Genomic DNA, 55,053 nt, shown 5'->3' with positions numbered 1-55,053 from the left:
CGGACCTGCCGGCTGGCCGTCGTCGAGCTGTGGGACTCCGTGGAGCCCAAGGCCATGGCCGAGGTGGTCACGGCCTGCGGCGGTACGGAGCTGGCGCTGACCGGCGTCATCACGGCCGTCGAACCGGCGCTGCTGCTGCCGTACCTGGGCTGCGGCGACGACCTGGCCGAGGCGGGGCTCGCCGCGGCGGCCTCCGATCAGCGGACCGTCGCGGATACCTGGGCGCGGCAGCTGGAGTACCCGCCGGTCCTTGCCATCGCGCCCGGCGAGGAGGAGGGCGACGCGTCCGACCTGGCGCTGCTCGCGCAGCTGCACCCCACCGCCCGGCAGGTGGCCGTCGACGCCCCCGGCGAGCTGGCCGCCGCGGCCCTCGCGGGCTTCGACGTGGAAGCGGCGGCGGCACGGCAGCACCCGGCGTGCGCGCTGCTGCCGCAGGAGGCCGACGCGGACGGCGTCGGCACCCTCGTCTGGCACCGCGACCGGCCCTTCCACCCGGCCCGGCTGTACGCGGCGCTGGAGGACCTGACCTGTGCGGCGGCCCGCAGCCGTGGCCGGTTCTGGCTGGCCGACCGGCCGGACACGCTGCTGTCCTGGGACGCGGCGGGCGGCGCGCTGTGCGTCGAGAACGCCGGTCCGTGGCTGGCCGCGCTGCCGGACGCCGCCTGGGAGCTGGTGCCGCCGGTACGCCGCGCCGCGGCCGCGCTGGACTGGCACCCCGAGCACGGCGACCGCGCGCAGCACCTGGTCTTCACCTCGCCGGGGCTGGACCGCGACGGTCTGACGTCGCTGCTGGAGTCCTGCCTGCTGACGGACGAGGAGTACGCGGGCGGGCCCGAGGCGTGGAAGCGGCTGGCCCCCGCGTTCGACGAACTCCTCGATCCCGTTCCGTAATCCGCCGGTTTCCTGCCGACCGCCGATCCGCCGGCATGGCACCGGTCGCCGGTCCGCCGGCTCCCCACCGGGCCGCCTTCCCCGTCCCCCCGGGCCGCCCTCCCCGCCCCCCGCCGGTAGCGTCCGCCGCTTCCCTACGGCCGTGACCTGCCCGTACGACCTCAGGAGCCCCTCCGTGCCCCGCCGCCACGACCCCCGTAAGAAGTCCGCGCCCCGTCCCAACCCCCTGGACGCGGCCGGAATCACCTACATCGACTACAAGAACACCGACCTGCTGCGGAAGTTCATCTCCGACCGCGGCAAGATCCGCAGTCGCCGGATCACGCGGGTGAGCGCGCAGCAGCAGCGGCAGCTGGCCCGTGCGATCAAGAACGCGCGGGAGATGGCTTTGCTGCCGTACGCGTCGAAGTGAGCGGGGGATCCGGGCGCGGTGGCCCGGTGATGCGGGTGTTGCGTGAGGTGCCCGGGGTGCTCGACGTGCTGTGACCAGGCTTTTACGGGCCGTCGTGCACGTGCATCCGACCATGCATCGGCACATGAACGCAGCTATGATCCGAAGCAGTTGCAGTTGACACCGTTCCTGTTGTCGGCACTGCTACTGACAGACCATCATCGAATGCCAACCGCTCAGCGCGCCCGGATCCACCACCGCTGACCACCGCATCCACCGGGGGAGACACCTGTGCCCGACGCATACAACGGCATGGCCGCAACGGATCTCCACGGTGTGATCTGGCAGAAGAGCAGGCACAGCAACTCGCAGGGCTCCTGCGTGGAGTTCGCGCGACTGCCGGGCGGCGAGATCGCCGTACGCAACTCGCGCTTCCCGGACGGCCCGGCGCTCGTCTACACGCCGGCCGAGGTCGAGGCGATGATCCTGGGCGTCAAGGACGGCGAGTTCGACCACCTGGTCAGGGACTGATCACCGCCTGCCCGCGCGCCTGCCCGGACGGTTCCGGCCGTCCGGGCAGGCCGGCGGATGTTCCGGGGCCCCCGGGCCCCGTGCCCCCGCGGCCCCGGAACATCCGCCGCTCAGGGCAGTCTGAACTGCGCCCACACGATCTTGCCGTGCGGCGCGTTGGCCAGGGGGTGCCAGCCCCAGCCGTCACTGAAGGCGTCCACCAGGTACAGGCCGCGGCCCGACTCCGCGCCGGCCTCGGCCTCCCCGGCCTCCGGCGTCGCGTCGCTGGAGTCCCGTACCGCGCACACCAGCCGGGACGACCAGCGCATCAGGTGCAGCCTGGCGGGCAGTGCGGACGCGTCGTGGGACGTCTCGCACGCTCCGCCGCCGACCGCCGCGGTGTGCCGCAGCGCGTTGGTGACCAGTTCGGAGACGACCAGGGCGACCCCGTCGAAGATGTCCTCCAGCTCCCAACGGTGCAGTGTCTCGCGGGTGAACTGCCGGGCTCCGCGCACCGACTCGTACCGTGGTGCCAGCGAATAGGAGACGGAACCGGAGACGGCCAGGGGGTCGGCGGAAGGAAAGTCCTGCCATAACGGCTGGAGCATGGTCAAAACAGTCGTTCCCATGCGAGGCACCCCTGGCATTCGCGGACGTCATGATCCTGGCCGGGCACCCGGATCTGGCGGTCTGGCGGATCTTTCACGAGCGTGCATGCGTGCGCTGCCCATGGTTCCCAATGCGTACGCCAGATGCAAGGGCAGATGCACGTGCACGCGCCCTGTTTGGGGGCGGGCATGCCACTTCACGCGTATTTCTTCCTACGTGTTCTTGTGGAGCGGCTGCCCGGACCTCACACATCAGTAACCGGATGAGCACTCAACGAAGCCCGGACGTGGCAGACTGCGGCCCACTGTTGGACGGGGTGGGCCATGGGAGGGTCACAAAGGTGTCCGCAAGTGAATCGAGCGGGTCCGTGGTGCGGCGCATCCTGCTGGGGGCACAGCTCCGCAGGTTGCGTGAGTCGCGCGGGATCACCCGCGAGGCGGCCGGCTACTCCATCCGCGCCTCCGAGTCGAAGATCAGCCGGATGGAACTGGGCCGGGTGAGCTTCAAGGCGAGGGACGTCGAGGACCTGCTCACGCTGTACGGCGTGAACGATCCGCAGGAGCGCGAGGCACTGCTCGTACTGGCCCGGGAGGCCAACGTCGCGGGCTGGTGGCACAGTTACGGCGACGTTCTGCCCGGCTGGTTTCAGACATATGTGGGCCTGGAGGGGGCCGCTTCCCTCATCCGCGCCTACGAGGTCCAGTTCGTGCACGGGCTTCTGCAAACGCAGGAGTACGCGCATGCGGTCGTGCGCCGCGGTATGCCCGATGCCGGTGCGGCAGAAATCGACCGCCGGGTCGCGCTGCGTCTGGAGCGGCAGAAGTTGTTGCTGGCAGAGCGCCCGCCGGAGTTCCACTGTGTGCTCGACGAGGCGGCGCTGCGCCGCCCGTACGGCGACCGCGAGGTGATGCGCGGGCAGCTGCGGCACCTGATCGAACTCTCCGAGCGGCCGAATGTGCGCCTCCAGGTGATGCCGTTCAGCTTCGGCGGGCACGCGGGCGAGAGCGGCGCCTTCACCACGCTCGGATTCCCGGAGCCCGGGCTGCCCGACGTCGTCTACCTGGAGCAGCTGACCAGCGCCCTCTATCTCGACAAGCGCGACGAGGTGACGCAGTACGCGCGTGTCATGGACCGCCTCCAGGAGGACAGTCCGAATCCGGCCGAGACCAGGGACTTGATACGTGGTCTACTCCAACTGACTTAACCCGTAGGTAGCATGAGTGCCAATCAGGAGCCAGCACCCCCCGGCCGGGCGCCCCGATGCGCGTCCCGCCCTCCAGATTGGGATTTCTCATGTCCTTCTTCGACGAGTTGGCGTACCAGTACATCGACGGCGAATGGCGGGCCGGAAGCGGCTCGTGGGACATCGTCGACTTCAATCCCTATGACGGGGAGAAGCTGGCGTCCATAACCGTCGCCACCGTTGACGAGATCGACCAGGCGTACCGTGCCGCCGAACGCGCGCAGGGGGAGTGGGGGGCCACCAACCCGTACACCCGCAGGCTGGTCTTCGAGCGCGCGCTGCGGATCATCGACGACCGGGAGCAGGAACTCGGCGCGGCGATCGCCGCCGAGGTCGGCGGCACGCACGCCAAGGTGGCCTTCGAGCTGCATCTCGTACGGGAATTCCTGCGCGAGGCGATCCAGCTCTCGCTGCGGGCCGAGGGCCGCATTCTGCCGTCCCCGGTGGATGGCAAGGAAAACCGGCTCTACCGCCTCCCGGTCGGCGTCGTCGGCGTCATCAGCCCCTTCAACTTCCCGTTCCTGCTGTCGGTCAAGTCGGTGGCGCCCGCGCTCGCGCTCGGCAACGCCGTCGTGCTCAAGCCCCACCAGAACACCCCGATCTGCGGCGGCGGCCTGGTCGCCAAGGTCTTCGAGGAGGCCGGGCTGCCGGCCGGGCTGCTGAACGTCGTGGTCACCGACATCGCGGAGATCGGTGACGCGCTCATCGAGCACCCGGTGCCGAAGGTCATCTCCTTCACCGGCTCGGAGAAGGTCGGCCGCCACGTTGCGACCGTCGCCGCCTCCCACTTCAAGCGCACCGTCCTGGAGCTGGGCGGCAACAGCGCGCTGGTCGTCCTGGACGACGCCGACATCGACTACGCGGTGGACGCCGCCGTCTTCAGCCGCTTCGTGCACCAGGGCCAGGTCTGCATGGCCGCCAACCGGGTGCTGGTGGACCGCGCGGTGGAGCAGGAGTTCACCGAGAAGTTCGTCGCCAAGGTCAAGACCCTGAAGGTGGGCGACCCGACCGATCCGGCCACCCACATCGGCCCGCTGATCAACGAGGGCCAGGCGGAGGCGGTGACCGCGGTGGTGGAGCGTGCCGTCTCCGAAGGCGGCACCGCGCTGGTGCACGGCACGGCCCGGGGCACGCTGGTCGGTCCGACCGTCCTGGCCGGCCTGCCCGAGGGCTCGTGCGCGCTCACCCAGGAGGTCTTCGGCCCGGTCGTCTCGCTGGTCCCGTTCGACGGGGACGAGGAGGCCGTACGGATCACCAACGACTCCCCGTACGGGCTCAGCGGCGCCGTGCACACCGGGGACATCGAGCGCGGCGTGCGGTTCGCCAAGCGCATCGAGACCGGCATGATCCACATCAACGACGGCACGGTGCACGACGAGCCGATCGTGCCCTTCGGCGGCGAGAAGGGCTCCGGGCTGGGGCGGCTGAACGGCGACGCGATGGTGGAGGCGTTCACCACCACCAAGTGGATCTCCATCCAGCACGGGCGGTCGCGGTTCCCGTTCTGAGGGTCGGCCGCTTTCCGTCCGCGGCACCGCCAGCACGCCCGTCCGGACCGGCCGACGCGGCCCGGACGGGCGCCGGTGGCCAGGCTTCCCGTATCCAGGGCGGCGATTTTCGGGACGCGGCCAAAGCCGCGGGCCATTGAGGACACCACCTGTCCTCAATGGCCCGTAGCTTTTTCCCTGTCGACCACGGCAGCAGCGCCGCGGCCCTCACGAAAGGCGGCTCCCATGCCCGCTCACGTTCCGGCCGAAGCCCACGGCGACGAGCGCGGCGCGCTCCTGGCCTTCCTGGAGGCGCAGCGCGGCGGTATCCGCCGGTCCGTTCTCGGGCTGACCGACGAACAGGCCAGCCGTAAGCCGTCCGCCAGCGAACTGTCCCTGGCCGGTCTGCTCAAGCACGTCGTCGAGGTGGAGCGCGACTGGCTGGAAACCGCCCAGCAGGTGCCGCACACCGTCCAGCGCGACATGTCCAACTACCACCTGAGCTTCCAGCTGGAGGAGTCGCAGACGGTCGCGAGCCTGCTCGCCGAGTGGGAGGAGACGGCGCGGGCGACCGAGGAGTTCATCCGGTCGCAGCCGGACCTGAACGGCACGTTCCCGCTGCCCGAGGCCCCCTGGTTCCCGCCGAAGGCGGAGCAGTCGATGCGCTGGCTGCTGCTCCACCTGATCGAGGAGATCGCCCGGCACGCCGGCCACGCGGACATCATCCGCGAGTCCCTGGACGGCAAGACCGCCTTCACCCTGGTCGATGAGGAGCGCGCGGCGCAGGGCTGACGCGGCCCCCTCCGTACCGGCCGGACCCGGCACCGGCCCCCCGTGCCGGTGCCGGGCGCTGCGCTCAGTACTTGATGATCTCGATGCCGTTGGACTCGGTGTGCACGCTGCCGGTGCTGCAGCTCGCGGCGTTGTACTTGGTGCGCCACGACGCGCTGAGGCCGCTGCCGGCCCAGGTGCACCAGACCCGTACCTTGAACTTGCCGAAGGACGACGGGCAGTTCGCGAAGCCGACCGACTGGCCGTGGCCGCCCTTGGTGCACCCCGCCGCGAGGGCCTGGGCGGGGGAGAGCGCCGTACCGGCGGGGAGGGCCCGTACGGCCGCCGCGGTCGTCGTCGGCGCGCTCGCCCGAGCTGTCGCAGGCCCCGCCCAGATCAGTCCACTTCCGGCCACCAGCCCGGCCACGGCCACCAGCTTCTTCGACGTACGCATGCGGAATCCCTTCGCAGAAACCATCTGGACAGGTCGCTGCCGGGGGCAGGGCTTCCGCCCCGGCTCCGGCCGACGGGTCAGGAGTCTGCGTACGGCCATGGCGGCGGGACAACGGGGTTGGCCTGTCCCGGACAAGCGGGCTGGTGTCCGGGCTGGTCAGAGCGCTGGGACGGGCGTGTCCCGGACAGCGGCCCGACTGGATGGGGCGCCTGCGGGCCATTCCGTACCGCCGACCCGCCTTCAGCTCGCGGCGTCGCGCAACTCCGCCGCCCGGCGCAGCACGTCGCGTGCCGACTCGCGTTCCGCGGCGTCGAGTTCGACCGCGTCCGCCCGGTCGAGCCAGGGAACGGCCGCTGTCGAGCCGTCCAACTGAGCAGCCGTCTCGGCGCGCAGGACGAGAAGCTGGAAGAGCTGGAGCGCGGTCGGCCCGGCCGGTGCCGCTTCACTGCCCGGTACGCCCCGTTCGTTCTCCAGCGCCCGGTCGATGACGCGGGCCGCCGCGGCGTGGTCGCCCTTGGACTCGGCGAACAACGTCGCTTGGTGCAGGGCGCGCGCGTACCGCTCCTTGGGGACGGCCGGGTACTCGAAGCTGTCCGCGATCGGCTGCCCGATGCGTATGCAGTTGCCGCCGGGGTCGGTCATCAGGAACTGCCGCACGCCGTACGCCATGTCCTTCAGCGCCCCGATCCGCGGCAGCCCGCGGGTCGGCACCTTGCCGTACGCGGCCTTCAGGCTCGCGCGGAAGGCCGCGTGGAGCCCGTCCACGTCGTCGGTCAGGACGTAGCAGGTGCTGTACGAGGTGGTCGGGTCGTACGACTTCATCCCGAAGAACTGCAGCTCGATGCCGCGCAGGCGGACGCCGCAGTACGGGTTCGGGCTCTTCTGGTACGCGGTCTCCTCGAAACCGAGGGCCCGGTAGAAGTCGAGGAGTTCGTCGATGGAGGGGCACGGGAGGATCGGAATCACGGTCTCGGCCATGAGGGTGAGCGTAGGGCGCGCCAAGCAGGTATTCAAACTTGATTAGAGAAGAGGTCTAGGCTGGCCACAGCGCGAGCGTGAAGGATGCGAGGAGACGATGTCGGCGATCCGGCTGTTGGTACTGGGGGCCGTGCGACAGCACGGGCGGGCGCACGGTTACCAGGTGCGCAACGACCTCGAATACTGGGGCGCCCACGAGTGGTCCAACGCCAAACCGGGGTCGATCTACCACGCTCTCAAACAGATGGCGAAGCAGGGACTGCTGCACGCGCACGACATCGCCCCCAGTACCGCCGGCGGCCCCCCGCGCACGGAGTACGAGATTACCGAGGCGGGCACGGCGGAGTACTTCAAGCTGCTGCGCGACTCCCTGTCCCAGTACGACCGCAAGGTGGACGAACTGAGCGCGGCGATCGGCTTCATCGTCGACCTGCCCCGCGAGGAGGCCGTGGCCCTGCTCAAGGAGCGGGTGCGGGGCCTGGAGGAGTGGCGGGAGTCGGTCACCGAGTACTACACACCGGCGGACGGCCCGGAGCAGCTCGGCCATATCGGCGAGATCATGAACATGTGGGTGAACGCGGCGGACACCGGCGCGGACTGGACCCGTGGGCTGATCGAGCGGATCGAGGGCGGGGCGTACGTCTTCGCGGGGGAGGGGGAGCCGTTCGTGGGGGTGCTGGCGGAGGGGGAGGAGAATCCGTATGCGACGGGGGAGCCGGAGCCGGCGGATGAGGAGGAGGCGGCGGCGTCCGGTGATTGATCACGCTTCGGTCAGGGAGTGGAGGCCGGTTTCGACCGGGAACGGAACCGAATCGTATACGCGTTCGTGGCTCCGCGTCCTGCGACCGACCGTAGCGCCACCAGCACGAGTGACGCCGGGTGACGCGTTGCCACTGTCCTCGGTGCAGTCCTCAGTGATGGAACGACGTGTCCGTCCCCGACCGGTTCCCCAGCGGTCCGCCCTGCTTCCGCAGTTCCGGTAGCAAACGTTCCAAGTCGGCCATGAACAGGTCGCTCAGGTCGTGGGAGAAGCCGTTGCGGCAGACGACGCGGAGGACGGAGAGGTCGTCGCGGTCGGGCGGGAAGGTGTAGGCGGGGATGAGCCAGCCGCGTTCGCGCATGCGGCGGGAGACGTCGAAGACATCGAAGTCGCGCACGCCGTCGGCCGTGGTGAAGGCGAAGACGGGCAGTTCGTCGCCGCGGGTCAGCAGGCGGAAGTCGCCCAGGGCGCCGATACGGTCGGCGAGCGAGCGCGCCACGTCGCGCGTGTTCTGTTGTACGGCGCGGTAGCCGGCCCGGCCCAGCCGCAGGAACGTGTAGTACTGGGCGACGACCTGGGCGCCGGGCCGGGAGAAGTTGAGGGCGAAGGTCGGCATGTCGCCGCCCAGGTAGTCGACGCGGAAGACCAGCTCCTCCGGTAGCGCCTGCTTGTCGCGCCACAGGGCCCAGCCGACGCCGGGGTAGACCAGCCCGTACTTGTGGCCCGAGGTGTTGATGGAGGCGACGCGCGGCAGCCGGAAGTCCCACACCAGGTCCTCGTCCAGGAACGGCGCGATCATGGCGCCGGACGCCCCGTCCACGTGCACGGGGATGTCCAGCCCGGTGCGCTCCTGAAGGGCGTCCAGGGCCGCGCAGATCTCCGCCACCGGCTCGTACGACCCGTCGAACGTCGAGCCGAGGACCGCCACGACGCCGATGGTGTTCTCGTCGCAGAGCGCGGCGGCCGACTCCCCGTCCAGGTGGAAGCGGTCGCCCCGCATGGGCACCTGCCGCGCCTCGACCTCCCAGAACGTACAGAACTTCTCCCAGCACACCTGCACGTTCGCGCCCATGACCAGGTTGGGCCGGGCGGTGGCCGGGTAGCGGTCGGCGTTCGCCCTGGACCAGCGGCGCTTGAGGGCCATGCCGGCGAGCATGCACGCCTCGCTGGAGCCGGTCGTGGAGCAGCCGACGGCGCCGGCCGGGTCGGGCGCGTGCCACAGGTCGGCGAGCATGGCCACGCACCGCTGCTCCAGTTCGGCGGTGCGCGGGTACTCGTCCTTGTCGATCATGTTCTTGTCGCGGCACTCCGCCATCAGGATGTCGGCCTGCGGCTCCATCCAGGTGGTGACGAAGGTGGCGAGGTTCAGCCGGGCGTTGCCGTCCAGCATCAGCTCGTCGTGGACCAGCTGGTAGGCGGCGCGCGGGGTGACCGGGGCGTCCGGCAGGGAATGCCGGGGCGGCGCCTCGGCCATGCCCGCCACCGGGTCGGCCTCCCCGTAGAAGGGATTGACCGACAGACGCTGCTCGCGGTCCCTGGCGGACGCGCCCTCGTGGAGTGCCATGGTGGCCGCGTACCCTCAGCCGGCCTCGGAAAGCCCCGCCTTCAGGGCGCGGGTGTATTTCACGACACGCCGCGCCTGGACGCCGGCGGCGGTGCGCACCTCGTCGTCGAGCGGCGTCTCGGGGCCACCGACGTGTGAGGTGCCGTACGGGTTGCCGTCCGCGAATTTGCTCGGGTCGGTGTAACCGGGCGTCACGACGATGCCGCCGAAGTGGTGGATCGTGGTGTAGAGGGCGAGCAGGGTCGTCTCCTGGCCGCCGTGCTTGGTCGCGGAGGCGGTGAAGCCGCTGTAGACCTTGTCCGCCAGCTTGCCCTGCTGCCACAGCCCGCCGAGCGTGTCGATGAACTGCTTGAGCTGCGAGGCGATGTTGCCGTACCGGGTGGGCGAGCCGAAGATCACCGCGTCCGCCCAGAGCATGTCGTCGGGCGTGGCCTCGGCGATGTCGGCGGTCGCGCGGACGTTTTCGGCCCAGGCGGGGTTGGACTCGATGGCCGCCTGCGGGGCCAGCTCGGCGGCCTTGCGCAGCCGTACCTCGGCGCCCGCCTTCTCGGCGGCGTCCGCGATGGCCTTGGCCAGTTCGGTGATGGTCCCGGTCGAGGAGTAGTAGATGACGGCGAGGCGTACGGAGCGGTCGCCGGGGCCGGTGCTGCTTTCGGGCCGGTCGCTGGGCTGGGTCATGGTGATACCTCCTCTGGAGGGACGATACGGGCATACCGGGTTATACGGGGGATTGGGCGCGCCCGCGGCTGTGTCGGCGACCGCGCCGCGGTCGCGCCCGGTCGGGCCGCGCCCGCGGTCGCGCCCGGCCGCAGGTCGCCGGGCCGTGTACGGCGCCTATCCCCACCGTGACGCTCGATGAGTGAAGCGTCAACAACCGATTCCCGTACGTGTGTTGCGCAGCCCTGGCGATCAACTTAGGCTTACCTAACTAACGCGGGGCGGGGGGTACGGTCCGCCGGCCCGCCGCGCCGTCCCCGGGCCACGACCTGGCACGGAAGCGGCGTCCGAGGCGAATGAGACCAAGGAGCGGACGTGGAAGCGAACGAGGAACGGGCGACACCCACACGCGCGGCCCGCGGCACCGTCACCGGGCTGCTGTTCGGACAGCTCGCCACGTACGCCGTGGGCACGGCCGTCCGGCTCGGCCTGCTGGACCGCATCGGGGCCGGCACCCGTACGGCGGACGAGGTGGCGGCCGACTGCGGAACCCACCCGCAGGCCACGCTGCGCCTGCTGCGCGCCCTGGCCGCACTGGACCTGCTGACCGAACCCGAACCGGCCGTCTTCGAGGCCACCGCCGCCGGAGCGCTGCTGCGCAGCGACGCCCCGGACTCCATGTACGCGCTCGCGCGCATCTTCAGCGAGCCGCTCATGACCCGCGCCCGGGAACGCATGGAGGACAGCGTTCGCACCGGCGAACCCGTCTTCGACGCGATCTTCGGTACGGACTTCTTCAGCCACCTCAAGAGTGAGCCGGAACTGTCGCGGGTGTTCAACACCGCGATGGGCCAGGGCACCCGCATCGCCGCCCAGGACGTGCCGCCCGCCTACGACTTCGGGCGCTTCGGCACCATCGTCGACGTGGGCGGCGGCGACGGCACGCTGCTCGCCGCCATCCTGCGGGCCCACCCCGCACCGCGCGGCATGATCTACGACAGCGCCGAGGGCCTCGCCCAGGCCGGCGCCAAACTGGCCGCCGAGGGCGTCGCCGACCGCGTCACCCTGCGCACCGGCGACTTCTTCACCGAGGCCCCCGCCGGCGGCGACCTCTACCTCCTCAAAAGCGTCATCCACGACTGGAACGACGACCAGTGCGCGCAAATCCTGCGCAACATCCGCCAGGTACTGCCCCCGGACGGCCGCCTCCTGATCATCGAGCCGGTCCTCACCGACACCGTGGGCCCCGACACCTCGGCCCTCCCCTACTTGAGCGACCTCAACATGCTCGTCAACGTAGGCGGCCGGGAACGCACCCGCGCCGACTTCGAAACCCTCTGCACCAAGGCCGGCTTCCACCTCACCGGCCTCACCCCACTACCGGCCCCGGACCCTTACGTCCTCATCGAGGCCGCTCCGGTCTGAGCCGGTACGGGCCGGTCACTTCCGACCGGCCCACCACGCGCCGCCCGGCAACCTGCCCGGCCGGGCGGCGCGTTGGTTGGGGGCTGTCGCTATGGGCGGCATACGGCTGTGGCTCCCATGTAGGCGCGGTCGCGGGCGGTGGATCGGTCCACATACCCCTCGATCGCATCGCGACCCGCCCCGGACGCAATCGCGTCAAGACCGATCACAAGGCAGACAGGCACGCCACCCAGCACGTGTTCGGCCCATCGGACCGTCGGCCGTGGCACCCGCAAACAGAAGTCCGGGTGGCCGTAGTCGAGTACGAGGTGCGGCCCCCGGACCGTCAGCCGGTCACCGATGTTCGGAACCCGCCCCGAAGCGGCGCGCAACCCGAGGCCACCGGCCATGCCGAGCAAAGAGGTCTCGATACGCTCGACGGATTCGCCGGGACGGCGCGGAGGCGGGTGCGCGATCAGCATCCACGCCACGAGGCCGGTCGGCGGGGCCGCGTCGAGCCACGTACTGACCACGACACCGCCGACGAACGCCGGCCCCGGCACGGGCGGGACCGCGATCACCATGCCAGCACCGCCCACACGACCTTCCCGAGCGGCCGGTCCGCCACGCCCCAACTGTCGCAAAGCGCCTCGACGATGAGCAGCCCGCGGCCCCTTTGGCGGTCCGCGTTAGGGGGTTTCCGACGGGGCCGACGCCGAGCCGGATCATGCACCTGAATCCGCGCCCCGGCGCAAGAGGCCGTCACGGCCACGGCGACGAGGTCTCCGGGCTCGGTCCCGTAGCGGCAGGCGTTGGTGACGAGTTCGCTGACGAGGAGTTCGACTTGGTCGAGTTGTTCTTCGGTGATTCCGGGTACGGACTTTTGGACCGCTTGGCGGGCGTAGGTGCGGGCTTGCCCAACGCTTCTGGCCGTACCGGGAAATGTCCGTGGTGATGCGAGTGTGAGTACTTCCTGAAGGGAGTCTCCGCGGGCGATGTTCTGCATGGGTCGGCAACCTTTCGTCGCCCTCGCCCTCCTGATTGGCGCGACGTTTCAGTGGCTGTGGTCGGCCCTCATTGCGTCGACATCGAGGAGTGGGCGAGCTTGGGGAATTATTCGGCGCAGCACCGTTTCCGCGTAGAGCTTGTCGCTGGTTGTCGCTTGTGTTGTCGCGCTGTCGGGCGCGTTGGCGGCGCGCTTCTCATGAGTCCCGCACGTGTGATCGACGGGAAGGGAAGCGTTGAACCGTGCCGTTGTGGTCGTGGAACGGTGACGCATGAGGAACGTAGCGCCTGACACTGATGCGTATCAACTGTTGTACGTCTAAAGAGTGAGACGAGGCGCGCCAACGATTGCGACCCGTGAACAGGTGAGCCCCTACGCAGATCTCGGCGTAGGGGCTCACCTGTTCACGGGTCAGTTCGGGTCGCCGAACCGTCCTTCCTTGGCTCCCGAGATGAGTGCGCACAATTGGGCTTGCGACGTCCGTATGATGTCCTGCGGGGCATCGCTCTCACGTATCAGAATCCCGCCTCCATGGACGGCAATTTCTATGCAGTTACCCTCCGCGTCGGTCGACTTCGAAGACTTCTGCCACTGAATGTCCACGGTTCCCAGCTTTCACGCTTGATGCGTCAATTTATGGACGAAGTCGAACGACTTCGCGGGGGTCAGGGCTCTTTCTTGGGTGCGGTCGAGAACCGCTCGATAATTGGCGAGCCGAGTATCCGCATCAAGGAAAGCAGGCCCCGTCGGCGTGTCCGTCTGCACGGTGTCGAGCTGCGGCACGGGGCCGTACGCGTAGAGGGTCGAGCTTCCGGCGTTCGGGAACCCCGCTCCGAAGGGGATGACGCGTACTTCGACGTTGTCCCGCTCCATCTCTTTGAGCAGGTACGCGCGCTGCGTTCGAGCAACCCCTCGCCCGCCGAACTCCATCCGCAGCGCGGCCTCGTGGATGAGGAACGTACAGGTCGGAGGCGTTGGACGGTCGAGCACGTCACGACGCCTCAGCCGGTGGGACAGCCGACGGCGGAGGGTGGCAGGTTCGAGGGGCGGTACGGCTTCCGCGAAGACGGCGCGGGCGTACTCCTCGGACTGGAGCAGGCCGGGCATGTGCATGATTTGCACCGAGCGCAGTGCGACTGCGTGGTGCTCCAACTCGGAGAGGTCGAGCGCACCGCCCGACAGGTCTCCCCTGTAGTCCTCCCACCAACCGCTGATGCGCTCTTCCGCCATGGAGGCCAGGGCATCGATGTAGGAGGCGTCGGGACAGGCGTAGTGCGACGCCCACGCTCGCACACGTTCCCGGCTCACCCCGAAGCGCCCCGATTCGGTGTTGCTGATCGTGGTCCGGTCCGTGCCGAGCAGGGTTGCGGCCTCGGCGAGTGTGAGGCCGGCGTGCTCACGCATTTTCCGCAACTCGGTGCCCACACGGCGCTGTCGCGCTGTTGGCGACTTCCTGGGTGGCATCCGCTCCCCTTCTGTCGGGTCTCAGTGTGGCCCGCGTACTTATGGGGGTCTATCAGGTCCAACGAGTTATACGAATACGTACAACTGAGCTAGTGCCACACCTCACGCCTACGGCCACCGCCCGTCGAATCCGCGGCACTCACGCGCCACGATGGTCTCCATCGGCCCGACAGCGGCCTGGTCTGGGGCCGGACGTGAGAGGAGCCGCACCATGCGACTGGGCACAGAGGGCTCTCGGCGGCCATCGAGGAGACCGCGCGGGCCGAGATGCAGGCGCGCTTGCGGGGGTATGGGGCCTCGGAACTCTGTGGGGTCTCGTGTCTTGCTGACGGGCCCGATACGTGGTTTGCGGAGATCGTGCTCGCGTTCGGAGGGCGTATCGAGGCCGTCGTGCCCGCGGAGGGCTATCGTGCCGGGCTTCCGGAGGGGCACCGCGCCACGTATGACGCGCTCCTTGGGCAGGCGGTGGAGGTGCATCGCACCGGGCTGCGGGAGTCGTGTCCGGAGGCTCACATGGCGGGGAGCGAAATTCTGGTGAGGCTGGTCGACCGGCTGGTGGCGGTGTGGGACGGGAAGGAGGCCCGGGGGCTCGGCGGTACGGCCGATGTGGTCGCGTACGCCCGGCGTGTGGGCGTGCCGGTTGATGTCATCTGGCCTGCTGGGGCCACCCGGGATTAGTGGGCCCCGCCCTTCACCCCGCACTCGCCAGCGAAAGCTTTGCCGCGAAGCCCAGGAATGCCGCTCCGGCGCCCGCCGACAGTCCCGCCGTCAGACGCTTGCGGCGGCGGAACGTGGCGGCCAGGTAGGTGCCGCTGAAGATGAGGATGGTGAGGTAGGTGAAGCTGAAGAGTTGGGCCCAGGCGCCGAGGGTGAGGAAGGAGAGGACGGGGTGGGCGTAGTGGGGGTCCACGAACTGGACGAAGAAGGAGATGAAGAAGAGGATCGCCTTGGGGTTGAGGAGGCTGATCACCAGGGCGCGGCGGTACGGGCGCTCGCGGACCTCCTTGGTCCGGCCGGCCTCGTCGGCTGTGGCCTTTTTGCGGAGGGACTTGGCGGCCTCGCGGTTGCGCCACAGCGACCAGGCGCCGCGCAGCATGCCGATCGCGAGCCACGTCAGATAGCCCGCCCCCGCGAACTTCACAATGGCGAAGAGGACCGGGCTGGTCTGGAGGAGTGAGGCCACGCCGCCCGCGGACAGCGTCATCAGCACCGTGTCGCCGCACAGCACGCCGGCCGCCGCGCGGTAGGCGATGCGCGGGCCCCGGCGGGCCGCGACGGAGACGACGTACAGCGAGTTCGGGCCCGGCAGCAGCACGATGAGCGCGACGCCCACCAGATAGGTCGGAAGATCGGTTATCCCCAGCATGGGGGCAGGATGCCACTGGGGTCCCATCCGTCCCACAGGTTTCCGGGATACGGACTTGCACCTCACGTGACGTGAGGGCGCATCGTGAAGTGCGTACCGAGAAGGAGGGCGGGAGCGATGGGCTACTCCGTGGGACAGGTCGCCGGATTCGCCGGTGTGACGGTGCGTACCCTGCACCACTACGACGAGATCGGGCTGCTGGTGCCGGGCGGGCGCAGCCACGCCGGCCACCGGCGCTACAGCGACGCCGATCTCGACCGGCTCCAGCAGATCATGTTCTACCGGGAGCTCGGCTTCCCGCTCGACGAGGTGGCGGCCCTCCTGGACGACCCGGACGCCGACCCGCAGGAGCACCTGCGGCGGCAGCACGCGCTGCTGAGCGCCCGGATCGGCAAGCTCCAGGCCATGGCCACCGCCGTCGAACACGCGATGGAGGCACGCAAGATGGGCGTCAACCTGACCCCTGAGGAGAAGTTCGAGGTCTTCGGGGACTTCGACCCGGACGACTACGCGGGCGAGGTGCGCGAGCGCTGGGGCGGAACCGAGGCGTACAAGGAGTCGCAGCGCCGCACGGCCGCGTACACGAAGGAGGACTGGAAGCGGCTGACGGAGGAGTTCGACGCCATCCACCGGAAGATGGCCGACACGATGGCGAGCGGGCTGCCGGCCGACTCGGCCGAGGCGATGGACGTCGCGGAGGAGCACCGCCGGTTCATCTCGTCCGGCTACTACGACTGCTCGTACGAGATGCACACCGGACTCGGCGAGATGTACGTCGCGGACGAGCGTTTCACCGCCACCTATGAGGCCATCCGGCCCGGGCTGGCCGTCTACATGCGCGACGCGATGCTCGCCAACGCGGTGCGCAACAGCTGAGCCCGTACGGGACAGGGGAGCGCGCCCCCTGGCCCGTACGGCTGCGTCGCGGGCCGGACCGGACCGGTCCGTACGGCCGCGTCGCCGGGACCGGCCGCTCAGGCGGTCTTCGGGGCGATCACCACGGCGGTGCCGTACGCGCAGACCTCCGTGCCCACATCCGCCGCCTCCGTCACGTCGAAGCGGAACATCAGCACCGCGTTCGCACCGCGGGCCCGCGCCTGTTCGACCAGCCGCTCCATGGCCTGGTTACGGGTCTCCACGAGCGTCTTGGTCAGGCCCTTCAGCTCGCCGCCGATCATCGACTTCAGCCCGGCCCCGATCTGGCTGCCCAGGTGCCGCGAGCGCACCGTCAGGCCGAAGACCTCGCCGATGACCCGCTGCACCTCGTATCCGGGGACGTCGTTGGTCGTCACCACCAGTACGTCGGCCTGCGCGGCCTGCCCGCCGCCGAACTCCTCGATGCCCATCGTGTGTCCTGTCCCTCCGTGCGGTGAGCCCGCCGGGAGGCCGGCTCCTCGGGGGAGCGTCTCATGGGGGCGGGGTGAAACCGGGGGACCCGGGGGAGGGGGCCGTCGGCGTCCGGCCAGGGAGGGCGCGGGGGCCGTTCCGGGACGTGTCCGAGGGCCCGCGGAGGCCGGTGACAGGCGGCTGGAACCACGGCATGTCATCCGGCGTTGATAGCTTTGGGCCGCACACTGCGCCTCCATCCCCGTCGCACCGCACGATCCGGCGCCCTCGACCCAGGAGCCTTCACCCCGTGAATACTCTCGCGCTCGGCCCCCAGTGGCTGGACCCGGACTACCTGATCGGCACGTTCGGGCTGATCGGCGTGCTGATCATCGTCTTCGCGGAGTCCGGCCTGCTGATCGGCTTCTTCCTGCCGGGCGACGCGCTGCTGTTCACCACCGGCCTGCTGGTGACGACGAACAAGCTGGACAAGCCGCTGGGGCTGGTGTCCCTGCTGATCGTGGTGGCGGCGATCCTCGGCGACCAGGTGGGCTATCTCTTCGGCCGCAAGGTCGGGCCCGCGCTCTTCAAGCGCCCGGACTCCAAGCTGTTCAAGCAGGAGAACGTGGAGAAGGCGCATGAGTTCTTCGAGAAGCACGGTCCGAAATCGCTGATCCTGGCCCGTTTCGTGCCGATCGTCCGCACCTTCACGCCCATCATCGCGGGCGTGAGCCGGATGAACTACCGCTCGTTCATCATCTTCAACGTGGTCGGCGGCGTCCTGTGGGGCGCGGGCGTGACCCTGCTCGGCGCCTCGCTCGGCAATGTGGAGTTCGTGCACAAGCACATCGAGCTGATCCTCATCGCGATCGTGCTGATCTCCGTCGTCCCGATCGCCATCGAGTACCTGCGCTCCCGCGGCAAGAACAAGAAGGCGACGGCCCGGGCGGCGTACGACCCGGCCGGCGCCGTCCAGCCGCCCCGCCAGCCCGGCAACGACGGGCGCCGGGGACGGCACGCGAAGCGGTAGGCGTACGGCCCTACGGGCGACGCGGCGCGCGGGCCCACCGGCCCGCGCGTTCGTGCGCCCGGCCCCGGCGGCGCCGGTGACCGGCGCACCGGAAGTCCCGGGTTTCTCTCGTTGCGCAGGGGAAACCCGCAGCCCATAAGAACCTCAGTGAGGGCCCCGCCCCGCGCGCCCCTGCCGACCATCAGGCATCGTGTCCTTGATGGTCGGCAGGAGGCGTACGAGGAGCGAAGAGACGTGGCGTCGGACGCACAGCGGGGACAGCGCGGAACCAACGGCACGAACGGGAAGAACGGCGTGAACAGCGTCAAAGGCGTGCACGGAACCAGCAATGGTGCGAACGGCGGAACCGATCACTCCGAGGACCGCAAACCGCAGACGGACGAGGCGCGCAGCGCCTTCACACCACCGCTCGGCGTGCCGTACCCGCCGGTCCCCGAGGAAGAACACCCCACCTCCGAGTTCGCCCTCCCCGAGGGCCTGAAGACCGAGTCGCCGGCCGAGCCGGAAGGCTCCGCCTTCAGCCCGCCCGGCGGTACGGCCACCGGCAACGGCAGCACCACCGGGCAGCACCAGCTGCCCGACCGGACCCCGGCGGGCTGGCCCGCCTTCACACCGCCGCACGGCATCCCCGTCATCAACCTGACCAAGCAGACGCCCTGGCAGGACCGGATGCGCACGATGCTGCGCATGCCGGTCGGCGAGCGGCCGGTGCCGGAGCGGGTGGAGCGCGCGGAGGACACCGGGCCCGCCGTACCGCGCGTCCTGGACCTGACGCTGCGTATCGGCGAGATCCTGCTGGCCGGCGGCGAGGGCGCGGAGGACGTGGAAGCCGCGATGTTCGGCGTCGCGCACGCGTACGGGCTGGAGCGGGTCGAGCCCACCGTCACCTTCACGCTGCTGTCGATCTCCTACCAGCCGTCGCTGGTCGACGACCCGGTCACGGCCAGCCGTACGGTGCGGCGGCGCGGCGTGGACTACACCCGGCTGTCCGCGGTCTTCCGCCTCGTCGACGACATCACCTCCGAAGGCATCACCCTGGAGGAGGCGTACCGCGGCCTGGCCGAGATCCGCCGTAACCGCCACCCCTTCCCCAGCTGGTCCCTCACCGTCGCCTCCGGACTGCTGTCCGGCGCGGCGAGCATGCTGGTCGGCGGCGGGGCGATCGTCTTCATCGCGGCGGCGATCGGCTCGATGCTCGGCGACCGGCTGGCCTGGCTGGCGTCCAGCCGCGGGCTGCCGGAGTTCTACCAGTTCGTGGTCGCGGCGATGCCGCCGGCCGCCATAGGGGTCGCGCTCAGCTTCTCGCACGTCGCCGTGCAGGCGTCCGCGGTGATCACCGGTGGCCTCTTCGCGCTGATCCCCGGACGGGCCCTGGTGGCCTCCGTACAGGACGGTCTGACGGGGTACTACATCACCGCCTCGGCACGCCTGCTGGAAGTCGGCTACCTCATCGTCGGCATCGTCATCGGCGTGCTCGCCGCGCTCTACATCGGGCTGCAGCTCAATCCGGAGTACCTGTACCCGGCGGCCGGATTCGGCGCGTACAACGATCCGCCGGTGCAGACGCTGGCCGCCATGCTGCTGGCGCTGTCCTTCTGCGTACTGCTCCAGCAGGAACGTCACACCGTCCTGCTCGCCACGCTCAACGGCGGCGTCGCGTGGGTCACCTACGGCGCGCTCGCCAACGTCAGCGGCATGAACGCGGTACCCGCCACGGCCATCGCCGCCGGCCTCGTCGGCCTCTTCGGCCAGCTCCTGAGCCGCTACCGGTACGCCTCCGCGCTGCCGTACGTCACCGCCGCGATCGGTCCGCTGCTGCCCGGTAGCGCCACGTACTTCGGCCTCCTCAACTTCGCCCAGGGCGACATCGGCCCCGGCGTCTCCTCCCTCATCAAGGCCGCGTCCCTGGCCCTGGCCATCGCGGTCGGCGTGAACCTCGGCGGCGAGGTGGCCCGCCTGTTCATGAAGGCACCCGGGATGGCTCAGGAGGAGCCGGGGGAGCGGCGGGCGGCGAAGCGGACGCGGGGCTTCTAGGGGGCGGCGGTTTTCCGCGTGCCTCCGGCCGCGTCATCCTCAAGCTCCCCCAGCCAACGCTGGGAGGTACCCCCGGACGGGCTTGATCTGGCTGGGCCCGCCCGGCAGCCGCGAAAGGCTGAACTTGGCTGGACCGTTCCGGATGCACCCCGACAACGCAAAAGCGGCACCCGACCATCCGGATGCCGCCTCCGCGAACACATACTGCTGTCAGCCGACCTGCACCTACTTCGTCAGGCGGCCGACTTCCTCCCGAGCCGCAGGCTCAGTGGTGGGCGCCGCCCTGCGCCTCCAGGCGCTTGAAGGAAGCCTCGATCTCGGCCTCGGCCTCGGCGCGGCCGACCCAGTCGGCGCCCTCGACGGACTTGCCGGGCTCCAGGTCCTTGTAGACCTCGAAGAAGTGCTGGATCTCCAGGCGGTCGAACTCCGACACGTGGTGGATGTCGCGCAGGTGCTCCACGCGCGGGTCGGAAGCCGGGACGCACAGCAGCTTGTCGTCGCCGCCGGCCTCGTCCGTCATACGGAACATGCCGATGGCGCGGCACTTGATCAGGCATCCGGGGAACGTCGGCTCGTCCAGGATGACCAGCGCGTCCAGCGGGTCGCCGTCCTCGCCGAGGGTGTTCTCGACGAAGCCGTAGTCGGCCGGGTAGCTGGTCGAGGTGAAGAGTCGACGGTCCAGGCGGATCCGTCCGGTCTCGTGGTCCACCTCGTACTTGTTCCGCGAACCCTTCGGGATCTCGATGGTGACGTCGAACTCCACGGGTGGCTCCTCCATGATCAACACATACGTCTGGTGATTAAGTGTCCCCCACGCAGGTGTGTGGTGGCGAAAGGGGCTGGTCCTAAGTGCCGGAGACCAGGTCGTGGCAGGTCAGGTGGCAGGCCGCGCAGCGGTTGGCGCAACGTTCCGCCCGGCGGGCGGCGGGCTCGGCCCGGTCGGCGGGGTCCACCGCCGCGTCCGTGACCCGTTCGGCGGCGGGCTCGGCGCGTTCGGCCTACCGGTCCGCCGTGGACACCACCCGTACCGCCTGGCGGTCCGCCTCCAAGCAGCAGCGGCAGACCGTACGACTGACGGCCAGCTCCACCGTCCTGGGACTCGTGGTCTCGGCCGGAGCGGTGACGCTGGCCGGCCCCTGGGACTCCGGCCAGCGTACGGCGGAGCGGTCCCGCGCCGCGGCGGCCGACGGAAGGGGTGGCGAGCGTCACGCCCCGGGCGGCACCGCGACCGTACCCAGCGCGCCGCCCGTACTGGCCGCGGCCGGCGCACCCGCGGGCGGAACGCCGCCCGCGCCCGAAGCCAAGGCCCTGGCCGACGTGCTCGCGCCACTGATGAAGGACCCGGCGCTCGGCTCGCTGCGTACGGCATCGGTCGTGGACGCCGCCACCGGCCGGGAACTCTTCGGCACCGAACCGGCGCGCAACGCCACGCCCGCCTCGACCGTCAAGCTGGCCATCGCCACCGCCGCGCTCTCCGCGCTCGGCCCCGAGCACCGCATCGACACCACGGTCGTCGAGGCCGGGAGCGGCGGCATCGCCCTGGTCGGCGGCGGCGATCCCACCCTCACCGCCCGCACGCCGAAGCAGGACGCCCAGGACCAGCCGGCAAGCCTGCGGGCGCTGGCCGACGGGACGGCCCGTGCGCTCAAGGACCGCGGCACCACCAAGGTACGGCTCGGGTATGACACCTCGGCCTATACGGGACCGGTGCTGCACCCCATAAGCCCCAACGAGAACATCGCCCCCGTCACGCCCCTCATGGCCGACGAGGGACGCCTCGACCAGAGCGAATACGGGCCCGCGCCCCGCGACACCGACCCGGCCGCCGCGGCCGCCCGTACCTTCGCGCGGATGCTCAAGGACCGCGGCATCACGGTCGACGGCGAGCCCGCCAAGACCACCGCCCCCGCCAAGGCCCCCCGCCTCGCCACCGTCCGCTCCCTGCCGCTCGCCGGGCTCGTCGAGCGGATGCTGACCCACAGCGACAACGACATCGCGGAGGCGCTGGCCCGCCAGACGGCCCTGGCCGGCGGCGAACCGGCCGGCTTCGAGGGCGCAGGCCGGGCCGTACGCAAGGAATTGGCGACCCTCAAGCTCCCGCTGAACGGCGCCGTCTTCGAGGACGGCAGCGGCCTGGACCGCGACGACAAGATCTCGGCCGGCCTGCTCTCCCGCATCCTCACCCTGGCCACATCCGCCGACCACCCCGAACTGCGCCCGGTCACCACCGGCCTCCCGGTCGCCGGCTTCACCGGCACCCTCAGCGGCCGCTACGCGGGCGAAAAGGCGGGCGCCGGCACCGTACGCGCCAAAACCGGCACCCTCACCGGCGTGAACACCCTGGCCGGCACGGTCGTCGACACCGACGGCCGCCTCCTGCTCTTCGCCTTCATGACGAACAACACCACCGACCCCCAGGCCGCCCAACAGGCACTGGACCGCCTGGCAACAGCAGTAGCGAACTGCGGTTGCCGTTAGCAAACAACCAGCACCCGACCACCCACACCAGCAAGACCCCACCCTCTCCCCACCCCACCACGGAAGGGGACGGGCCGGAGCGGCCTGCCGCGCAGGCCCGTCCCCGAACCTGACAGCCCCGCGCAGCGGCCACAGCCCGCCGCAGGCGCAAATGGACCGGCAGCCGAAACCGAACCGCCACCGACGAACCGGCCCGGCCCGCCGCAGGCGACCCGCGCTGCGCTACCCCCAGCGGATGCGCCCACGTACCGTGAACCCATGACGAGCATCGGTGGTGTGGAGATGGTCGACTGGAACCTCGCGGTAGCGACCGCGACCCGGTTCGTGCGGCCGGGACCAGAGGTGAGCCGCGACGAGGCGCGGGAGATCGTCGCCGAGCTGCGGCGGCACGCGAAGTCTTCCGAGGAGCATGTGCGCAGGTTCACGCGCATGGTGCACCCGGAGTCGGCGGCGGAGGGGGAGCCGGGCGCGGAGCAGCCTCGTACTCAGCACGACACCCCTGTCCTCGTCGTGGACCGCCCCGGCTGGATCAGGGCCAATGTGGCCGGTTTCCGCGCCGTGCTGAAGCCGCTGCTGCACAAGATGGAGGAGCGCCGCTCCTCCATGCCGGGCGGCGCCGTGCTGGGCGCTGTCGGCGGCAAGGTGACCGGCGTCGAGCTGGGGATGCTGCTGTCGTTCCTGGCCTCGCGCGTTCTCGGCCAGTACGAGACCTTCGCGCCCGCCTCGCGCGACCTGCCGGCGGGGGCGCAGGGCGGCCGACTGCTGCTGGTGGCGCCGAACATCGTGCACGTGGAGCGGGAGCTGGAGGTGGACCCGCACGACTTCCGCATGTGGGTGTGCCTGCACGAGGAGACGCACCGTACGCAGTTCACGGCCGTGCCCTGGCTGCGCGATCACATCGAGGGCGAGATCCAGTCCTTCCTGGGCGAGACGGAGATCGACCCGGGCACGCTGCTGGAGCGGCTGCGGGAGGCCGTCCAGTCGCTGACCGGCGGCCGGCCGGAGGGCGAGGAGGGGGACGACGGGAGCCGCAGCTTCGTGGACCTGGTGCAGACCCCGGCGCAGCGGGAGATCCTGGCGCGGCTGACGGCGGTGATGTCGCTCCTGGAGGGGCACGCCGATTATGTGATGGACGGTGTCGGCCCGGATGTGGTGCCGTCCGTCGCGGAGATCCGCGAGAAGTTCCAGAAGCGGCGGGCCAGCGGCGCGGGCCGGCTGGACCAGGCGCTGCGCAAGCTGCTGGGGCTGGACGCGAAGTTGCGCCAGTACCGGGACGGCGAGCGGTTCGTACGGGCCGTCGTGGACGAGGTCGGCATGGACGGCTTCAACCGGGTGTGGACGTCGCCGAACACGCTGCCGACCAAACAGGAGATCGCCAAACCGGCGGACTGGGTCGCGCGGGTGCATCGCTGAGGGGGCGGAGCCCCGGGGGACAAAGGCGCGAGCCGGTCGCACCGCACGGCGGGTGAACGCTCCCCTCAATCACTCTTCTGAGGGACCGTGACCGCAGGATGGGCGTGCAATGCTCAGGGAACTGCTCGTCTCTGTCACCATCTAGGCACTCTGTGTGACGAAAAGCCGTTGCTCGGCCCGAAGCCCCCCACGATTGGAAACGGACATGGGTCCCCATCCAGCGGTCGCCGCGATACGCGTGGCGGTCCGCCGCGTGCTCCACGACGTACTGAACCACCACTCCTCGCAGATCCCGGCCCCCGCGCACGCCGCGCAGCAGCCGGTCGCCGCGGGCTCCGCGCGGTCCGCCGGGGCGCTGTCCCCCGCGGCGGACGCGCCCCCTCTGGTGCTCGTCGCGTGCTCCGGCGGCGCCGATTCCATGGCACTCGCCTCCGCGCTGGCCTTCGAGGCGCCCAAGCTGGGCGTACGGGCCGGCGGCATCACCGTCGACCACGGCCTCCAGGACGGCTCCGACCTGCGCGCCGCGGAGGTCGTGGTGCGTCTGCGCGCCCTCGGTCTGGACCCGGTCGACGCGGTGGCCGTCCAGGTGGGCGCCGAGGGCGGCCCCGAGGCCGCCGCCCGCGACGCGCGCTACGCCGCGCTCGACGCCGCCGCCGAGCGCCACGGCGCCGCCGCGATCCTCCTCGGCCACACCCGCGACGACCAGGCAGAGACGGTCCTGCTGGGGCTCGCCAGGGGCTCCGGCACGCGCTCCCTGTCCGGCATGGCGGCCACGACGGGCCGCGGCGGTCGCTATCGCCGCCCTTTCCTGGAGGTGGACCGGCAGACGGCCCGTAAGGCGTGCCTGATCCAGTCGCTGCCCGTATGGGACGACCCGCACAACGCCGATCCCCTGTACACGCGCTCCCGGCTGCGCCACGAGGGCCTGCCCGCGCTGGAGAAGGCGCTCGGCAAGGGCGTCGTGGAGGCCCTCGCCCGTACGGCCCAGCTCTCCCGGGACGACGCCGACGCCCTGGATTCCTGGGCCGCCGACGCGGAGCGCACGGTCGTCGACGAGCGCGGCGCCCTGGACGCCGCCAAGCTGTACGCCCTGCCCGCCGCCGTCCGCCGCCGGGTGCTGCGCCGGGCGGCCATCGCGGCGGGCGCGCCGGCCGGTTCGCTCTTCGCCCGCCACATCGAAGAGGTGGACCGGCTGATCACGGCCTGGCGCGGGCAGGGGACCGTCAACCTCCCCGGGCGGGTGGGTGTGCGACGGCAGGGTGGCAGACTGGTGATCCGGCAGGGCTGAGCCGTACGGGACCGCCTTGCTGCATGAGTCTCATGACACCGAACCGAGCGAGAGTGGCACGGGTGGACGACAAGGACATGGGTTCCGACCTTCAGTCGGTGCTCATCAGCAAGGAAGAGATCGACGCGAAGCTGGCAGAGCTGGCCGCGAAGATCGACGCGGAGTACGCGGGCAAGGACCTGCTCCTGGGCGGCGTCCTCAAGGGCGCCGTGATGGTCATGGCGGACCTGGCGCGTGCGCTGTCCAACCCCGTCACGATGGACTGGATGGCCGTGTCGTCGTACGGCGCGGGCACCCAGTCCTCCGGAGTGGTCCGCATCCTCAAGGACCTGGACACCGACATCAAGGGCAAGCACGTCCTGATCGTCGAGGACATCATCGACTCCGGTCTGACGCTGTCCTGGCTGCTGTCGAACCTGGGCTCGCGCGAGCCCGCCAGCCTGGAGGTCTGCACGCTGCTGCGCAAGCCGGACGCGGCCAAGGTGGCGATCGACGTGAAGTGGATCGGTTTCGACATCCCCAACGAGTTCGTCGTGGGCTACGGCCTGGATTTCGCGGAGAAGTACCGCAACCTGCCGTTCGTCGGCACGCTCGCACCGCACGTCTACGGCGGCTGAGCGGCGCCGTACCCGTCCGGCCGCCGCACCGGCGGCCGGGGCCCGGGACCGACCGGAGACCGGTGGCGGGAACCCCGTGGGGCCGCCCGCCGTTGGAGCAGGGAGAACGGCATCCGAAGCTGCATTGTTAACCGTGGGCGGCGTCGTCGGGTGACAATGCTGGGGTACCGTCCGAAGGTCAGTCTTTTTTCGGGCCAGTAATACACCGTACGCACGACCAGCCCTCCACAGGGCTGTTGTGCCTCACTGTGGCAGGAGGGACGGGGCTCAAAGAGCTCCGTATGGATGGACGTGAAGCGATACTTCCGTGGGCCGGTCATGTGGATCGTGCTGGCCGTCCTCGCCGTGGTCGTGTTGATGCAGGTCGTCGGCTCGTCCGGCGGCTACAAGACGGTGGACACCGGTCAGGTCGTCAAGGCGATCACTGACAACAAGGTGAAATCCGCCGAGCTGACGACCGGCGACGAGAACAAGATCAAGGTCGAGCTGTCCGGCGACAACAAGGTCGACGGCTCCAACAAGCTCCAGGCGAGCTACATCGGCGACCAGGGCGTCGATCTGGCCAAGACCCTGCAGGCCAGGTACCAGACCGGCGAGATCAAGGACGGCTACACCGTCTCCCCCTCGAAGCAGAACCCGTTCGTCGGGATGCTGATCTCGCTGCTGCCCTTCGTCCTCATCGTGGTCATCTTCCTGTTCCTGATGAACCAGATGCAGGGCGGCGGCTCCCGGGTGATGAACTTCGGGAAGTCCAAGGCCAAGCTGATCACCAAGGACACCCCGAAGACGACGTTCTCGGACGTCGCGGGTTCGGACGAGGCCGTCGAGGAGCTCCAGGAGATCAAGGAGTTCCTCCAGGAGCCGGCCAAGTTCCAGGCCGTCGGCGCCAAGATCCCGAAGGGTGTGCTGCTGTACGGCCCGCCCGGTACGGGCAAGACGCTGCTCGCGCGCGCCGTCGCCGGCGAGGCGGGTGTGCCGTTCTACTCGATCTCCGGCTCCGACTTCGTCGAGATGTTCGTGGGTGTCGGTGCCTCCCGGGTCCGTGACCTGTTCGAGCAGGCCAAGGCGAACGCCCCGGCGATCGTCTTCGTCGACGAGATCGACGCCGTCGGCCGGCACCGCGGCGCGGGCCTCGGCGGCGGCCACGACGAGCGCGAGCAGACGCTGAACCAGCTGCTCGTCGAGATGGACGGCTTCGACGTCAAGGGCGGCGTGATCCTGATCGCCGCGACCAACCGCCCGGACATCCTGGACCCGGCGCTGCTGCGCCCCGGCCGCTTCGACCGGCAGATCGCCGTCGACCGCCCGGACATGCAGGGCCGCCTGGAGATCCTCAAGGTCCACCAGAAGGGCAAGCCGGTCGCGCCGGACGTCGACCTGTCGGCCGTCGCCAAGCGCACCCCCGGCTTCACCGGTGCCGACCTGTCGAACGTGCTCAACGAAGCCGCGCTGCTGACGGCCCGCAGCGACGCGAAGCTGATCGACAACAAGGCGCTGGACGAGGCGATCGACCGCGTGGTGGCCGGTCCGCAGAAGCGGACCCGCATCATGTCGGAGAAGGAGAAGAAGATCACCGCGTACCACGAGGGCGGACACGCCCTGGTCGCGGCCGCTTCGCCGAACTCCGACCCGGTCCACAAGATCACGATCCTGTCCCGCGGCCGGGCCCTGGGCTACACCATGGTCCTGCCCGACGAGGACAAGTACTCGACCACGCGCAACGAGATGCTCGACCAGCTGGCGTACATGCTCGGTGGCCGCGCGGCCGAGGAGCTGGTCTTCCACGACCCGACCACCGGCGCCGCGAACGACATCGAGAAGGCGACCGCGACGGCCCGTGCCATGGTCACCCAGTACGGCATGACCGAGCGGCTCGGCGCGATCAAGTTCGGCTCCGACAACTCCGAGCCGTTCCTCGGCCGTGAGATGGGACACCAGCGCGACTACTCCGAAGAGGTCGCGGCGCTGGTCGACGAAGAGGTCAAGAAGCTCATCGAGACCGCGCACAACGAGGCGTGGGAGATCCTGGTCGAGAACCGCGATGTGCTCGACAACCTGGTTCTGCAGCTCCTGGAGAAGGAGACGCTGAACAAGGAAGAGGTCGCCGAGGTCTTCAAGCACATCGTCAAGCGCCCGGCCCGTCCGGCGTGGACCGGCTCCTCGCGGCGTACGCCCTCGACCCGCCCGCCGGTGCTCTCCCCGAAGGAGCTGGCCCCGGCCAACGGCTCGGCCCCCTCCTCGTCGTCGAATGTCTCGACGGAGAAGACCGAGTCCCCCGAGGACCGGACGCCGGAGAGCTGACCGCTTTCGGGCGTCGCTGACAAGGCACCGGCCGGGTTCGCCCGGCAGCAGACCGGGTCCGTACGGAACATTCCGTACGGACCCGGTTTTTTTCGCAGCGTCGCGATCGTTATGACCGGAATGTCATAGGGCTCACACCGGCCCCGGAATGAAAGCCGTGCCCCACGGGTTCTAGCCTGGACACGTGGTACTCCGCCGGAGGAGCGGGCGCAACAGGAACGAGGCACGAGATGACCGATCCGGTGACGCTGGACGGCGACGGCAAGATCGGCGAGTTCGACGAGAAGCGCGCCGAGAACGCCGTACGTGAGCTGTTGATCGCCGTCGGCGAGGACCCGGACCGCGAGGGCCTCCTGGAGACGCCGGCGCGGGTCGCCCGCGCGTACAAGGAGATCCTGGCCGGACTGCGCCAGGAGCCCGAGGACGTCCTGACGACCACCTTCGACCTGGGCCACGACGAGATGGTGCTGGTCAAGGACATCGAGATCGTCTCGCTGTGCGAGCACCACCTGCTGCCCTTCCACGGCGTCGCGCACGTCGGCTACATCCCGGCCGAGAGCGGCAAGATCACCGGCCTGTCCAAGCTGGCCCGGCTGGTCGAGGTCTTCGCCCGCCGCCCGCAGGTGCAGGAACGCCTCACCACGCAGATCGCCGATTCCCTGATGCGCATCCTGGAGGCCCGCGGCGCCATCGTGGTGATCGAGGCCGAGCACATGTGCATGTCGGTGCGCGGCATCCGCAAGCCGGGCGCGAAGACGACCACCTCGGCCGTACGCGGCCAGCTGCGGGACTCCACGACCCGCTCCGAGGCGATGAGCCTGATACTGGCCCGCTGAGGCCGTACGGGGCCGATGCGCCGCACAGGGGCCGGCCGGCGGGCCTCCGGCGATACGAACGAGGGCGGGGCCCGGTGGAATCCACCGGGCCCCGCCCTCGTCGTCACGCCGCCCTCGGGGCGGTGTCCGCTACGCCCTGAGGTGGCCGCCCATCCACTCCAAGGCGGCCGGTATCTCACGGCGCCAGGTGTTGAAGTTGTGGCCGCCGCTGTCGAGGATGATCGACGCGATCCGGCTGGGGGACTTGGTCTGCTGGATGAACTTCAGCGTGTCCTTGTAGTTCTCCTCGCCCTGCTTGCTGGTGGTGACGAGGAGGTTCACCGGCGCCGCAGGAAGGTTTTTCTGCCGCCACATGAGGTCGTTCTCCCGCTCCAGCTGCTTGTCGCCGCCGAACAGCGCGCCGGTCGTGGCGTCCAGCGGGGCCTTGTACGCGCCGGAGAGGGCCACGCCGGTGGAGAACGCCTTCGGGTAGCGCATCGGCATCTTCAGGGCGCAGTAGCCGCCCGTGGAGTCCCCTATGACGCCCCAGTTCCTGGCGTCGGTGCCCACCCGGTAGTGGCTGGCTATGTCGTGGCGCACGTCATGGGTGAAGAACGTCTCGGTCTGCGGGCCGTTCGGGATGTCCACGCACTCGGTGTCCCGCGGCGGCGCCACGGTCGGGCGCATCATGACCAGTATCGTCGGCTGCATCTTGTTCTTGCGGACCAGGTCGTGCTGGGTCTGCGGGAAGTGCAGCTTCTTGTACAGGGCCTGCGCGGTGCCCGGGTAGCCGGTCAGCACCACGGACGCCGGGAAGCGCTTCTTCGCGTACTTGGCCTGGAAGTACTGCGGCGGCAGATACACGAACGCCGGGCTGTTGATCTTGGACTTCTCGCCCTTGAGCACGACCTTGTCTATCCGGCCGCCGACGTGCGGCTTGGAGCCGCCGGGCACGCCCACGTGCTCGCTGCCGAGCATCTTCAGCTTGGTGCCGTTCGGGCCGGTCTCGTAATTGGTCACCACGCCCGGCTCCTGCTCCTTGCCGAACAGGTCCGCCCAGGACGCGTAGAAACCGAACGAGTTGTTCGCGAACAGGCCGATCGACGCGAAGATCGACAGCTGGGTCGCCAGCAGCAGGCCGATGCGGCCGAGGACCGCACGCCAGTTGCGCCTGGACAGGCGCGGCCACAGCCAGATGGTGAGGACAAAGAGTGCTACCGCGAAAAGGACGGCCAGGAGCAGCACTTTTTTGCTGGTGAGACCCATGTGGCGCTTTCTTCCGGGCGGCCGGTCGACACGGCCGCAGGTGGAACCCCGGGCCCTGAAACGCCGTCATACAGGGCGCAAAAGTCCAGATGCTGCGACTAACACTCGCACGTTCTCTCGACCGGGGCGACGGGAAAGTAATGTCTGACAGGCTAGATGGCGAAAAGTCCGGGACGGTTGCGTGGCGTCCGCCACGCTGGCTGCGCGGTCCCCGCCCGGAAAAGGTCCCGCCATTGGTGGGGACCGCCGGAGCGGTCGTCGGGCTGCTGAATCTGGCGGCCGGGCTCTTCCCCCGTTTCCGGCACAGCCGGCTGCATGCGCTGGCGGAGGTCCTGCCGGGCACCGTGAGCGCCCTGGCCGCGGCTTCCTCCATAGTCGTCGGCATCCTGCTCCTGATGCTCGCCCACGGGCTCAAACGGCGTAAGCGCCGCGCCTGGGTGGCGGCCGTCGCGCTGCTCCCGGTGGGCATCGCGGCCCAGCTGGTCTACCGGCACTCCGTCGTGGGCGCGGCCTTCTCGCTGGCCCTGCTGGCCTTCCTGGTGTGGCACCGCCGCGCCTTCGAGGCGCTGCCGGACCCGCGCAGCCGGGTGAAGGCGCTGCTGAACTTCGTCGCCCTCGGAGGCATCAGCTTCGGCCTCGGCCTGGTGATCGTGAACACTCACCCGCACAAGATCGTCGGTGATCCGTCGGTGTGGGAGCGGATCAAGCACGTCCTGTGGGGCCTGTTCGGCTTCGAGGGCCCGGTCCGGTACGTGAACAACGTCGACTACACCGTCGGCTACTCCCTCGGCGCCCTCGGCCTGCTGACCGTCGCCACCACCGCCTACCTGGCCTTCCGCCCCGAGCACCCGGCCGCCCGGCTCACCGAGGAGGACGAGGAGAAGCTGCGCGAGCTGCTGGCCAAGCACGGCGGCCGGGACTCCCTCGGCTACTTCGCGCTCCGCCGCGACAAGGGCGTGGTCTTCTCGCCGACCGGCAAGGCCGCGGTCTGCTACCGGGTCATATCCGGCGTGATGCTCGCCAGCGGCGACCCGATCGGCGACGTGGAGGCGTGGCCGGGCGCCATCGAGCGCTTCATGGAGGAGGCGCGGGCGCACTCCTGGACCCCGGCCGTCACCGGCTGCAGCGAGACCGGCGGCCAGGTCTGGACCCGTGAGACCGGCATGGACGCGCTGGAGCTGGGCGACGAGGCGATCGTGGACGTGGCGGACTTCACCCTCACGGGCCGCTCGATGCGCAACGTACGCCAGATGGTCAAGCGCATCGAGCGCAACGGCTACGAGACCCGGGTACGGCGGGTGCGCGACCTGGAGCCCGAGGAGCTGGCCCGTATCCAGAAGGCCGCCGACGCCTGGCGCGACACCGACACCGAGCGCGGCTTCTCGATGGCGCTGGGCCGTATCGACGCGGACAAGGACGGCGACGCGGTGATCGCCACCGCCCACCTGGCGCCCGCCGAGGGCGAGGCGCCCGGCCCGTTCGGCGACCTGAAGGCCATGCAGCACTACGTACCGTGGGGCAAGGACGGCATCTCGCTGGAGCTGATGCGCCGCGACCGCTCCGCCGACCCCGGCATGAACGAGCTGCTGATCGTCGCCTCCCTCCAGGCGGCCCCCGGTCTGAAGATCAAGCAGGTGTCGCTGAACTTCGCGGTCTTCCGCTCCTCCCTGGAGCGCGGCGAGAAGCTGGGCGCGGGCCCGGTCATCCGGATCTGGCGCGGGATGCTGATCTTCCTGTCCCGCTGGTACCAGATCGAATCGCTCTACAAGTTCAACGACAAGTTCCAGCCCCGCTGGGAGCCGCGCTTCGTGGTCTTCCGCAACAGCCGGGACATCCCGCGCATCGGCCTGGCCGCACTACAGGCCGAGGGGTACCTGGAGCTGGGACTGCCCCGGGCGCTGCGCCGCAAGGCACCCGCCGAGCCGCAGCCGTGCGCGCACAAGGACGAGCCCATCACCGCGGACGCGGTCGGGACCGCCGCGTAAGAACCGGGTACGCCGCCCGCCCCTGACCGGGGTGGGCGGCCCCGTACCCCACACGCCTAGGCTGGAGCCATGAGTACCTTGCGCGGCCGGGTGGCCGGACTTCCGGACTGGGACCGCTGCGCGGTGATGGGCGTGGTGAACGTGACGCCCGACTCGTTCTCCGACGGCGGGCAGTGGTTCGACACCGAGCTGGCCGTCAAACACGGGCTCGATCTGGTCGCGCAGGGCGCCGACCTGGTGGACGTGGGCGGCGAGTCCACGCGGCCGGGCGCCGCGCGGGTGGACGAGGCGGAGGAACTGCGCCGGGTCGTGCCGGTCGTACGGGAGCTGTGCGCCGCCGGGGTCACGGTCTCGGTGGACACCATGCGGGCCTCGGTCGCCGAGCAGGCCGTCGCGGCGGGTGCGCGGCTGGTCAACGACGTGAGCGCGGGCGCGGCCGACCCGGCGATGGTGCCGGTGGTCGCCGCGGCCGGGGTGCCGTTCGTGGTCATGCACTGGCGCGGCCGGTCCATCGACATGAACAACCGGGCCGTCTACGGGGACGTGGTCTCCGAGGTCGTCGACGAGCTGCGGCAGAGCCTGGACCGGGCGGTGGCCGGCGGCATCGGCCCCGAGCGCATCGTGATCGACCCCGGGCTGGGCTTCGCCAAGGAGGCCGCGCACGACCTCGAACTGGTCGCGCACCTGGCCCGGCTGCGGGAGCTGGGCCGTCCGCTGCTGGTGGCCGCTTCGCGCAAACGTTTCCTGGGCAGGGTGCTGGCAGGGGACGCGCACGCCGCCCCGCCGCCGGCCCGGGAGCGGGACGCGGCGACGGCCGCGGTCTCGGCGATGGTCGCGCGGGAGGGAGCCTGGGCGGTGCGGGTCCACGAGGTACGGGCGAGCGCGGACGCGGTACGGGTCGCGCGCGCCGTGGAGGGCGCGGTGCGGGAGACGGGCGGGACGAGTGTGACGGGCGCCGCGGGAGCGGCGGACGCGACGGGAGCGGTGTGAGTCCACGTACGGACATCGAGCTGGTCGAGCAGGCGAACACCGACCTGTACGAGGCCATGGAGCGCGGAGATCACGCGGCCATGTCCGAGATGTGGATGGACGGCCAGGTGAGCGTGGTGCACCCGGGCTGGCCGGTGCTGCGCGGGCGCGGCGAGGTGCTGCGCTCGTACGCCCTGATCATGGCGAACACCGAGTACATCCAGTTCTTCCTGACGGACGTGGAGATCGACGTCATGGGCGACACCGCGCTGGTGACCTGCACCGAGAACATCCTCAGCGGCGGGCCCGCGGAGGAGGACGGCTCGGTCGGGCCGCTGATCGGCCAGCTGGTCGTGGCGACCAATGTCTTCCGGCGTACGGAAGAGGGCTGGCGGGTCTGGTCGCACCACGGCTCGCCCGTCCTGGCGGACCGGGACGACGAGGACGGGGAAGCGGGGGAGACCGGCGACGGCGACGGGCCGGGGGCCGGAAGCGTGGGCGGCTGACGAACGTGAAACCCGCGTGAAGTCTTCGGGGAGTTTCGCGGGCGCTGTGTGGTCGAGCTGTGGTCCTGCCGGGGCCGCCGTCAGGTCCGGACCAGGGTGGACGACGGCCCGGACCGTCAGCGGGAAGCGTCAGCAAGGTCGACTTCTGCGCACCCGTTCGAGCCAAGTGCTGCAAGGGTAGGGGTGGGACCGCGAAGGCCCGGGTAGTGGCCGCGCGGACGGCCGCCCGACCGCTCGGCGGTGCCGCCCGGCAGCGTCGGGGGGCCTTGCCCACGGCCCCCGTGGGCAAGCACTGTCGGTGCTCGCAGGTAGATTCGATGACAGGGCGGCGTGCCGGACGAGTCCTCGGCCCCCGCCCGGAATTCCGACGATCAGTGGTACCAGAGGTGCCAATGGGACCAGTGGGAGTGTGATTCGCGTGGATCGTGTCGCGCTGCGTGGGCTGAAGGCCAGAGGGCACCACGGGGTCTTCCCCCGGGAACGCGAGGAGGGCCAGACCTTCATCGTGGACCTGTTGCTGGGTCTGGACACCCGCCCGGCGGCGGCGACCGACGACCTCGCGAAGACCGTGCATTACGGCGTCGTGGCGGAGGAGGTCGTGGCCGTCGTCGAGGGCGAGCCGGTCGACCTCATCGAGACGCTCGCGGAGCGCATCGCCGGTCAGTGCCTCAAGCACGAGGGGGTGCAGGAGGTGGAGGTGGTCGTCCACAAGCCGGACGCCCCGATCACCGTCCCCTTTGACGACGTGACCATCACCATCACCCGGAGCCGAGTATGACCAGCAGTGACCCGACCGTTCAGCCGGTGCCCACGTCCGTGGTGGAGCGGGTGGACGCGGCGGACGTGACCCTCTCCAACCCCAAGCGCGCCGTGATCTCCCTCGGCAGCAACCTCGGCAACCGCCTGGAGACCATCCAGGGCGCCATCGACGCCCTGGAGGACACCCCGGGCGTCCGGGTCAAGGCCGTCTCGCCGGTCTACGAGACCGAGCCGTGGGGCGTCGACCCGGGCTCCCAGCCCACGTACTTCAACGCCGTGGTGCTCATCAAGACGACGCTGCCGCCCAGCTCGCTGCTGGAGCGCGGGCACGCCATCGAGGAAGCCTTCGAGCGCGTCCGCGACGAGCGCTGGGGCCCGCGCACGATCGACGTGGACATCCTCGCGTACCAGGACGTGGTCTCCGAGGACCCGCTGCTCACCCTGCCCCACCCGCGCGCCCACGAGCGCGCCTTCGTGCTGGTGCCGTGGCACGACGTGGACCCGGAGGCGGAGGTTCCGGGCCGCGGCGCGGTGGTGGAGCTGCTCTCGGCGGTCGGCCGCGAGGGCGTGACGCCGCGGGTGGACCTGGAGCTGCGGCTGCCGGAGTAGCGGTTCCGGCAGCGCGTGGCGGCTGTCCAGGAACCGGGACCGCCGGGGCGGTCGTTAAGACAGCGGCACACGTACGAGAACGAAGGCACGAGGGGCGAGCGCTCGGTGAAGCAGCTACACATCAAGGTGCTGGTCGGGCTGTTCCTGGCGGCCGGGGTGCTGGCGTGGGCCGGCGCCCGGCTGTGGGACGCCCTCGGCACGCTCCCCGGCGTGCCCCTGGCGGCGCCCATCGTGCTGGCCCTGATCGCCGCCGTCCTGGCCGCCACCGCCCTGTCCCTGCGCTCCCGGCTGAACGCCCAGCGCGCCCGCGAGCCCGGCGCCAAGGGCGTCGATCCGCTGGTCGCCGCCCGCGCCGTCGTCTTTGGCCAGGCGAGCGCCCTGGTGGCGTCCCTGGTGTCCGGTCTGTACGGCGGCGTCGGCGTCTTCCTGCTGTCCACCGGCATGGACGTGGACCCCCGCCGGGACCAGGCCATCTACGCCGGCTTCTCGGTCCTGACGGGGGCGGCGGTGGTGGTGGCCGCGATCTTCCTGGAGCGGGTGTGCAAGCTTCCGGAGGACGACGACGAGACGGGCACGGGGGGCGCGAGCCCGGCGTAGGCCGGCGGCCGTACGCTCCCGTACGGCACGCGCGCCCGCCCCGCCTTCTCCCGCGCCCCGTACGGCTACGCGCTGGGCACGCTCTCCACCACGACGTCCTCCCGCTGTACGTGGCCCGCGTCCGCCGCCGTGGACCGCCGCAGCGCGGCGTGCAGAGCCGCGGGCGTCAGTACGCCGAGGAAGCGCTCGCCGTCCAGCACCGCGATCCAGCCCGCGTCGTGCTGGAGCATCGTGCTGAACGCCTGCTTCAGCGGCGCCCCGAGCGGCAGCCACGCGTCCATCCGCCGCGCGTGGTCCCGCACCTCGCCACCGGCCTCGCCGGGCCCGCTCGTCCCGGCGGCCAGTCCGGCGCCGGAGACCCACCCGTGCAGGCTCCCGTCCGCGTCGAGCACCACGGCCCACGCCGCGCCCTCCTCGGCCAGCCGGGCCGCGGCCCGCGCCGCGTGGTCGTCGAGCCGGACCACCGGCGGCTGCTCCAGGTCGCCGATCTCGATCGGGGTGACCGAGAGCCGCTTGAGGCCGCGGTCGGCGCCGACGAACTCCGCCACGTACGGGGTGGCCGGCGCGCCCAGCACCGTGGCCGGGGTGTCGAACTGCTCGACGCGCCCCGCCCCGTACACCGCGATGCGGTCACCGAGCCGGACCGCTTCCTCGATGTCGTGGGTGACGAAGAGCACCGTCTTGTGGAGCGTGGACTGCAGGCGCAGGAACTCCGTCTGGAGGTGTTCGCGCACGACCGGGTCGACGGCTCCGAACGGCTCGTCCATCAGCAGGACGGGCGGGTCGGCGGCCAGCGCGCGGGCCACGCCGACGCGCTGGCGCTGACCGCCGGAGAGCTGTTCCGGGTAGCGGTCCCCGTACTGCGCGGGGTCCAGGCCGACCAGGTCGAGGAGTTCGGCCGCGCGGTCGCGGGCCTTCTTGCGCTGCCAGCCGAGCAGGTGCGGGACGGTGGCGGTGTTGTCCAGCACCGTCTTGTGCGGGAAGAGGCCGACCTGCTGGATGACGTAGCCGATGCGGCGCCGCAGTTCGACGGGGTCGATGGCCGATATGTCCTCCCCGTCCAGATAGATGTGACCGCTCGTCGGCTCGATGAGCCGGTTGACCATCTTCATCGTCGTGGTCTTGCCGCAGCCCGACGGCCCGACGAGCGTGACCAGCTCGCCCTCACCGACCTCGAAGGAGAGGTCGTCGACGGCGGTGGTGCCGTCGGCGTAGCTCTTGGTGACGTGCTCGAAACGGATCATGGTGGGGTCCCCCAGTGTGAACGGTCGCCGGCCGGGCAGACGCACGGAGCGCTCCTCGGCTGATACCCGCGGAATCCGTTCCTTCGCAGGCGTCTTGTTACGACTGGATGGCGGGCCGGTTGGATTGTCAGTGGTGGGGGATAGGGTCGCAGACAGTCACCGAAAATGTGAGCGACAGGGCGGGGGAGGTGACCGCGGGTGGGTGCGCAGAGCTGTCTGGAAGCGAACGACTGGATCTGCGGTGAGTATGTCCGGACGCGCAGTCAGGAGTTGCTGGACGCGACCGTCCAGCATGTGGGCATCACGCTGGTGTCCGTCGTCATCGGGCTGCTGATCGCCTTCCCGCTGGCGCTCGTCGCCCGCCGCTGGCGGACCGCCGCGGGCCCGGTCCTCGGGCTGACGACGATTTTGTACACGGTCCCGTCGCTGGCCATGTTCGCCCTGCTGACCCCCATATTCGGGGTCTCGGCGGCCGTCGTGGTCACGGGCCTCGTGCTGTATTCGCTGACGATCCTCGTACGCAACATCCTCGCCGGACTGGAGTCCGTGCCGCAGGAGGTGCGCGAGGCGGCCCGCGGCATGGGGTACGGCCCGGTGAAGCTGCTGTTCGGCGTCGAACTCCCGCTGGCACTGCCCGCGTTGACGGCCGGGCTGCGCATCGCGACGGTCTCGACGGTCGCGATGACGACGATCGGCGCCGTGGTGGGCTACGGCGGCCTCGGCAACCTCATATCCAGCGGCATGGAGGGCTTCTTCAAGGCGGAGGTGCTGACGGCCTCGGTGCTGTGCGTGCTGCTGGCGGTCGTCGCCGACGTGCTCCTCCTCGGCCTCCAGCGGCTGCTGACGCCGTGGACCCGGGCGCAGGCGCGGGCGCGCTCCCGGGCGCGGCGCGAGCGGCGGGCCGCCGGGCGGGCGAAGAAGGCGGTGGCCTAGGCGATGGACGCGATAACGGGCGCGTGGGACTGGCTGGCGACCTCGGCCAACTGGGCCGGCGAGAAGGGGGTGTGGCACCGGCTCGGCGAGCATGTCTATCTGAGCGCGCTGTGCCTGGCGATCTCCTGTCTGATAGCCCTGCCGGTCGCCCTGTATCTGGGTCACATCGGCAAGGGCGGGGCGCTGGCCGTCAACATCTCCAACGTGGGCCGCGCGGTGCCGACGTTCGCCGTACTGGTCCTGCTGACGCTCAGCCCGCTGGGTACGGCGGGGGACTGGCCGACGATCATCGCGCTGGTGCTGTTCGCGGTGCCGCCGCTGCTGACCAACGCGTATGTGGGCATGCGGGAGGCCGACCGGGACGTGGTCGAGGCGGCGCGGGGGATGGGCATGTCGGGGCCGCAGCTGCTGCTGCGGGTCGAGCTGCCGCTCGCGTATCCGCTGATCATGACGGGGCTGCGCTCGGCCGGTGTCCAGGTGGTGGCCACGGCCACGCTGGCCGCGCTCGCGGGCGGCGGCGGCCTCGGCCGCATCATCACCGCCGGGTTCGGCAACTACAACACGCCGCAGGTGGTGGCGGGCGCGGTGCTGGTGGCCGTGCTGGCGCTGCTGGTCGAAGGGCTGCTGGTGCTGACGGACCGGGCCTTCGACCCGATGCGCCGCGGCCGGAGCCGGTCGCGGAAGTCCCGTACGACGGCCGACGACGCGACACCGGCCGGGAGCCCGGCGTGAGCCGGACCGGCACCCGGTGGGACGGCCCGGGCCGCGGATGACGTGTCCCGGGGCCGAGGTGATCAGGAGCCCGAGGCCCGGGACGCCCGGCGATGACGGGCCCCGAGGTCCCGGGCCCGCACAAGAACTTCCTCTCTCCTCCTTGGATGGTGAACCGGTATGAACCAGGACCCGAACAGCCAGCACCACAGCCATCACCCTGCCCACAGCCATCACCCCGCCCACAGGCCCGGCCGCGGCCGGAGACCGGCCCGCGCGCTGCGTGCCGTGCTCGTCGCGGGCACCGTGGCCGCGCTAGCAGGCGGGCTGGCCGCCTGCGGCGGAAAGAGCCTGGAGGAGAAGGGCGGCGCGCAGAGCGGCGGCGGTAAGGGGGACATCGTCATCGGCTCGGCGGGATTCACCGAGTCGAAGGTGCTCGCGGAGATCTATTCCAAGATCCTTAACGACGCCGGATACCACGCCACCGTCAAGACGCTCGCCAATCGCGAGCTGTACGAACCGGCGCTGGAGAAGGGCCAGATCGACGTCGTACCGGAATACGCCTCGACGCTCGCCGAATTCCTCAACGCCAAGAAGAACGGACCCGACGCGAAGCCCGTCGCCTCCAGCGACATCGGCAAGACGGTCGAGGCCCTGAAGGCGCTCGCCGGACCCCGCGGACTGAAGGTGCTGCCGGCCGGTGCGGCCACCGACCAGAACGCGTTCGCGGTGACCAAGGAATTCGCCGACCGCCATCAGCTGAAGACGCTCTCCGACCTCGGCCGCTCGAAGCAGAAGGTCAAGCTGGCGGCGGGCGAGGAGTGCGAGACGCGGCCGTTCTGCAAGCCGGGCCTGGAGAAGACGTACGGCATAGCCGTGGCGGGCATCGACCCGAAGGGCGTCGGCACCACCCAGGCCAAGCAGGCGGTCAAGGACGGCACGGACCAGATGGTGCTGACCACGACCACGGACGCCACGCTCGACAACTTCGGCCTGGTGCTGCTGAAGGACGACAAGAAGCTGCAGAATGCCGACAATGTGCTGCCCGTGGTGAATGCGAAGAGCGCCGGTGACAAGGAGATCGAGGCGGCTCTCGGCAAGCTCACGGACAAGCTGACGACCGGCGATCTGATCGACCTGAACCGCAAGGTCGACGCGGAACGGCAGAAGCCGGCGGATGTCGCGCGCGCATATCTGGAGTCGAAGGGACTGGCAAAGAAGTAACCACCATGAAACGAAGCGGCGGGCGGGGCCCCATAGGTCCCGCACGCACGGTAAGTTTCAGGCCATGCCACGAGGACGCCACCGCCATTCGCCACCCCTGCACCGGCTTCTTCCCCCTGTGACGGTCGCCGGTGTGTCCCTAGCCTGCGCCTCGGGCGTCTGGTTCGTCGGTGATGACCTGGTACAGGGCGCGCTCGCCACGGGCGCGGCGGCCGCCGCGGTCACCGGTTCCGTCCTGCTGCGCGCATGGGACCGTACGGCCGGCAAGAGCGTCGCCGAGCTGAAGACCGCCCGGGTGCGGGACGAGTGGAAGACCGACGAGCGGATAGCCGAGCTCGAAACGGACCTGGAGGAGTCCCGCGAGATACGCGGCAGGCTCGACACCAAGCTGCGGGCCAAGCGGGCCGAGCTGGCCCGGCTGCGCAGCGAGCACGCCGAGCTGCTGCGCCGCTACGCCACCGCCGAGACCGAGCGCGCCAGCGCGCTGGAAGGCCGTCGGCTGCTCGCCATCGAGGCCGGCACGCCTGCCGGGGAGCTGACGGCCGGGGACGGCCCGGACGGCGTGCCGGGCACGCTCACCGCGGTGATGTACCACCGGGCGGCGGAAGCGCTGCGGCAGCTGTCGCGCAACGCGGCCCGCCAGGCCGGGCACGGACCGGCCGAACGCGTACCGGCCCAGGACGGTGAGGACGGCCAGGGGAATCCCGTGGCGGCCACGGAGCCCTCGGCCGAGCAGGGCCGCCCCCGTACGGCCGCCGACACGCAGCCGACCGGTTCGGAGCCTGACGGTTCGGAGCAGTCCGGTACGGAATCCGACGGTTCGCGGCCGGGCGATGCTGTGGCCGCCGCCGGTAAGGACGCGAACGCCGTCTCCGCCAGCGACACCCCCGCCGGTGACCGGAGCCCCGCCGACGCCGACGCGCGGGACGCCGGCCGGCAGGCTGGGCGGCAGACCGCGCGGCCGGCGCCGAATCTGCGTCCCGTACCGGCCGCCGCGGCCGTCGTCCCGCCCGTAAAGGTGCCGCGGCTGCCCGCCTCCCGGGTACAGGGCGGTTTCGACTTCTTCGGTACGGCCACGGGCACCGGCGCCGTACGGAACGGGACGGCGCCGACCGGCCCGGGCCCGGGCGTGCCGTCGGCCGTGCCGCGCCGCGCGAAGCCCGCCCGGCAGCTGGAGGAGGACCTGGCCGACGTGGTCGGGGACGAGGCGGTCGCCGAACAGTCGGCGCGCGGCCGGGCCCGTACGACGGACGAGGTGCGGTCCGGGAGCGGCCGGAAGCCCGAGAGCGGCCCGGAGTCCGCGACCGGCTCGAAGCCCGGCGAGACCGGGGACGAGGCGGCGGAGGCGGCTGCGACGGAGGTGGCTGGGGAGGCTGACGCCGTCAAGGCGTCGGACGGCGGCGCGGCCGAGGAAGCGTCCGCGGCCGAGGACTCCGGCAAAGGCGACGGTGAGGTCATCGACCTGACCGCGCACGACGAGACCGAGCAGATCGACCTGGTGGAGCTGCGCAGCGCGGTCTCTTCCTGATCGTTTCCGCACCTTCCGAGGAGCCCGCCCCGCTGCACGAGCCGCAGGCAGCGGCCGGCAAACAGCGATCGGCATCCGGCCGCCGTCACCCGTGACGGCGGCCGACTGCTGTCACTCACGGCGGCGTCCGACCGCCGTCAGTACGGCCGCGACCAGCGTGAACCCGGCGGCCAGCCACGGCAGGCGGGCCGCCCCCACCGTCTCCACACCGATGCCGCCCAGACCGCCCGCCAGGGATACGGCGAGGTGGATGGCGGCCGCGTTGAGGGAGACGACCACGGCCTGGGCCTGTGGGGCGAGCGCGGCGATCCGGTACTGCTGGGGTGTGGTCACCGAGAACGACACCCACCCGGACACCGCCACCGCGACCAGCGCGGCGGGCAGCCACTCCCTGCTCAGCGGTACGAGCGCGAAGACGACGGTGAGCGCGAGCGCGGCGCCGAGGATCACCCGCCGTGGGCCGAAGCGGTCGGCCAGGTGGCCGGCGACGAGATTCCCGGCCGTACCGGTGACGCCGAAGATCAGCAGGAGAACCGCCGCGAGGGTGCTGTCCGTACCGCTGCCGTCCGCGCCGTGGCCGAGCACGGGCGCGTAGACGGCGCTGATGTACTCGAACGGAATGTAGATCCCGACGAACACGACGACGGTGACGGCCAGCGCGTACAGGACGCGGCGGTCCGCCAGCGGGGCGAGGCGGCGGCGCAGGCCGCGCGGGGTGTCGATGCGTACGCGCGGCAGGCGGGCGGCGAGCAGCGGTACGACGAGCAGGGGCAGGACGGTGACCAGCCACATCGTGGTGCGCCAGCCGTACGCGCCGCCGACGGCGGTACCGAGCGGCGCGCCGAGGATCAGCGCGGAGGTCAGCCCGGCGTTCACGAGGGCGAAGGCGCGCCCGCGTGCCGTCTCGCCCGCGAGGGCGGCGGCGGTGGCCGAGGCGTTCGGGGTGTAGAGCGCGGCGCCGGCCGCCGCGACGACGCGGGCGGCGAGGGCCAGCGGGTAGGTGGGGGCCAGGGCGGTGGCCGCGTTGCCGAGTGCGAAGACGAGCAGCGCGGTGATCAGGACCGTACGCCGTGACCAGCCCGCGGTGAGCGCCGCCAGGAGGGGCGAGAGCAGCGCGTAGCCGATGGCGAACGTGGTGACGAGCTGACCCGCGGCGCCGAGGCCGATGTGCAGGTCGGCGGCGATGTCGGGGAGGACGCCGGCGATCACGAAGGCGTCGGTGCCGACGACGAACGTACCGAGGGCGAGCACCGCGCCGTGGAAGCGCCAGCTTCCGGAGGCGGCGGAGGCGGCCGATGAGGCCGGTGCGGTGGGCGTGCTGGGAGCGCTGGGCGCGCACGGCGGTGGATGGGACGCGCTGTTGCGGGGCATGCGGTCTCCGGCTCAGGAAATGGTACCGATCAGTACCGTCTGCTGGGATGGCGAGACGGTACCGATCGGTTCCATCTGAGGTCAAGGTTGGTTATCGTGGCCGCATGCCGACCAACGCCAGGGAACGGCTCGTCAGGGCAGCCGAGGACCTCTTCTACGCCGAGGGCATCCGTGCCGTCGGCGTCGAGCGGCTGCTCGCCACCTCCGGGGTGGGCCGGGCCTCGTTCTACCGCCACTTCGCGAGCAAGGACGACCTGGTCGTGGCCATGATCGACGGATATGGCCGGCGCTGGTTCGACTGGCTGCACGCCGCGGTCGCCGAGCGCGGCGGCACGCCGCTCGCCCTCTTCGACGCCCTTGCCGCGCGCTTCGCGTCCGACGACTACCGCGGCTGCGCCGCCATCAACACCATGGTCGAGATCGCGGACCCGGCCAGCGCCGCGCACCGCGCCGCCGCCGCCCACAAGGCCACCCTGACCTCATACGTCGCCGAACTGCTCACCGGCGCCGGCTACACCCGCGGCACCCGCGAACTCGCCGAACAACTCGTCCTGCTGATCGACGGCGCCCAGGTCACCGCCCTGCGCGAGCGCTCGGCCGCCCCCGCCCTGCGCGCCAAGGCGGTGGCGACCGCCCTGCTCGCGGCCGCGTGACTCACCGCAGGCGGCGGACCAGGGAGTCGAGGGGGCTCCGGTCCGACTCCGGCGCGAACGGCGTGCCCGTCCTGCGCGCGCGGAAGTAGATCAGCAGCGACTCGCCCAGGAAGCTGACACCGATGGTGAGTTGGGTGGGGCGGGCGTACGGGTGCATGCCCATGTGCTCGGCGAGGATGCCGTAACCGGCGGAGACCAGCAGCGACGCGATGACGATGGCGAATGTGCGGCCGGTGTAGCGCTGCCACAGGGTGCCGTCCCGCTCGCCGAGGTGGACCAGGCAGCCGCGTACGGCGCCGAGCGCGAGCCCCAGGAAGGCGCCGGGGATCACCCAGGCGAGGTCGGTCCCGGTCACGTTGTCGGCCTTGGCGATGAAGACGATGCCGAGTGCCGTGAGGACGACCGGGCCCGCGAAGAGCTCGTGCACATGGACCGGCTCGCCCTTCAGCCGCCTGACGATCACGAGGACGAGGACTGCGGCGATGAGTGCCGCGAGCAGCCAGCCGTTCACTGTTCCCCCAAGAGTGTGTGCCGGTAGGTAGGCGCGTTTGGCAGCCCGGGACTTTTTTAGCTCGGCCGAGCTAAAAACAATTTAGCGCGGGCGTGCCACAATGGCCACCATGCCGAAGATCGTTGATCCCGGGGCCCGCCGCCGGGCCGTCGCCGACGCCGTGCTGCGCGTGATCGGCCGGGAGGGAGTGGAAGGCGCCTCGCTGCGCAACGTCGCCGAAGAGGCCGGGCTGGCCATCGGATCGGTGCGGCACTACTTCCGCGACCACGACGAACTGCTGCTCTTCACGATGCGCGAGCTGAGCACGCGTATCGACGGGCGCGTACGCGCCCATGTGGACCGCCTCCTCGACCCGGCGGCGCGCGACGAACGTCCGGTGCGGGTCGAGGAGCTGATCGGCGAGTTCCTGGCGCTGGACGAGGAGCGGCGGCAGGAGGCGGTCCTGTGGATGGCGTTCTGCGGGGCGGCCCGTATCCGCCCGGAGCTGCGGGCCTGCGCGCTGGAGATGGAGACCGGCCTGCGGGACCTGCTGGCGCGGGTGCTGCGCGGCGCGCAGGAAGCCGGCGCCCTGCCCGCCGACCTGGATGTGGACCTGGAGTGCCTGCGGCTGTCCGCCCTGCTGGACGGGCTCAATCTGCGGGCGATGCTGGAGCCGGAGTACGTCACTCCGGAAGCGCAGCGCGCGGTGCTGAGGCGGCATCTGGAGGGACTGAGGGCGCGGTAATCCGGTCGACGGACTGCCGTACGTTCGGCAGCATTCCGTCATGGCAGACACGGCAGGCATGGCAGACGAAGCATGTACGGGAGAACCCGGGCCGGAGTACGGGTTCCGCTTCTGGCTCCCGTACGGCATCCGCATCCGTACCCCGCGTCTGGAACTGCGCCTGCCGGACACCGCCCTGCTGGACGAACTCGCCGCGGTCTCCGCTGACGGTGTGCACGACCCGGCGGAGATGCCGTTCAGCGTGCCCTGGACGGATGGTTCCCCGGAGGAGCGCGGGCGGAGCACCTTCCAGCACCAGCTCGGCCTGATCGCGCAATGGCGGCCGGAGCGCTGGGCGCTGGGCCTGGCCGTGACGCGGGACGGCGAACCGGTGGGCATACAGGAACTCTCCGCCGCCGACTTCGGCGTGACCCGGGAGGCGGAGACCGGTTCCTGGCTGGGGCTGGCCCACCAGAACCAGGGCATCGGTACGGAAATGCGCGCGGCCGTCCTGCACTTCGCCTTCGCACAGCTCGGCGCGCACTCCGTGACGTCCGCCGCGATGACGGACAACCCTCGGTCCCTGGCCGTCTCGCGCAAGCTCGGATACGAACCGGACGGCGTGCGGGTCATCGCGGTGCGCGGGGAGGCACGCACGCTGCGGCGGCTACGGCTGGACCGGGATCGGTGGGAGGCGCACCGGACGGTTCCGGTCGAGGTGACGGGGTGGACAGAGGAATGCCGGAAGCTGTTCGGGGCGTGAGGCGGCGGGCCGTACGGCGAGGCGGGACGTTTGCATACGGGTACGCTGGCGTCCGACTTGATCAGGGCGTGGCGCGCGCCGTACGGGACGCGCGGGCGCCGGGCGGACGCGGGGGTGGGCAGTGGCCGGACGAGGCACCGGAAGAGCGGCCCGGCCGGTGACGCGGACGGCCCTGGCTGCCGCCCTCGCCGTCACTGCACTCGCCGTGGCCGGCTGCTCGTCGGCGTCCGAACCGAAGGCGCAATCGGAACCGAAGCCCACGGCCAAGTCCTCCAGGACCGCGCCCACCTGCCCCGAGGACGGCGTCGTCATCAAGGGGCTGCCGGTGAACGCCGCCATGGGCACCCGCGCGATGGGGATCACCCTGACCAACTGCGGCACCCTCCCGTACAAGATCAACGGCTACCCGGGCGTCCGCGTCCTCGACGAGCACCGCAAGCCGCTGGACGTGAAGATCGCGCACGGCTCGGACATCGTGGACGACGTCGGCCCCGAGCCGCTGACGCTCGAGCCGGGCGAGCACGCCACGGCCGTACTGATGTGGCGCAACCGGGTCACGGACGTGACGGGCGGCGCGGTGAACGGCGCGTACCTGGCGCTCACACCGGCCGAGGACGGCGGCCGGCCGCAGACGGTGCGCGAGCTGGTCGACCTGGGCAGCACCGGCAAGCTCGGCGTCACGGCGTGGCACCGGGAGGGGCCGAAGCCGCGCAGGTAGCGGCGCTCGCCCCCGTGCCGCTGCCGCCTACTTGTCGATGTCGCCCACCACGAAGAACAGCGACCCGAGGATGGCGACCATGTCGGCCACGAGCGTGCCCGGCAGCAGCTCGGCCAGCGCCTGGATGTTGTTGTACGACGCCGAGCGGAGCTTGAGGCGGTACGGGGTCTTCTCGCCCTTGGAGACCAGGTAGTAGCCGTTGATGCCGAGCGGGTTCTCGGTCCAGGCGTAGGTCGCGCCCTCGGGGGCCTTGAGGACCTTCGGCAGGCGCTGGTTGATCGGACCCGGCGGCAGGTCGGCGATCCGGTCCAGGCAGGCGTCGGCCAGGTCGAGGGAGTTGTGGGTCTGCTCCAGCAGGCATTCGAAGCGGGCCAGGCAGTCGCCCTCCTCGCGGGTGACCACCTTGAGCGTGTCCTGGAGATCGGCGTACGCCAGGTACGGCTCGTCGCGGCGCAGGTCGAAGTCGACACCGGAGGCGCGGGCGATCGGCCCCGACACGCCGTACCCGTGCACCGCCTCGCGGCTCAGCACGCCGATGCCGCGCGTGCGGCCCCGGAAGATCTCGTTGCCCAGGACCAGCCGGTCGAAGACGTCCATCCGGGAACGGACCTCGGAGACGGCGTGCCGGGCGCGCCCGAGCCAGCCCGCCGGCAGGTCCTCCTTCAGGCCGCCGACGCGGTTGAACATGTAGTGCATGCGCCCGCCGGAGATCTCCTCCATCACGTTCTGCAGCTCTTCGCGCTCGCGGAAGGCGTGGAAGACGGGCGTGATGCCGCCCAGCTCCAGGGGGTAGGAGCCGAGGAACATCAGGTGGTTCAGCACCCGGTTCAGCTCGGCGAGGAGCGTACGGGTCCACACGGCGCGCTCGGGGACCTCCATGCCGAGCATCCGCTCCACACCGAGGACCACGCCCAGCTCGTTGGAGAAGGCCGACAGCCAGTCGTGGCGGTTGGCGAGCATGATGATCTGCCGGTAGTCGCGCGCCTCGAAGAGCTTCTCGGCGCCGCGGTGCATATAGCCGATCACGGGCTCGGCGTGCCGGATGCGCTCGCCGTCCAGGACGAGGCGCAGCCGCAGCACGCCGTGCGTGGAGGGGTGCTGCGGGCCGATGTTCAGCACCATGTCGGTGCTCTCCGCCGCTCCGCCGATGCCGACCGTGGTCTCCGTCATGGGAACAGTCTCGCAGCTCGCCGGCCGCCGCCGGCCGTCACCTGGTGAGCAGCCCCGTACAGCTGCCGCCGACCGGTTGCAGCAGCCAGCCGAAGGAGCCCAGGCCCGCCGGGTCGGTCAGCTCCGCCGCCGCGCCCGCCGCGCCGAGGGCCCGTACGTAGGCGGCCGGGTCGCTGGAGGCGAGGGACAGGGGCGGGCGGCGGCCGTCGATGCCGAGGGCGTGCAGCGCCTGCCGCTGGGTGAGGTGCTCGGCGCCGGGGCCCGCGCAGGCGTCGAGGGCGACGTGGGCGGTGATGTCGCAGGTGCCGTCCGGTACGGGGCGGACCTCGCGGCCCTCGCGGAAGCCGGTGAGCGTGCCGTAGGGCGGGCGGGCGTCGCGGGAGTGCGCGTAGTCGGCGGTGACGGCGAGGCCGGCGCGCAGGGCGCGTACGGCGCGGGACCAGGCCGCGTCCCGGGGGTGGCCGATCTCGGCGCGCAGCCCGGAGGCGGGGGCGTGGTCCGGAGCGCAGTGCGGCAGGGGCCACCAGCGGGCGAGCCAGTCGGCGTCGGCGCCGGTCACCGGGTCGCCGAGCCGTTCGGTGCCGTCCGGGCTCACGAGGACGAGCCGCGGCACCCCGTTCCCGTCGGTTTCGGCGACATCGACCGGGACGTTGTCCAGCCACTCGTTGGCGAAGAGCAGGCCCGTCAGGGAGCCGGGCGCGGGCAGCTCGGCGCGCCAGGTGACGCGCTCGTCGAGGCCGGCGGGCCGGGGGGCGCGTTCAACGGCGTAGGGGCGCACGCGGGCGCACACCGGTTCCGGGAGCGCCGCCAGTACGCCGGTCAGCAGTTCGCCACGCCCGGCGCCCACATCCACCAGCGCGAGTTCCGCCGGGCTGCCGAGCGCCGCGTCGACCCGGCAGAGCAGCGTGGCCAGTGCCTCGGCATACAGAGGGGATACGTGCACGGAAGTACGGAAGTGACCGGCGGGGCCCGGCCCGTCGCCGCGGGTGTAGAAGCCACTGGGGCCGTACAGCGCCCGCTCCGTCGCGTCCCGCCAGCCGCACCAGTCGTGTGTCACCGCACCACGGTACGCGGGGCCGACCGGCCCGGGCCCCGGAACCGGTGGTGTGCCGGGGCCAGGGACCACGGTCCCGGGCCCGTCTCCACCTTGCGGAGTAGGCCCGTCCCCCAGGATCGCCCGTCCGGTTGACCCGTCCGCCGATACGCTCTGCCTACGCTGGGTGACGTGCAGCGTCTCTACGACTTCTTCCGCAGGCATCCGACCGGCGTGGACACCTTCTGGGCGGTCCTCCTGTTCGGTGTCAGCAGCCTGACGCTGGTGGCGTCGGCGGATACGCAGAGCGACCTGCGGACCGTCGCCGACGCGTTCGTCGATATCGCGATGTGCCTCGTCGTGGCGCTGCGGCGCAAGGCGCCCGGGCAGATGCTGCTGCTGACGATCGTGGTCGGGCTCTGCCAGGTCGGGGCCGACGTACAGCCCAGGCCGTCCAACCTCGCCATGCTGGTGATCATCTACACGGTCGCCTCGGGCACCCGGCGCTGGGCCTCGCGCACCGCCCTCGCCGGAGCGCTGCTCGGCCCGACCATCGCCGCCGTCCGGTACGGCGGGGACGAGGCCCCGCACCGCAGCCTCTGGCAGGGCCTGATCACCATCGCCTTCCTCACCGTCCCCTTCGTCCTGGCGTGGGTGCTCGGCGACTCCGTCCGGACCCGCCGCGCGTACTGGGCCCAGCTGGAGGAGAAGGCCGCCCGCCTGGAGAAGGAACGTGAGACGCAGTCGCGCATCGCGGTGGCCGCCGAGCGCGCCCGGATCGCTCGCGAACTGCACGACGTCGTCGCGCACAACGTGTCCGTGATGGTCGTCCAGGCCGACGGCGCCGCTTACGTCCTGGACGCTTCCCCCGAGCAGGCCAAACAGGCCCTGGAGACGATCTCCGGAACCGGCCGGCAGGCGCTCGCCGAGATGCGCCGCCTGCTCGGCGTGCTGCGCACCGGCGAACAGCCCGAGAGCGGCGAGTACGTCCCGCAGCCCGGCGTGGAGCAACTGGCGGACCTGATCGACCAGGTGCGGGGTGCCGGGCTGCCGGTCGACTTCCGGGTCGTGGGCGAGCCGCGCCCGCTGCCCAGCAGCGTCGAGCTGACCGCGTACCGCATCGTGCAGGAAGCGCTGACCAACACCCGCAAGCACGGCGGCCCGGACGTGGGTGCCACGGTCCGCCTCTCCTACCAGGACGGCGAGCTGGACCTGCTGGTCGAGGACGACGGCCGGGGCGCCCAGCACGAGCTGTACACGGGCGGCGGCGCCGACGGCCTCGGCCACGGCCTGATCGGCATGCGCGAACGCGTCGGCATGGTCGGCGGCAGCCTGGACGCGGGGCCGCGGCCGGGCGGGGGCTTCCGGATCAGCGCGGTGCTGCCGTTGAAGTCGGGGCAGTGAGGGGGCGTCAGGGCAGTGCGGGGGAGTCGGGGGAGTGCGGGGGAGGGGCGGCGATGGTCGGGGGCCGGTCGTCCTGCGGGGCGCTCCGCCTCCTGCTGGGTGCTCCGCCTCCCGCTGGACGCCGTCCCGTACGGCGTTCGCTCCGTACGCCCTTACCCCCGTACGCATCAACCTCCGTACCCTGTTGCCGCACCGCCGTTGAAAGGGACCTCCTGCCATGACTGTCCGCGTGATGCTCGTCGACGACCAGGTGCTCTTGCGCACCGGCTTCCGTATGGTGCTGGCCGCTCAGCCCGACATGGAGGTCGTCGCCGAGGCCGGTGACGGCGTGGAGGCCCTGGAGGTGCTGCGGTCCACCAAGGTCGACGTGATCCTGATGGACGTCCGTATGCCGAATCTGGACGGGGTGGAGACCACCCGCCGGATCTGCGCGGACGGCCGGAACGAGGACGCGCCGAAGGTGCTCATCCTGACCACCTTTGACCTGGACGAGTACGCCTTCTCCGCGCTCAAGGCGGGGGCCAGCGGCTTCATGCTGAAGGACGTGCCGCCGAACGAGCTGCTGGCCGCGATCCGCGCCGTCCGGAGCGGGGACGCGGTGGTCGCGCCGTCCACCACCCGCCGGCTGCTGGACCGGTTCACGCCGATGCTGCCGGCGGCCGCCGCCGAGCCGTCCCGCCCGGAACTCGGGCGGCTGACCGAGCGCGAGCGGGAGGTGCTGCTGCTGGTCGCGCAGGGGCTGTCGAACGGTGAGATCGCGGCCCAACTGGTGCTGTCGGAGGCCACGGTCAAGACCCATGTGGGCCGGATCCTCACGAAGCTGGAGCTGCGCGACCGGGTACAGGCGGTGGTGCTGGCGTACGAGACGGGGCTCGTACGGGCCGGGGGCGGCGCGGGGGCCTGACGGAGTCCTTCCGGTACCAGGGCGGGGCAGAACCGATAACACCCGCCCTGAGCTGCGCAAACCGCCGATAATGGGAGGCGTCGGCACACCGCCCAACGGTAGGAGCTCATCCATGACAGCAACTCCCGTCACTCCGTCGGCCGCCTCCCACCCCCACTTCCCCACGTCGTCGCTGCACGACCTCATGTACGGGCACATCTACGCGTCCGCACTGCGCGCCGTCGTCCTCCACGGCATAGCGGACCTCCTGGCCGACGGCGCGCGGACCGCCGACGAGCTGGCCGAACGTTCCGGCACCCGGGCCGTCCCCCTGCGCCGCATCCTGCGACTGCTCGCGACACGCGGCCTGTTCAGCGAGAACGCGGACGGCACCTTCGGCCTGACGGAAGCCGGCGCGGACCTGCGTACCGGTGTACCGGGCTCCCGGCACGCCGGTGTCCTGTTGTTCACCGACGAGATGTACCAGCGATCCGCCGGCGGTCTCGTGGACACCCTCCGTACGGGACAACCCGGTTTCGACGCCGCGTACGGGGTCCCGTTCTTCACCCACCTCGCCGAAACCCCCGACGCCAGCCGCCTCTTCGACACCGCGATGACCTCCCTCACCGGCGGGGTGAACGAACTGCTCGCCGGGAGCTACCCGTTCCCGGACAGTGGGACGGTCGTGGACGTGGCGGGCGGCCGGGGCGGCCTGCTCCGCGAAGTGCTCACCCGCTCGCCGGGCCTGACCGGGGTGCTCTTCGACCGGCCCGAAACGGTTGCCGACCACCTGCTCGACACCGCCGAGCTGGCCGGCCGCTGGCGTACCGAGGGCGGCGACCTGTTCACGGCCGTACCCGAGGGCGGCGACCTGTACCTGCTCAAGAACATCCTGCACGACTGGCCCGACGACGACTGCCTGCGCATCCTCGCCACCGTCCGCCGGGCCATGGCCCCCGGCACCCGGCTGCTCGTGATCGACGCGGTGCTGCCCGCCGACGGCACGCCGCATCCGGCCTTCGCACTGGATGTCGTGATGCTCATGATGCTTCAGGGGCGGGAGCGTACGGCTGCGGAGTTCGAGGGGTTGCTGGAGGGGGCGGGGTTTCGGATGGTGCGGGTTGTGCCTACTCCGGCGCTGACTTCGGTGGTTGAGGCTGAGGCGGTTTGAGGGGGCGGGGGTGGTGCATCGCTGGCTCGGCGCTGGTCCACCGCTGATCCACCGCTGGTCCATCGCTGGTCCGGTTGGTGTTGGTGTTGGTGAGGTGAACGGGCTTCGGCGATCGTTGTGTTGGGGGTGAGCCGAGAGGTGGCGCGGGGTTGACGGGGGTGGGGGAGGGGAGGAGATTGGGCGGGCTCCGTAAGGAAACTTTCCTAACAGAGGGGTCCTCCCGTGCGTATACGTACCGCCGCCCTCGCCACCGCCGCCGGAACCGCGCTGCTCGCCGCCGCGGCACTGCCCGCCACCGCCCAGCCCTCCGCCGTCCCCGCCGCCGCGAGCCGGCCGGGCGTGACCGAGGGGTCGGTGAGCGCCGCCGACCTGCTCGCCAAGGTCAAGAACTGTTCGCAGATTTCCAACGGCAAGTACCGCACCGACGAGGAGACACCGGCGACCGTCCCGGTCTGCGGCAAGAAGAACGCCGTGTTCTGGAAGGCGGACATGGACGTCGACTGCGACGGCCAGGTCACCGCCAAGTGCAACAAGGACACCGACCCCTGGTTCCAGGCGGACACCCGCTTCCACCAGTCCGACGGCAAACCGCTGAACGCCGAGAAACTGCCGTACGTCGTCGTCCCCTCGGTCAGCGGCATCTGGAACTACGAGTCGGCGGGCATCAAGGGCGGCGGCGTGGTCGCCATCATCTACAACAACAAGGTCGAGTACGCCGTCGTCGGCGACACCGGCCCCGAAAAGATCATCGGCGAGGCGTCGTACGCGGCGGCCAAGGGCCTCGGCATCGACCCCGACCCGGCCACCGGCGGCGCCGAATCCGGCGTCACGTACATCCTGTTCAAGAACTCCAAGGCGTCGCCCATCGAGAGCCACAGCGAGGCTGTGTCCCGTGGTGACGCGCTCGCCAAAAAGTTCCTTCAGGAGAACTGAGGAGGCGGCCGCGGAACAGGCGCTCTCTCAGCGCAGCACGCCCTCCAGGAAGTCACTGCCCAGACGCGCCACCACCTGCACGTCCAACTGGTGCTGTACGTACCGGCCACGGCGGCGCGTCTGGAGCAGGCCAGCCTTCTTGAGGACGGCGAGGTGCCGCGACACCTCCGGCGCGGATATCTCGTGCACGGCGGCGAGTTCGCCGGTCGTGTAAGCCGTACGGGCCAGGTTGCGGCACATCCGTAGACGCATCGGGTGGGCGAGCGCGTCGAGCCGCGATTCGAGCAGGGCGACCGAGGCGGGACCGGCCAGCTCCGGCGCCGCGATCGGATAGTGGATCACCGGACGCCAGCCCGGCGCATGCAGCACCATCAGGTGCGGCCAGCCGAACGAGGACGGCACGAAGGTGACACCCGCGCCGACAGTCGGGTCGGTGGCCGTGGTGTGGCCGTGGCTGAGCTTGTCGACGACGATGCGGGAACGCTTCTCGTCCAGCGACACCGCGGGCGACACCTCGGCCATCGCCTCCGCCAGGCCCTTACGGCGCAACACCTCGGCCTTGTGGCGCGCGTCCGAGGCGAGCTGGAACCGCACCCGCTGCCAGACGTCCGCGAAGAACGCCTGGTCACAGTCCTCGAACAGCCGGCGGACCCAGGCCCGTACGGCAGGCGGATCGGCGAGCAGCCGCCGCGCGAACTCGGACTGCCGGGGACCGCGCGCGGCGGCCCGCTCCAGCGCCGCCCGACGGCTCTCCGCGTTCACCAGCGGCGACGGCCCGCCGCGGCTGTACGCGCTGGAGCAGGTGATCTCCAGCGCGGCGTCCACGTAAAGCTCGTCGTCGAGCCGGTCGAGAAGATCCAGATCCTCGGAAAGCGTCGTGCCGGGCTGCCCGGCCGCATCCGCGACCGCGGCGAACGCCATCGTCACGTCCGAAAACGTAGGCCCCCACAGAAAGTCCGCCTCATGCAGCCGATCCGCCAGATCGGCCTTGAGCGCGCTAGCCGTCGCGGTCGTCCAGCCGTGCAGCCCAGGATGGTGGCCGGGCTCGGCAAGCGCGTGCAGGGCAGACCCCAACTCGGCGAGCGGCGAGGGACTGAATACCAAACGCTCGGGGGGCAGCCCCGCGATGTCGATCCAGATGCTCATGGGGAATCTTTTCTGGTGGGTGGGGTGGTGGTGTGAGGGCTGGGGGTGGTGCTGGGGGTGGGGGTGTGCGTGCGGTGGGGGCGGTGCTGGGGCTGGGGCTGGGGGTGTTTGTGCGGTGGGGTTGTGCGGGGCTCCCTGCTCGGCGGCCTCCGCACGTGTCGCCTCACCTGTCGCCTCACCCTCTGGGGGCCTCCCCCCCCGCCCCGCCCCCACCCACCCCCTCGTCGTGCCTTCATGCTGCCTGGCGGCCCGTGCTGTCGGACGGCCCGTGCTGTCTGGCGGCCTGTGCTGTCCAACGGCCCGTGCTGTCGGGTGGCCCGTGCCGTCCAACGGCCCGTGCCGCCCCGCCGTCAATGATGCGCACCCCCTGACCTGCACCGCCGTCGTTTGACGGCTCCCGTCAAACGACGAGCCGTCAGCCGCCGGGCAACCCCACTGTGGTGCCCATGAACGCATCCCAGCAGCACATGCTCGACGCTTACCGTGCCGCCCAGCGCGGCGAGCTTCCGCCCCCGCCGCCCGGCACCGGTGACCTCCAGGCCCTGCGTGAGATCCGCCAGTGGCTCCGCTTCCGGGCCGTCGTCACCCCGTCGGCGGACCGGCCGCTGGCCCGCTTTCGGCGTGCCGTACGCCAGGCCCTCACCTGAGGGCTCGTACGTCCCGCGTCACCTCAATCAATCCCCCCCTCGATTTCTGCTCCCGCCCCGCTTCCACCCCAACCATGACGGGTCCCGACCCGCCCCTGCCACCCCTGTGGATAACTCGTCCGGGGCCGCCCGGCGGGCCTGTGGAAAACGTTCGGAGACGCGGTACGAGACGGCCGTCTCACCCTGCGTACGACCCTGAAGGCCGTCGGAAGCACTCGCGTAGCATGGCCAGCGAATCGTCCGGTACCCCCCGCGGACTGGAACGGAAGGCCACCGCCGCGTGAACACAATCCCACCCACCGAGGCCCAGGACCGCCCCGCCCGGCTGACCGTCGGAGTCGTCGGCGCCGGCCGTGTCGGCCCTGCCCTCGCCGCGTCGCTGCAGCTCGCCGGACACCGGCCGGTCGCCGTGTCCGGTGTCTCCGACGCGTCCGTACGGCGCGCCGCGACGCTGCTGCCCGACGTCCCGGTCGTCTCCCCGTCCGAGGTGCTGGAGCGCGCCGAGCTGGTGCTGCTCACCGTGCCCGACGACGCCCTCCCCGGGCTCGTCGCGGGCCTCGCCGAGACCGGCGCCGTACGGCCGGGGCAGCTGCTCGTGCACACCTCGGGCCGGTTCGGTACGGCCGTCCTCGACCCGGCCACCCGCGTCGGCGCGCTGCCGCTGGCCCTCCACCCGGCGATGACCTTCACCGGCACGCGCGTCGACGTACAGCGGCTGGCCGGGTGTTCCTTCGGGGTCACCGCGCCCGAACCGCTGCG

56 protein-coding genes and 1 pseudogene (2 of these 57 only partly in view) are annotated in these 55,053 nt (G+C 71.0%); 38 read left to right on the top strand and 19 right to left on the bottom strand.

The genetic code is table 11. From position 1 onward, the window contains the following. The 3 genes from CP984_RS17365 to CP984_RS17355 form a co-directional block, all read left to right on the top strand. A protein-coding gene (locus CP984_RS17365) for a CobW family GTP-binding protein (RefSeq protein WP_003984635.1) crosses the window boundary here: on the top strand, nucleotides 1-891 show its 3' portion. The gene continues 345 nt to the left of window position 1, outside the view; the window shows 891 of its 1,236 coding nt (coding positions 346-1,236); the start codon falls outside the window, past its left edge; it ends in the stop codon at nucleotides 889-891. Between the two features lie 175 nt (nucleotides 892-1,066). Next, entirely contained in the window at nucleotides 1,067-1,303 is a 237-nt protein-coding gene (rpsR, locus tag CP984_RS17360) for a 30S ribosomal protein S18 (RefSeq protein ID WP_003984636.1), read from the top strand. A gap of 270 nt (nucleotides 1,304-1,573) precedes the next feature. After that, nucleotides 1,574-1,813 carry a DUF397 domain-containing protein gene (locus CP984_RS17355; RefSeq protein WP_003984637.1) on the top strand — a complete coding sequence of 80 codons (240 nt, stop codon included), beginning with the start codon at nucleotides 1,574-1,576 and terminating at the stop codon, nucleotides 1,811-1,813. Nucleotides 1,814-1,923: 110 nt separating this feature from the next. Here the strand turns inward: CP984_RS17355 and CP984_RS17350 are convergent, their stop codons facing one another. Beyond that, complete coding sequence (locus CP984_RS17350; protein WP_030819774.1) at nucleotides 1,924-2,421, bottom strand: ATP-binding protein; 498 nt, start codon at nucleotides 2,419-2,421, stop codon at nucleotides 1,924-1,926. A gap of 320 nt (nucleotides 2,422-2,741) precedes the next feature. Between CP984_RS17350 and CP984_RS17345 the strand changes: the two genes are divergently transcribed. The 3 genes from CP984_RS17345 (at nucleotide 2,742) to CP984_RS17335 (ending at nucleotide 5,923) form a co-directional block, all read left to right on the top strand. Beyond that, nucleotides 2,742-3,605, top strand: coding sequence for a helix-turn-helix domain-containing protein (locus CP984_RS17345; protein WP_063604359.1), 864 nt, complete (start codon nucleotides 2,742-2,744; stop codon nucleotides 3,603-3,605). A gap of 89 nt (nucleotides 3,606-3,694) precedes the next feature. After that, nucleotides 3,695-5,152: an aldehyde dehydrogenase family protein gene (locus tag CP984_RS17340; protein ID WP_003984640.1), complete on the top strand. Its 1,458-nt coding sequence runs from the start codon at nucleotides 3,695-3,697 to the stop codon at nucleotides 5,150-5,152. A 225-nt stretch (nucleotides 5,153-5,377) separates the two neighbouring features. Further along, entirely contained in the window at nucleotides 5,378-5,923 is a 546-nt protein-coding gene (locus tag CP984_RS17335; RefSeq protein ID WP_003984641.1) for a DinB family protein, read from the top strand. A gap of 64 nt (nucleotides 5,924-5,987) precedes the next feature. On the opposite strand, the gene CP984_RS17330 is transcribed toward CP984_RS17335, so the two are convergent. Both CP984_RS17330 and CP984_RS17325 read right to left on the bottom strand, forming a co-directional pair. After that, nucleotides 5,988-6,356, bottom strand: a complete 369-nt coding sequence (locus tag CP984_RS17330; protein WP_003984642.1) for a hypothetical protein — start codon at nucleotides 6,354-6,356, stop codon at nucleotides 5,988-5,990. 240 nt (nucleotides 6,357-6,596) lie between these two features. Next, a complete protein-coding gene (locus CP984_RS17325; protein WP_003984643.1) occupies nucleotides 6,597-7,334 on the bottom strand; it encodes a bleomycin resistance protein in 738 nt (245 codons plus the stop codon). A 97-nt stretch (nucleotides 7,335-7,431) separates the two neighbouring features. On the opposite strand from CP984_RS17325, the gene CP984_RS17320 reads away from it, so the two are divergent. Continuing rightward, complete coding sequence (locus tag CP984_RS17320; RefSeq protein ID WP_030184912.1) at nucleotides 7,432-8,094, top strand: PadR family transcriptional regulator; 663 nt, start codon at nucleotides 7,432-7,434, stop codon at nucleotides 8,092-8,094. A 151-nt stretch (nucleotides 8,095-8,245) separates the two neighbouring features. Here CP984_RS17320 and CP984_RS17315 read toward each other — a convergent pair whose 3' ends face one another. Together CP984_RS17315 and wrbA are read right to left on the bottom strand one after the other, a co-directional pair. Continuing rightward, nucleotides 8,246-9,658, bottom strand: a complete 1,413-nt coding sequence (locus tag CP984_RS17315; protein ID WP_003984645.1) for a glutamate decarboxylase — start codon at nucleotides 9,656-9,658, stop codon at nucleotides 8,246-8,248. Between the two features lie 15 nt (nucleotides 9,659-9,673). Next, complete coding sequence (gene wrbA, locus CP984_RS17310) at nucleotides 9,674-10,336, bottom strand: NAD(P)H:quinone oxidoreductase (RefSeq protein WP_003984646.1); 663 nt, start codon at nucleotides 10,334-10,336, stop codon at nucleotides 9,674-9,676. Between the two features lie 354 nt (nucleotides 10,337-10,690). Between wrbA and CP984_RS17305 the strand changes: the two genes are divergently transcribed. Next, nucleotides 10,691-11,740 (top strand): methyltransferase, encoded by a 1,050-nt coding sequence (locus CP984_RS17305; protein ID WP_004571938.1) that lies wholly within the window; start codon nucleotides 10,691-10,693, stop codon nucleotides 11,738-11,740. A gap of 89 nt (nucleotides 11,741-11,829) precedes the next feature. Here the strand turns inward: CP984_RS17305 and CP984_RS17300 are convergent, their stop codons facing one another. The 4 genes from CP984_RS17300 to CP984_RS17285 form a co-directional block, all read right to left on the bottom strand. Further along, entirely contained in the window at nucleotides 11,830-12,303 is a 474-nt protein-coding gene (locus CP984_RS17300; RefSeq protein WP_004571937.1) for a hypothetical protein, read from the bottom strand. After that, nucleotides 12,297-12,725 carry an ATP-binding protein gene (locus CP984_RS17295; protein WP_004571936.1) on the bottom strand — a complete coding sequence of 143 codons (429 nt, stop codon included), beginning with the start codon at nucleotides 12,723-12,725 and terminating at the stop codon, nucleotides 12,297-12,299. Before CP984_RS17295 ends, CP984_RS17300 begins: the two co-directional genes overlap by 7 nt. Nucleotides 12,726-13,136: 411 nt before the next feature. Further along, complete coding sequence (locus tag CP984_RS17290; RefSeq protein WP_004571935.1) at nucleotides 13,137-13,328, bottom strand: DUF397 domain-containing protein; 192 nt, start codon at nucleotides 13,326-13,328, stop codon at nucleotides 13,137-13,139. Nucleotides 13,329-13,340: 12 nt separating this feature from the next. Then, the gene (locus CP984_RS17285) at nucleotides 13,341-14,189 is read right to left on the bottom strand and encodes a helix-turn-helix domain-containing protein (RefSeq protein ID WP_030184907.1); all 849 of its coding nucleotides are present in this window, start codon (nucleotides 14,187-14,189) and stop codon (nucleotides 13,341-13,343) included. Between the two features lie 267 nt (nucleotides 14,190-14,456). On the opposite strand from CP984_RS17285, the gene CP984_RS17280 reads away from it, so the two are divergent. Continuing rightward, on the top strand, nucleotides 14,457-14,867 hold the full coding sequence (locus CP984_RS17280) for a hypothetical protein (RefSeq protein WP_004571933.1): 411 nt from the start codon (nucleotides 14,457-14,459) through the stop codon (nucleotides 14,865-14,867). Between the two features lie 13 nt (nucleotides 14,868-14,880). Here the strand turns inward: CP984_RS17280 and leuE are convergent, their stop codons facing one another. Continuing rightward, on the bottom strand, nucleotides 14,881-15,555 hold the full coding sequence (gene leuE, locus CP984_RS17275) for a leucine efflux protein LeuE (RefSeq protein ID WP_030184903.1): 675 nt from the start codon (nucleotides 15,553-15,555) through the stop codon (nucleotides 14,881-14,883). A gap of 117 nt (nucleotides 15,556-15,672) precedes the next feature. On the opposite strand from leuE, the gene CP984_RS17270 reads away from it, so the two are divergent. Then, a complete protein-coding gene (locus tag CP984_RS17270; protein ID WP_004571931.1) occupies nucleotides 15,673-16,431 on the top strand; it encodes a MerR family transcriptional regulator in 759 nt (252 codons plus the stop codon). A 98-nt stretch (nucleotides 16,432-16,529) separates the two neighbouring features. Here the strand turns inward: CP984_RS17270 and CP984_RS17265 are convergent, their stop codons facing one another. After that, a complete protein-coding gene (locus CP984_RS17265; protein ID WP_004571930.1) occupies nucleotides 16,530-16,901 on the bottom strand; it encodes a YbjQ family protein in 372 nt (123 codons plus the stop codon). 290 nt (nucleotides 16,902-17,191) lie between these two features. On the opposite strand from CP984_RS17265, the gene CP984_RS17260 reads away from it, so the two are divergent. Continuing rightward, entirely contained in the window at nucleotides 17,192-17,911 is a 720-nt protein-coding gene (locus CP984_RS17260; protein WP_004571929.1) for a DedA family protein, read from the top strand. 234 nt (nucleotides 17,912-18,145) lie between these two features. Continuing rightward, the gene (locus CP984_RS17255) at nucleotides 18,146-19,945 is read left to right on the top strand and encodes a threonine/serine exporter family protein (protein WP_004571928.1); all 1,800 of its coding nucleotides are present in this window, start codon (nucleotides 18,146-18,148) and stop codon (nucleotides 19,943-19,945) included. A gap of 265 nt (nucleotides 19,946-20,210) precedes the next feature. Here the strand turns inward: CP984_RS17255 and CP984_RS17250 are convergent, their stop codons facing one another. Then, the gene (locus CP984_RS17250) at nucleotides 20,211-20,708 is read right to left on the bottom strand and encodes an inorganic diphosphatase (RefSeq protein ID WP_004571927.1); all 498 of its coding nucleotides are present in this window, start codon (nucleotides 20,706-20,708) and stop codon (nucleotides 20,211-20,213) included. 200 nt (nucleotides 20,709-20,908) lie between these two features. Between CP984_RS17250 and dacB the strand changes: the two genes are divergently transcribed. The 6 genes and pseudogenes from dacB to folE all read left to right on the top strand — a co-directional run bounded on the left by dacB (nucleotide 20,909) and on the right by folE (nucleotide 28,878). Next, complete coding sequence (gene dacB, locus CP984_RS17245; protein ID WP_226048666.1) at nucleotides 20,909-22,423, top strand: D-alanyl-D-alanine carboxypeptidase/D-alanyl-D-alanine endopeptidase; 1,515 nt, start codon at nucleotides 20,909-20,911, stop codon at nucleotides 22,421-22,423. A gap of 258 nt (nucleotides 22,424-22,681) precedes the next feature. Then, the gene (locus tag CP984_RS17240; RefSeq protein WP_004571925.1) at nucleotides 22,682-23,836 is read left to right on the top strand and encodes a zinc-dependent metalloprotease; all 1,155 of its coding nucleotides are present in this window, start codon (nucleotides 22,682-22,684) and stop codon (nucleotides 23,834-23,836) included. Between the two features lie 376 nt (nucleotides 23,837-24,212). Further along, nucleotides 24,213-25,124: pseudogene (tilS, locus tag CP984_RS17235) on the top strand (tRNA lysidine(34) synthetase TilS); the annotation flags it as partial. Nucleotides 25,125-25,201: 77 nt separating this feature from the next. Further along, on the top strand, nucleotides 25,202-25,741 hold the full coding sequence (gene hpt / locus CP984_RS17230; RefSeq protein ID WP_151416135.1) for a hypoxanthine phosphoribosyltransferase: 540 nt from the start codon (nucleotides 25,202-25,204) through the stop codon (nucleotides 25,739-25,741). A 285-nt stretch (nucleotides 25,742-26,026) separates the two neighbouring features. After that, a complete protein-coding gene (ftsH, locus tag CP984_RS17225) occupies nucleotides 26,027-28,042 on the top strand; it encodes an ATP-dependent zinc metalloprotease FtsH (RefSeq protein ID WP_004571922.1) in 2,016 nt (671 codons plus the stop codon). A gap of 230 nt (nucleotides 28,043-28,272) precedes the next feature. Then, complete coding sequence (gene folE, locus CP984_RS17220; protein WP_004571921.1) at nucleotides 28,273-28,878, top strand: GTP cyclohydrolase I FolE; 606 nt, start codon at nucleotides 28,273-28,275, stop codon at nucleotides 28,876-28,878. A 129-nt stretch (nucleotides 28,879-29,007) separates the two neighbouring features. Here the strand turns inward: folE and CP984_RS17215 are convergent, their stop codons facing one another. Further along, nucleotides 29,008-30,123 carry an alpha/beta hydrolase-fold protein gene (locus CP984_RS17215; protein WP_004571920.1) on the bottom strand — a complete coding sequence of 372 codons (1,116 nt, stop codon included), beginning with the start codon at nucleotides 30,121-30,123 and terminating at the stop codon, nucleotides 29,008-29,010. A 140-nt stretch (nucleotides 30,124-30,263) separates the two neighbouring features. Here CP984_RS17215 and CP984_RS17210 point away from each other — a divergent pair, with 140 nt between their 5' ends. From CP984_RS17210 to CP984_RS17185, 6 genes are all read left to right on the top strand, one after another. Next, entirely contained in the window at nucleotides 30,264-32,108 is a 1,845-nt protein-coding gene (locus CP984_RS17210; protein WP_078575504.1) for a phosphatidylglycerol lysyltransferase domain-containing protein, read from the top strand. Nucleotides 32,109-32,177: 69 nt separating this feature from the next. Next, nucleotides 32,178-33,098 carry a dihydropteroate synthase gene (folP, locus tag CP984_RS17205; protein ID WP_004571918.1) on the top strand — a complete coding sequence of 307 codons (921 nt, stop codon included), beginning with the start codon at nucleotides 32,178-32,180 and terminating at the stop codon, nucleotides 33,096-33,098. Further along, nucleotides 33,095-33,583 carry a nuclear transport factor 2 family protein gene (locus tag CP984_RS17200; protein ID WP_004571917.1) on the top strand — a complete coding sequence of 163 codons (489 nt, stop codon included), beginning with the start codon at nucleotides 33,095-33,097 and terminating at the stop codon, nucleotides 33,581-33,583. The genes folP and CP984_RS17200 overlap by 4 nt, the downstream gene beginning before the upstream one ends. Before the next feature lie 418 nt (nucleotides 33,584-34,001). Continuing rightward, on the top strand, nucleotides 34,002-34,361 hold the full coding sequence (gene folB, locus CP984_RS17195) for a dihydroneopterin aldolase (protein ID WP_004571916.1): 360 nt from the start codon (nucleotides 34,002-34,004) through the stop codon (nucleotides 34,359-34,361). After that, nucleotides 34,358-34,951 (top strand): 2-amino-4-hydroxy-6-hydroxymethyldihydropteridine diphosphokinase, encoded by a 594-nt coding sequence (gene folK, locus CP984_RS17190; RefSeq protein ID WP_004571915.1) that lies wholly within the window; start codon nucleotides 34,358-34,360, stop codon nucleotides 34,949-34,951. The genes folB and folK overlap by 4 nt, the downstream gene beginning before the upstream one ends. A 105-nt stretch (nucleotides 34,952-35,056) precedes the next feature. Continuing rightward, entirely contained in the window at nucleotides 35,057-35,548 is a 492-nt protein-coding gene (locus CP984_RS17185; protein ID WP_004571914.1) for a DUF3180 domain-containing protein, read from the top strand. Between the two features lie 65 nt (nucleotides 35,549-35,613). Here CP984_RS17185 and CP984_RS17180 read toward each other — a convergent pair whose 3' ends face one another. Beyond that, nucleotides 35,614-36,792, bottom strand: coding sequence for an ABC transporter ATP-binding protein (locus CP984_RS17180; protein ID WP_004571913.1), 1,179 nt, complete (start codon nucleotides 36,790-36,792; stop codon nucleotides 35,614-35,616). Between the two features lie 198 nt (nucleotides 36,793-36,990). Between CP984_RS17180 and CP984_RS17175 the strand changes: the two genes are divergently transcribed. The 4 genes from CP984_RS17175 to CP984_RS17160 all read left to right on the top strand — a co-directional run bounded on the left by CP984_RS17175 (nucleotide 36,991) and on the right by CP984_RS17160 (nucleotide 41,188). After that, the gene (locus CP984_RS17175) at nucleotides 36,991-37,725 is read left to right on the top strand and encodes an ABC transporter permease (RefSeq protein WP_004571912.1); all 735 of its coding nucleotides are present in this window, start codon (nucleotides 36,991-36,993) and stop codon (nucleotides 37,723-37,725) included. A 3-nt stretch (nucleotides 37,726-37,728) separates the two neighbouring features. Then, complete coding sequence (locus tag CP984_RS17170) at nucleotides 37,729-38,457, top strand: ABC transporter permease (protein ID WP_004571911.1); 729 nt, start codon at nucleotides 37,729-37,731, stop codon at nucleotides 38,455-38,457. A 267-nt stretch (nucleotides 38,458-38,724) separates the two neighbouring features. Beyond that, entirely contained in the window at nucleotides 38,725-39,660 is a 936-nt protein-coding gene (locus CP984_RS17165; protein ID WP_004571910.1) for an ABC transporter substrate-binding protein, read from the top strand. A 133-nt stretch (nucleotides 39,661-39,793) separates the two neighbouring features. Next, nucleotides 39,794-41,188: a hypothetical protein gene (locus CP984_RS17160; RefSeq protein ID WP_043978344.1), complete on the top strand. Its 1,395-nt coding sequence runs from the start codon at nucleotides 39,794-39,796 to the stop codon at nucleotides 41,186-41,188. A gap of 111 nt (nucleotides 41,189-41,299) precedes the next feature. Here CP984_RS17160 and CP984_RS17155 read toward each other — a convergent pair whose 3' ends face one another. Next, the gene (locus CP984_RS17155) at nucleotides 41,300-42,559 is read right to left on the bottom strand and encodes an MFS transporter (RefSeq protein WP_086026240.1); all 1,260 of its coding nucleotides are present in this window, start codon (nucleotides 42,557-42,559) and stop codon (nucleotides 41,300-41,302) included. Between the two features lie 104 nt (nucleotides 42,560-42,663). Here CP984_RS17155 and CP984_RS17150 point away from each other — a divergent pair, with 104 nt between their 5' ends. Next, nucleotides 42,664-43,212, top strand: a complete 549-nt coding sequence (locus CP984_RS17150) for a TetR/AcrR family transcriptional regulator (RefSeq protein WP_004571905.1) — start codon at nucleotides 42,664-42,666, stop codon at nucleotides 43,210-43,212. Between the two features lies 1 nt (nucleotide 43,213). Here the strand turns inward: CP984_RS17150 and CP984_RS17145 are convergent, their stop codons facing one another. Further along, a complete protein-coding gene (locus tag CP984_RS17145; protein WP_004571904.1) occupies nucleotides 43,214-43,723 on the bottom strand; it encodes a DUF1453 family protein in 510 nt (169 codons plus the stop codon). A 109-nt stretch (nucleotides 43,724-43,832) separates the two neighbouring features. Here CP984_RS17145 and CP984_RS17140 point away from each other — a divergent pair, with 109 nt between their 5' ends. From CP984_RS17140 to CP984_RS17130, 3 genes are all read left to right on the top strand, one after another. After that, nucleotides 43,833-44,447: a TetR/AcrR family transcriptional regulator gene (locus CP984_RS17140; protein ID WP_030184883.1), complete on the top strand. Its 615-nt coding sequence runs from the start codon at nucleotides 43,833-43,835 to the stop codon at nucleotides 44,445-44,447. A 58-nt stretch (nucleotides 44,448-44,505) separates the two neighbouring features. Beyond that, complete coding sequence (locus tag CP984_RS17135) at nucleotides 44,506-45,189, top strand: GNAT family N-acetyltransferase (RefSeq protein WP_004571902.1); 684 nt, start codon at nucleotides 44,506-44,508, stop codon at nucleotides 45,187-45,189. A gap of 157 nt (nucleotides 45,190-45,346) precedes the next feature. After that, nucleotides 45,347-45,907 (top strand): DUF4232 domain-containing protein, encoded by a 561-nt coding sequence (locus tag CP984_RS17130; protein WP_004571901.1) that lies wholly within the window; start codon nucleotides 45,347-45,349, stop codon nucleotides 45,905-45,907. A 27-nt stretch (nucleotides 45,908-45,934) separates the two neighbouring features. Here the strand turns inward: CP984_RS17130 and CP984_RS17125 are convergent, their stop codons facing one another. Further along, entirely contained in the window at nucleotides 45,935-47,077 is a 1,143-nt protein-coding gene (locus tag CP984_RS17125; protein ID WP_004571900.1) for an NADH-quinone oxidoreductase subunit D, read from the bottom strand. A gap of 37 nt (nucleotides 47,078-47,114) precedes the next feature. Further along, nucleotides 47,115-48,134, bottom strand: a complete 1,020-nt coding sequence (locus CP984_RS17120; RefSeq protein ID WP_004571899.1) for an SAM-dependent methyltransferase — start codon at nucleotides 48,132-48,134, stop codon at nucleotides 47,115-47,117. Nucleotides 48,135-48,302: 168 nt separating this feature from the next. Between CP984_RS17120 and CP984_RS17115 the strand changes: the two genes are divergently transcribed. From CP984_RS17115 to CP984_RS17100, 4 genes are all read left to right on the top strand, one after another. Next, nucleotides 48,303-49,514, top strand: a complete 1,212-nt coding sequence (locus CP984_RS17115) for a sensor histidine kinase (protein ID WP_004571898.1) — start codon at nucleotides 48,303-48,305, stop codon at nucleotides 49,512-49,514. 217 nt (nucleotides 49,515-49,731) lie between these two features. After that, the gene (locus CP984_RS17110; RefSeq protein ID WP_004571897.1) at nucleotides 49,732-50,418 is read left to right on the top strand and encodes a response regulator; all 687 of its coding nucleotides are present in this window, start codon (nucleotides 49,732-49,734) and stop codon (nucleotides 50,416-50,418) included. 112 nt (nucleotides 50,419-50,530) lie between these two features. After that, complete coding sequence (locus CP984_RS17105; protein ID WP_004571896.1) at nucleotides 50,531-51,568, top strand: methyltransferase; 1,038 nt, start codon at nucleotides 50,531-50,533, stop codon at nucleotides 51,566-51,568. A 222-nt stretch (nucleotides 51,569-51,790) separates the two neighbouring features. After that, nucleotides 51,791-52,501 (top strand): glycoside hydrolase family 75 protein, encoded by a 711-nt coding sequence (locus tag CP984_RS17100; protein WP_004571895.1) that lies wholly within the window; start codon nucleotides 51,791-51,793, stop codon nucleotides 52,499-52,501. Nucleotides 52,502-52,528: 27 nt separating this feature from the next. On the opposite strand, the gene CP984_RS17095 is transcribed toward CP984_RS17100, so the two are convergent. Beyond that, complete coding sequence (locus CP984_RS17095) at nucleotides 52,529-53,641, bottom strand: DUF5937 family protein (RefSeq protein ID WP_078575517.1); 1,113 nt, start codon at nucleotides 53,639-53,641, stop codon at nucleotides 52,529-52,531. Nucleotides 53,642-54,093: 452 nt separating this feature from the next. Here CP984_RS17095 and CP984_RS17090 point away from each other — a divergent pair, with 452 nt between their 5' ends. Both CP984_RS17090 and CP984_RS17085 read left to right on the top strand, forming a co-directional pair. Next, nucleotides 54,094-54,294 (top strand): hypothetical protein, encoded by a 201-nt coding sequence (locus CP984_RS17090; protein ID WP_004571893.1) that lies wholly within the window; start codon nucleotides 54,094-54,096, stop codon nucleotides 54,292-54,294. Nucleotides 54,295-54,574: 280 nt separating this feature from the next. Continuing rightward, nucleotides 54,575-55,053: the start of a Rossmann-like and DUF2520 domain-containing protein gene (locus CP984_RS17085; RefSeq protein WP_004571892.1), read on the top strand. Its footprint extends 499 nt past the window's final position; 479 of the gene's 978 nt are visible here — the first part of the coding sequence; the start codon lies at nucleotides 54,575-54,577; the stop codon falls past the right edge of the window.

Origin of the sequence: Streptomyces rimosus, assembly GCF_008704655.1 — a bacterium.
Classification (GTDB): Bacteria; Actinomycetota; Actinomycetes; order Streptomycetales; family Streptomycetaceae; genus Streptomyces; species Streptomyces rimosus.
The sequence above is the reverse complement of the archived record's forward strand: the minus strand, read 5'-3'. Positions and strand labels throughout refer to the sequence as shown.

Bases quoted from the DNA above. Each gene is read 5' to 3' on its own strand.
- CP984_RS17350 (WP_030819774.1), bottom strand. From the start codon at position 2,421: ATGGGAACGACTGTTTTGACCATGCTCCAGCCGTTATGGCAGGACTTT.
- CP984_RS17340 (WP_003984640.1), top strand. From the start codon at position 3,695: ATGTCCTTCTTCGACGAGTTGGCGTACCAGTACATCGACGGCGAATGG.
- CP984_RS17335 (WP_003984641.1), top strand. From the start codon at position 5,378: ATGCCCGCTCACGTTCCGGCCGAAGCCCACGGCGACGAGCGCGGCGCG.
- CP984_RS17330 (WP_003984642.1), bottom strand. From the start codon at position 6,356: ATGCGTACGTCGAAGAAGCTGGTGGCCGTGGCCGGGCTGGTGGCCGGA.
- CP984_RS17325 (WP_003984643.1), bottom strand. From the start codon at position 7,334: ATGGCCGAGACCGTGATTCCGATCCTCCCGTGCCCCTCCATCGACGAA.
- CP984_RS17320 (WP_030184912.1), top strand. From the start codon at position 7,432: ATGTCGGCGATCCGGCTGTTGGTACTGGGGGCCGTGCGACAGCACGGG.
- CP984_RS17315 (WP_003984645.1), bottom strand. From the start codon at position 9,658: ATGGCACTCCACGAGGGCGCGTCCGCCAGGGACCGCGAGCAGCGTCTG.
- wrbA (WP_003984646.1), bottom strand. From the start codon at position 10,336: ATGACCCAGCCCAGCGACCGGCCCGAAAGCAGCACCGGCCCCGGCGAC.
- CP984_RS17300 (WP_004571937.1), bottom strand. From the start codon at position 12,303: ATGGTGATCGCGGTCCCGCCCGTGCCGGGGCCGGCGTTCGTCGGCGGT.
- CP984_RS17295 (WP_004571936.1), bottom strand. From the start codon at position 12,725: ATGCAGAACATCGCCCGCGGAGACTCCCTTCAGGAAGTACTCACACTC.
- CP984_RS17285 (WP_030184907.1), bottom strand. From the start codon at position 14,189: ATGCCACCCAGGAAGTCGCCAACAGCGCGACAGCGCCGTGTGGGCACC.
- CP984_RS17280 (WP_004571933.1), top strand. From the start codon at position 14,457: ATGCAGGCGCGCTTGCGGGGGTATGGGGCCTCGGAACTCTGTGGGGTC.
- leuE (WP_030184903.1), bottom strand. From the start codon at position 15,555: ATGCTGGGGATAACCGATCTTCCGACCTATCTGGTGGGCGTCGCGCTC.
- CP984_RS17270 (WP_004571931.1), top strand. From the start codon at position 15,673: ATGGGCTACTCCGTGGGACAGGTCGCCGGATTCGCCGGTGTGACGGTG.
- CP984_RS17265 (WP_004571930.1), bottom strand. From the start codon at position 16,901: ATGGGCATCGAGGAGTTCGGCGGCGGGCAGGCCGCGCAGGCCGACGTA.
- CP984_RS17240 (WP_004571925.1), top strand. From the start codon at position 22,682: ATGACGAGCATCGGTGGTGTGGAGATGGTCGACTGGAACCTCGCGGTA.
- hpt (WP_151416135.1), top strand. From the start codon at position 25,202: ATGGGTTCCGACCTTCAGTCGGTGCTCATCAGCAAGGAAGAGATCGAC.
- ftsH (WP_004571922.1), top strand. From the start codon at position 26,027: ATGGACGTGAAGCGATACTTCCGTGGGCCGGTCATGTGGATCGTGCTG.
- folE (WP_004571921.1), top strand. From the start codon at position 28,273: ATGACCGATCCGGTGACGCTGGACGGCGACGGCAAGATCGGCGAGTTC.
- CP984_RS17215 (WP_004571920.1), bottom strand. From the start codon at position 30,123: ATGGGTCTCACCAGCAAAAAAGTGCTGCTCCTGGCCGTCCTTTTCGCG.
- CP984_RS17210 (WP_078575504.1), top strand. From the start codon at position 30,264: ATGTCTGACAGGCTAGATGGCGAAAAGTCCGGGACGGTTGCGTGGCGT.
- folP (WP_004571918.1), top strand. From the start codon at position 32,178: ATGAGTACCTTGCGCGGCCGGGTGGCCGGACTTCCGGACTGGGACCGC.
- folK (WP_004571915.1), top strand. From the start codon at position 34,358: ATGACCAGCAGTGACCCGACCGTTCAGCCGGTGCCCACGTCCGTGGTG.
- CP984_RS17180 (WP_004571913.1), bottom strand. From the start codon at position 36,792: ATGATCCGTTTCGAGCACGTCACCAAGAGCTACGCCGACGGCACCACC.
- CP984_RS17170 (WP_004571911.1), top strand. From the start codon at position 37,729: ATGGACGCGATAACGGGCGCGTGGGACTGGCTGGCGACCTCGGCCAAC.
- CP984_RS17155 (WP_086026240.1), bottom strand. From the start codon at position 42,559: ATGCCCCGCAACAGCGCGTCCCATCCACCGCCGTGCGCGCCCAGCGCT.
- CP984_RS17150 (WP_004571905.1), top strand. From the start codon at position 42,664: ATGCCGACCAACGCCAGGGAACGGCTCGTCAGGGCAGCCGAGGACCTC.
- CP984_RS17140 (WP_030184883.1), top strand. From the start codon at position 43,833: ATGCCGAAGATCGTTGATCCCGGGGCCCGCCGCCGGGCCGTCGCCGAC.
- CP984_RS17135 (WP_004571902.1), top strand. From the start codon at position 44,506: ATGGCAGACGAAGCATGTACGGGAGAACCCGGGCCGGAGTACGGGTTC.
- CP984_RS17125 (WP_004571900.1), bottom strand. From the start codon at position 47,077: ATGACGGAGACCACGGTCGGCATCGGCGGAGCGGCGGAGAGCACCGAC.
- CP984_RS17110 (WP_004571897.1), top strand. From the start codon at position 49,732: ATGACTGTCCGCGTGATGCTCGTCGACGACCAGGTGCTCTTGCGCACC.
- CP984_RS17105 (WP_004571896.1), top strand. From the start codon at position 50,531: ATGACAGCAACTCCCGTCACTCCGTCGGCCGCCTCCCACCCCCACTTC.
- CP984_RS17090 (WP_004571893.1), top strand. From the start codon at position 54,094: ATGAACGCATCCCAGCAGCACATGCTCGACGCTTACCGTGCCGCCCAG.